General features: G+C 40.1%; 41 protein-coding genes (1 of these 41 running past the window's edge). 21 read left to right on the forward strand and 20 right to left on the reverse strand.

Annotation, left to right across the window (positions count from 1 at the left end; all coding sequences use genetic code 11):
* Positions 1-153 (reverse strand): transposase (locus N475_RS26300; RefSeq protein WP_211270616.1); only part of this gene is annotated, 153 nt, incomplete at its 3' end.
* A gap of 881 nt (positions 154-1,034) precedes the next feature.
* On the opposite strand from N475_RS26300, the gene asd reads away from it, so the two are divergent.
* Complete coding sequence (gene asd / locus N475_RS14405; RefSeq protein WP_063365474.1) at positions 1,035-2,144, forward strand: aspartate-semialdehyde dehydrogenase; 1,110 nt, start codon at positions 1,035-1,037, stop codon at positions 2,142-2,144.
* A gap of 58 nt (positions 2,145-2,202) precedes the next feature.
* Here the strand turns inward: asd and N475_RS14410 are convergent, their stop codons facing one another.
* Positions 2,203-2,628 carry a hypothetical protein gene (locus N475_RS14410; RefSeq protein WP_063359102.1) on the reverse strand — a complete coding sequence of 142 codons (426 nt, stop codon included), beginning with the start codon at positions 2,626-2,628 and terminating at the stop codon, positions 2,203-2,205.
* A gap of 1,022 nt (positions 2,629-3,650) precedes the next feature.
* Between N475_RS14410 and N475_RS14415 the strand changes: the two genes are divergently transcribed.
* The 3 genes from N475_RS14415 (at position 3,651) to N475_RS14425 (ending at position 10,393) form a co-directional block, all read left to right on the forward strand.
* A complete protein-coding gene (locus N475_RS14415; RefSeq protein ID WP_211270615.1) occupies positions 3,651-6,770 on the forward strand; it encodes a hypothetical protein in 3,120 nt (1,039 codons plus the stop codon).
* 81 nt (positions 6,771-6,851) lie between these two features.
* Complete coding sequence (locus tag N475_RS14420) at positions 6,852-8,036, forward strand: aromatic ring-hydroxylating oxygenase subunit alpha (protein WP_063365475.1); 1,185 nt, start codon at positions 6,852-6,854, stop codon at positions 8,034-8,036.
* A gap of 275 nt (positions 8,037-8,311) precedes the next feature.
* Positions 8,312-10,393, forward strand: a complete 2,082-nt coding sequence (locus N475_RS14425) for a hypothetical protein (RefSeq protein ID WP_063365476.1) — start codon at positions 8,312-8,314, stop codon at positions 10,391-10,393.
* 666 nt (positions 10,394-11,059) lie between these two features.
* Here the strand turns inward: N475_RS14425 and N475_RS14430 are convergent.
* The 6 genes from N475_RS14430 to N475_RS14455 all read right to left on the reverse strand — a co-directional run bounded on the left by N475_RS14430 (position 11,060) and on the right by N475_RS14455 (position 15,990).
* Positions 11,060-11,374 carry a hypothetical protein gene (locus N475_RS14430; RefSeq protein WP_155732582.1) on the reverse strand — a complete coding sequence of 105 codons (315 nt, stop codon included), beginning with the start codon at positions 11,372-11,374 and terminating at the stop codon, positions 11,060-11,062.
* A 267-nt stretch (positions 11,375-11,641) separates the two neighbouring features.
* Positions 11,642-11,953: a hypothetical protein gene (locus tag N475_RS14435; RefSeq protein WP_063365477.1), complete on the reverse strand. Its 312-nt coding sequence runs from the start codon at positions 11,951-11,953 to the stop codon at positions 11,642-11,644.
* An 876-nt stretch (positions 11,954-12,829) separates the two neighbouring features.
* The gene (locus N475_RS14445; RefSeq protein WP_063365478.1) at positions 12,830-13,177 is read right to left on the reverse strand and encodes a hypothetical protein; all 348 of its coding nucleotides are present in this window, start codon (positions 13,175-13,177) and stop codon (positions 12,830-12,832) included.
* 249 nt (positions 13,178-13,426) lie between these two features.
* Complete coding sequence (locus N475_RS14450) at positions 13,427-14,326, reverse strand: hypothetical protein (protein ID WP_063365479.1); 900 nt, start codon at positions 14,324-14,326, stop codon at positions 13,427-13,429.
* Between the two features lie 618 nt (positions 14,327-14,944).
* Positions 14,945-15,100, reverse strand: a complete 156-nt coding sequence (locus N475_RS25525) for a hypothetical protein (protein WP_155730991.1) — start codon at positions 15,098-15,100, stop codon at positions 14,945-14,947.
* A 377-nt stretch (positions 15,101-15,477) separates the two neighbouring features.
* Positions 15,478-15,990, reverse strand: coding sequence for a hypothetical protein (locus N475_RS14455; RefSeq protein ID WP_063359113.1), 513 nt, complete (start codon positions 15,988-15,990; stop codon positions 15,478-15,480).
* 213 nt (positions 15,991-16,203) lie between these two features.
* On the opposite strand from N475_RS14455, the gene N475_RS14460 reads away from it, so the two are divergent.
* From N475_RS14460 to N475_RS14495, 8 genes are all read left to right on the forward strand, one after another.
* Positions 16,204-17,517: a dicarboxylate/amino acid:cation symporter gene (locus tag N475_RS14460; RefSeq protein WP_063365480.1), complete on the forward strand. Its 1,314-nt coding sequence runs from the start codon at positions 16,204-16,206 to the stop codon at positions 17,515-17,517.
* Positions 17,518-17,631: 114 nt separating this feature from the next.
* Positions 17,632-18,522: a hypothetical protein gene (locus tag N475_RS14465; RefSeq protein ID WP_081216093.1), complete on the forward strand. Its 891-nt coding sequence runs from the start codon at positions 17,632-17,634 to the stop codon at positions 18,520-18,522.
* Between the two features lie 206 nt (positions 18,523-18,728).
* Positions 18,729-19,112 carry a response regulator gene (locus N475_RS14470; RefSeq protein ID WP_063359116.1) on the forward strand — a complete coding sequence of 128 codons (384 nt, stop codon included), beginning with the start codon at positions 18,729-18,731 and terminating at the stop codon, positions 19,110-19,112.
* Positions 19,109-20,020, forward strand: coding sequence for an AAA family ATPase (locus N475_RS14475; protein ID WP_063365481.1), 912 nt, complete (start codon positions 19,109-19,111; stop codon positions 20,018-20,020). Before N475_RS14470 ends, N475_RS14475 begins: the two co-directional genes overlap by 4 nt.
* Positions 20,020-20,970, forward strand: coding sequence for a DUF58 domain-containing protein (locus tag N475_RS14480; protein ID WP_063359118.1), 951 nt, complete (start codon positions 20,020-20,022; stop codon positions 20,968-20,970). Before N475_RS14475 ends, N475_RS14480 begins: the two co-directional genes overlap by 1 nt.
* Entirely contained in the window at positions 20,960-22,909 is a 1,950-nt protein-coding gene (locus N475_RS14485; protein ID WP_081232439.1) for a transglutaminase TgpA family protein, read from the forward strand. Before N475_RS14480 ends, N475_RS14485 begins: the two co-directional genes overlap by 11 nt.
* A 1-nt stretch (position 22,910) precedes the next feature.
* Entirely contained in the window at positions 22,911-24,233 is a 1,323-nt protein-coding gene (locus tag N475_RS14490) for a Na+/H+ antiporter family protein (RefSeq protein ID WP_063365482.1), read from the forward strand.
* Between the two features lie 204 nt (positions 24,234-24,437).
* Positions 24,438-25,298, forward strand: a complete 861-nt coding sequence (locus tag N475_RS14495) for a 2-phospho-L-lactate transferase CofD family protein (RefSeq protein ID WP_063365483.1) — start codon at positions 24,438-24,440, stop codon at positions 25,296-25,298.
* A 64-nt stretch (positions 25,299-25,362) separates the two neighbouring features.
* Here N475_RS14495 and N475_RS14500 read toward each other — a convergent pair whose 3' ends face one another.
* The 9 genes from N475_RS14500 to N475_RS14540 all read right to left on the reverse strand — a co-directional run bounded on the left by N475_RS14500 (position 25,363) and on the right by N475_RS14540 (position 36,009).
* On the reverse strand, positions 25,363-26,358 hold the full coding sequence (locus N475_RS14500; protein ID WP_227008509.1) for a substrate-binding domain-containing protein: 996 nt from the start codon (positions 26,356-26,358) through the stop codon (positions 25,363-25,365).
* A gap of 155 nt (positions 26,359-26,513) precedes the next feature.
* Positions 26,514-27,191, reverse strand: coding sequence for a hypothetical protein (locus tag N475_RS14505; RefSeq protein WP_063357565.1), 678 nt, complete (start codon positions 27,189-27,191; stop codon positions 26,514-26,516).
* Positions 27,192-27,305: 114 nt separating this feature from the next.
* Positions 27,306-28,433, reverse strand: a complete 1,128-nt coding sequence (locus N475_RS14510; protein ID WP_063357566.1) for a glycosyltransferase — start codon at positions 28,431-28,433, stop codon at positions 27,306-27,308.
* Positions 28,434-28,606: 173 nt separating this feature from the next.
* On the reverse strand, positions 28,607-29,065 hold the full coding sequence (locus tag N475_RS14515; RefSeq protein WP_063357567.1) for a GNAT family N-acetyltransferase: 459 nt from the start codon (positions 29,063-29,065) through the stop codon (positions 28,607-28,609).
* Between the two features lie 35 nt (positions 29,066-29,100).
* Positions 29,101-30,477 (reverse strand): sensor histidine kinase, encoded by a 1,377-nt coding sequence (locus N475_RS14520; RefSeq protein WP_063365484.1) that lies wholly within the window; start codon positions 30,475-30,477, stop codon positions 29,101-29,103.
* The gene (locus N475_RS14525) at positions 30,474-31,139 is read right to left on the reverse strand and encodes a response regulator (protein ID WP_063365485.1); all 666 of its coding nucleotides are present in this window, start codon (positions 31,137-31,139) and stop codon (positions 30,474-30,476) included. Before N475_RS14525 ends, N475_RS14520 begins: the two co-directional genes overlap by 4 nt.
* 17 nt (positions 31,140-31,156) lie before the next feature.
* The gene (locus N475_RS14530) at positions 31,157-34,195 is read right to left on the reverse strand and encodes an efflux RND transporter permease subunit (protein ID WP_063365486.1); all 3,039 of its coding nucleotides are present in this window, start codon (positions 34,193-34,195) and stop codon (positions 31,157-31,159) included.
* Positions 34,188-35,276, reverse strand: a complete 1,089-nt coding sequence (locus N475_RS14535; protein ID WP_063365487.1) for an efflux RND transporter periplasmic adaptor subunit — start codon at positions 35,274-35,276, stop codon at positions 34,188-34,190. Before N475_RS14535 ends, N475_RS14530 begins: the two co-directional genes overlap by 8 nt.
* Positions 35,266-36,009 (reverse strand): MipA/OmpV family protein, encoded by a 744-nt coding sequence (locus N475_RS14540; RefSeq protein ID WP_063365488.1) that lies wholly within the window; start codon positions 36,007-36,009, stop codon positions 35,266-35,268. Before N475_RS14540 ends, N475_RS14535 begins: the two co-directional genes overlap by 11 nt.
* Positions 36,010-36,505: 496 nt before the next feature.
* Here N475_RS14540 and N475_RS14545 point away from each other — a divergent pair, with 496 nt between their 5' ends.
* Positions 36,506-39,706, forward strand: a complete 3,201-nt coding sequence (locus N475_RS14545; RefSeq protein WP_155730919.1) for a sensor histidine kinase — start codon at positions 36,506-36,508, stop codon at positions 39,704-39,706.
* A gap of 84 nt (positions 39,707-39,790) precedes the next feature.
* Here N475_RS14545 and N475_RS14550 read toward each other — a convergent pair whose 3' ends face one another.
* The gene (locus tag N475_RS14550) at positions 39,791-40,000 is read right to left on the reverse strand and encodes a helix-turn-helix domain-containing protein (RefSeq protein ID WP_063357574.1); all 210 of its coding nucleotides are present in this window, start codon (positions 39,998-40,000) and stop codon (positions 39,791-39,793) included.
* 2 nt (positions 40,001-40,002) lie between these two features.
* On the reverse strand, positions 40,003-40,518 hold the full coding sequence (locus tag N475_RS14555; RefSeq protein WP_063357575.1) for a DUF2975 domain-containing protein: 516 nt from the start codon (positions 40,516-40,518) through the stop codon (positions 40,003-40,005).
* 136 nt (positions 40,519-40,654) lie between these two features.
* On the opposite strand from N475_RS14555, the gene N475_RS14560 reads away from it, so the two are divergent.
* The 7 genes from N475_RS14560 (at position 40,655) to N475_RS14590 (ending at position 50,182) form a co-directional block, all read left to right on the forward strand.
* On the forward strand, positions 40,655-42,709 hold the full coding sequence (locus N475_RS14560) for a S9 family peptidase (RefSeq protein ID WP_063365489.1): 2,055 nt from the start codon (positions 40,655-40,657) through the stop codon (positions 42,707-42,709).
* A 131-nt stretch (positions 42,710-42,840) separates the two neighbouring features.
* Positions 42,841-43,518 (forward strand): response regulator transcription factor, encoded by a 678-nt coding sequence (locus N475_RS14565; protein ID WP_063357577.1) that lies wholly within the window; start codon positions 42,841-42,843, stop codon positions 43,516-43,518.
* The gene (locus N475_RS14570; RefSeq protein WP_063365490.1) at positions 43,511-44,893 is read left to right on the forward strand and encodes a sensor histidine kinase; all 1,383 of its coding nucleotides are present in this window, start codon (positions 43,511-43,513) and stop codon (positions 44,891-44,893) included. Before N475_RS14565 ends, N475_RS14570 begins: the two co-directional genes overlap by 8 nt.
* A gap of 109 nt (positions 44,894-45,002) precedes the next feature.
* On the forward strand, positions 45,003-46,910 hold the full coding sequence (locus tag N475_RS14575; RefSeq protein WP_063357579.1) for a DUF1800 domain-containing protein: 1,908 nt from the start codon (positions 45,003-45,005) through the stop codon (positions 46,908-46,910).
* Positions 46,911-46,921: 11 nt separating this feature from the next.
* Positions 46,922-48,274 (forward strand): DUF1501 domain-containing protein, encoded by a 1,353-nt coding sequence (locus N475_RS14580; RefSeq protein WP_063365491.1) that lies wholly within the window; start codon positions 46,922-46,924, stop codon positions 48,272-48,274.
* 183 nt (positions 48,275-48,457) lie between these two features.
* Positions 48,458-49,330, forward strand: a complete 873-nt coding sequence (locus tag N475_RS14585) for a LytR/AlgR family response regulator transcription factor (RefSeq protein ID WP_063365492.1) — start codon at positions 48,458-48,460, stop codon at positions 49,328-49,330.
* A gap of 312 nt (positions 49,331-49,642) precedes the next feature.
* Positions 49,643-50,182, forward strand: a complete 540-nt coding sequence (locus N475_RS14590; RefSeq protein ID WP_063357582.1) for a cytochrome b — start codon at positions 49,643-49,645, stop codon at positions 50,180-50,182.
* A 281-nt stretch (positions 50,183-50,463) separates the two neighbouring features.
* Here N475_RS14590 and N475_RS14595 read toward each other — a convergent pair whose 3' ends face one another.
* A complete protein-coding gene (locus tag N475_RS14595) occupies positions 50,464-55,707 on the reverse strand; it encodes an alpha-2-macroglobulin family protein (protein WP_063365493.1) in 5,244 nt (1,747 codons plus the stop codon).
* A 666-nt stretch (positions 55,708-56,373) separates the two neighbouring features.
* On the opposite strand from N475_RS14595, the gene N475_RS14600 reads away from it, so the two are divergent.
* A protein-coding gene (locus N475_RS14600) for a methyl-accepting chemotaxis protein (RefSeq protein WP_063365494.1) crosses the window boundary here: on the forward strand, positions 56,374-57,671 show its 5' portion. It continues 691 nt past the right edge of the window; 1,298 of the gene's 1,989 nt are visible here — the first part of the coding sequence; its start codon is at positions 56,374-56,376; the stop codon falls past the right edge of the window.

Below are 57,671 nucleotides of genomic sequence, written 5' to 3' on the forward strand. Positions count from 1 at the left end.
AAAGTCAGTATATTTATTTGAACGACCACGCCCACCGTGTTTTTCTGCGGTTTGCCATTGTTGAATCGCGTCGTCACTGAGCCAAATAGCAATATTGCCACGCTGTATCAACGCTTGGTTATAGGCAGACCAGTTCTTAATTTTCTTTGTCATGGTGGCTTGAGTTGCGTTATGTTTTTTGATCTAATCACGCAAAAGTTCAGAAGTTCAATTATTTAGGAAACAAGGCCTTTATTAAGTGGTATTAATTAATTATTCACAATTATTTTTAGTATAATTATTTAAATATTTAATAAATATAATATTGTGACGTGCGTCAATAAAAGTGTGAAAAAATAAACCTCAATAATTTTAATGACTTTTACGTGAAAAATATGACATTTACGTAAGCGTAAACATATATTAAATTTAGATTTTTTTTATAACCTAGATCAATATTAAGAAAGATTTTTACTTGAAAATAGTATTAAAGTGACTCATAATAGCTAACACAAAAGGGTTATCGCATATCCTGTCCAAATTTAGAAGGTATGTTAACATTATATAAACATACCTTCTGCACAGAGTTCTAGTTTGATGCGCAGCATCAGGCTCGGACGCAACCTTTACATGTTGTATCCAAACCCCGCTTATGCGGGGTTTTTTAATGACCATTTTAGTATGGTTTCGTCTAAGTACTTCTCATAAGGCAATGAACCTCATATTGTGACGACCTTCTTTTATAAGGTGGTATCAAACATCACTTGAGTAGTTTTTAAAACAATGCTCTGATGACAAAAACAGTTTCTTCTTTGTTCAATTTTGTCGTAGTAATTTCTTCTCAATATTTCACCTAGGTACTTAACTCGCCTTGAGCAATCTGAAACCTTTTGCTGATTGAAAATACCGTATTCACATTTCCCTAGGAGGGTTGAATTACTTGATTTTAAAATTGCTCAAAAAAGTACTACCGCTGGTGGCTTTATTTTGCTACTTTAGACGTCTAGACGTACCCCTCACGCAATGAGTAATTTAAACAAAATAAGGGTAATGTAATGAATAATGTTGGATTTATTGGCTGGCGGGGCATGGTTGGCTCTGTTTTAATGGAGCGTATGATAGCTGAGGGGGACTTTTCTCATCTTAATGCGCATTTCTTCACCACTTCACAAGCTGGGCAGCCTGGTCCTACGTATGGTGGGGACGCTAAACCACTCAATAATGCTTTTGACATTCCTTCTTTACAGAAAATGGACATTATTGTGTCTTGTCAGGGAGGCGACTATACCAGAGAAGTATACCAACCTTTGCGTGATTCAGGCTGGGAAGGGTATTGGATTGACGCAGCTTCTGCGTTGAGAATGTCGGCAGACAGCATTATCGTTTTAGATCCGGTTAACAACGACGTAATACAGCAAGGTCTGGAGCAAGGCGTTAAAACCTTTGTCGGCGGTAACTGCACTGTTTCTCTAATGCTACTTGCTCTGGGTGGATTGTTCGAAAAAGATCTCATTGAATGGGTAAGTCCGATGACTTATCAAGCTGCTTCTGGTGCTGGCGCTCGAAATATGAGAGAGCTTATTTCACAAATGGGTGAGATTCATGCAAGTGTGAAATCGCAATTGGAAAATCCGTCTTCCGCAATCCTAGAAATCGATAAGTTAGTGGCAGACAAACTTAAATCTGACTCTTTACCGAAAGATCAGTTTGGTGTGCCATTGGCAGGTAGTTTAATACCTTGGATCGATGTACCACTGGAATCAGGGCAGAGTAAAGAAGAGTGGAAGGCGGAAGTTGAAGCCAATAAAATTTTAGGTTCGATAAAGCAACCAATACCAGTTGACGGTTTGTGTGTAAGAGTTGGAGCGATGCGCTGCCATTCGCAAGCTCTGACCATTAAATTGCGTGAAAACATTGATGTAAACGAAATAGAAAAGATTCTCGATGAGCACAATGAGTGGGTGAAAGTAATTCCGAATGAGCGTGATGTTACTGAAAAAGAGCTTTCACCAGTTAACGTGACTGGCTCTTTGCATATACCTATAGGCAGGATCAGAAAGCTCTCTATGGGTGAAAAGTACATCAGTGCATTCACTGTTGGCGACCAATTATTATGGGGCGCAGCAGAACCTTTACGTAGAATGCTACGAATCATTACTGGGTAAACAACAAAAAACGCCTAGTTAAGTAAGCTAGGCGTTTTGAATTAACGACTACATAATTTTAGAAATGAAATTCATGTACACTATATGTGTGCTCTACACCATCACAGTCAGTTGCTAGCGCTGAGACTGGCTTAAATGCGCTATCTAAAAACCATTTTGCCGTCATATTAGAACCATCCGGGCATTCTGCGCCGATTGTATGTGCAACTCTTTTACCTGCTGCTATTCCAGCTGGGACATTTTTATTCCAGTACAACCTGACCTCAGAATGTGGAGGGATATCGGCGATAAACTTATAGTAAACCTTGATAGGGTGCCAGCGAGTAATTGCGCCATTACAAGAAGCTGATTCGCACTTTAAGTAGACAAAATTATATGAATACTTAAGTACGCCATCGTCTACATTTGTTGTAACTTCTGACGCTTGACTTCCAAAACTCATGATGCTCGCTAGTAACGCGCTAGCCAAGAGTGCCTTTTTCATAACTAACTCCTTTTTTTGATTAAATGAACTTCCGCATAACTATGACTAGGTATATCAGTTGAATGGTCAAAAAAACACCCATCAATGGTTACAATTTGTTTACTTTTTTACGTTTGTACACATGTATGTTTTAGTGATTGATTACACAACTTTATATGGCTAAAAATATCATTAAAGCGGGTTTTGGCGAAGTGAGTTTCTATGAGCTAGCGTAGCAAAAATAGGTGACTATACATTGCTTTTTATTTTACCTAATTCAGGAAAAATTTCTAATATGGAACTTGATAGATATAACTTCACAATGCTCATATACGCTTTAGTAATAGATAGAGTTAGGATTTAAATAGGTACGCACTGCTTTTGTAATGAAAATTATACAAAATTGAGGGTTTTAATATTCAAGATAAAAACTAGCCAAAATAATAAATACAGTTTTTATTGTATACAAAGTGTGCGCTTTAAATGTCAATTTTAAGAGAATTAATTTTAAGGATCTTTTCAGTTTAGTAAAATACATAATTCGTATGAGTGAAAATTTTTCAGCAGATTAAAAGTGAGTAATCGACAGCGAGACTTACTTAAGCACAAACTAGTTTCTCGAGAGCTTTAGTGCTTAAGACTAGGTGCACAACTAAAAATATGCATGTGGTTGCAAAGAGCCGAAAACACAGAAACCTTCTCAATAACTTATCAATTACAAAGCGAGAGCGTCTCGCAGATATGCTGAGCATCTTGGCTAAATATTCTGAACTGCCATAAATTTTACATAAGAAAATATACTGGGTTTTTCATAGCGGGTGAGCAGTATGAAATCTTAATCTATTACCTGAACCTCTTCGTTTAGTTCACTTTTTCAAGCCCCAAAACTTGATTGAATCTAAAAAATGCACTATCAAGCTGTCATTTCTAATGAAAGCACTAAGTGAGATTCAATAGTATACGTAGTAGATTTACATGTTGACAATATATGATTTGGCGATCTAGTCTGTAAATTGTCAATGTGAAAATATATGGAAGGTAAAGTGAAAAGAGTTAAAAACAAAAAGTTCATAGGAATTCTATATTTGATGTTTTTGGCTGGTTGTGGGGGTAAAGAGCCGGGCAATGCAAAAACTCAAGCCCCAGAAACCCCTATAGCACCAGTGGCCCCTGCGGAGCCAGTAGCACCCGTAAAAGTCACCCCGCCAGACACGAAGTCAGACTATATAGGTTTTGAGTCTGCTCCTGTAAGACCATTAGCGAAAACAGCGAATGGCAAAATACTGCTAATGACGAATACCTCTAATAATACTCTTGAAATTTTTTCTATAGGGGTAGACGGGCAAATTTCTTTATCGCAAACCGTGCATGTTGGATTAGAGCCTGTATCAGTGGCATTGATTAATAATGAGGCTTGGGTTGTTAATCACTTGTCTGACTCTGTGAGTATTGTCGATTTGTCGCTTTCGCCAGCGCGTGTTGTTCGCACCTTATTAGTGGGTGATGAGCCAAGAGATATTGTTTTTGCCAAAAATAAAGCGTTCATTACAACTGCTCACCGAGGTCAACAAAGACATAACCCTGCTTTGAAAGATGTAAAAGGCGCAGGAGACGCCAAACTGCATACGTCAGGGGTAGGACGCGCTGATATTTGGGTATTTGATACAGAAAACCTGTCCCAAAACCTAGGTGGTAAGCCAGTACAAATTGTCTCAATGTTTGGTGACACATTAAGGGCGCTTGCGGTATCTCAAGACAAAGAAACAGTGTACGCAGCGGTACTTAATTCTGGAAATCAAACTACAGCTGTACATGAAGCGGTAATGTGTCCAGGGTTTGAAGATGATGAGTACGGTGCGGTGCCATGTAAAGTATTAGATGAAATAAGCTCACCCAAAGGGTTACCCAACGGCGACCTACCTGGTGGTAGGACAGCACCTGGTATCAATATTGAAGGAGAGTACCAGCCTTGGACCAGCATGATCGTTCAATACAATCGTGGTTCAGGGCAATGGCAAGATACAAAAGGTCGCAACTTCTCAAACGGGATACGTTTTCACTTACCCGATCATGACGTTTTCGCAATTAACACGGACACACATGAGGTCATATCGAGATTTAATCATGTTGGTACAACACTATTCAATATTGCAGTGAGTCCCACTACTGGCGAATTATTCGTATCCAATACTGACGCTAATAATGCAACTCGGTTTGAAGGGACTGGTGAATTCGCAGGCTCGACCGTACAAGGGGAGATTGCAAAAAGTCGTATTTCAGTTATCAATCCATTAACTGGCTCAGTATCTCCGAGGCATTTAAATAGGCACATAGACTATGGTGATTTAAAAGGTAACGGGCCAATTAAAAAGCATAGTTTGTCTACTCCTTTACAACTTGAAGTGAGCGCCGATGGTAAGAGATTGTACAGTGCGGTCATAGGCTCGAATAAAGTAGCGGTTTTAGATACGAATGAGTTGAGCAGGGAGGACTATTGGGATCACAAGGGCAAAGAGTTTGACCCGAAAACCGCCAGTGAACGGTACTTGTCAGTACAAGGTGGTCCGGTAGGGATTTTGCTGCATGAGGATCAAAATTCTTTGTATGTTTTTACCCGGTTTGACAATAGCGTTGTCCGAATTAGCTTAGAAAATGGCGAGGAACTTCAGAGAATTGCTTTGTCTACACTTGAGCCTAAAGACTATATAGCAGGTCGGCACATGCTTTATGATGCAAATCGCTCTTCGTCTAATGGGGAGTCCTCTTGTGCCAGTTGTCATATCTTTGGTGATACAGACCACCTTAGCTGGAATTTAGGAAATCCAGATGCCAAAAATGAAAAGAATCCACAACCGTTTCCTACTCAAAATCTATCAGAGCTGGGATGTTTACTTGTTGGTCCTGAAGAAGAAAGCTGTCAATTACTAGATATAATCAACGGAAATGGTGATGAACGTGGTTTTGCGTCGATGAAAGGTCCTATGGCAACACAGACTTTAAGAGGGATGCAAAACCACGGACATATGCATTGGCGGGGAGATCGTTCTATAGGGTACTTTGGCGATGATGTGGAGCAAACGTTAGATGAGCGCACATCTTTTAAAAACTTTATTGTTGCATTTGAAGGTTTGATGGGTCTTGATATTTCACTCCCTCAGACTGTTGAAGCAGATAATAAGACGCCTGATGTGAAACTGTTGGAGCAAGATATGGATGAATTTGCCGACTTTATGCTTAGAGTTGCTTTGCCGCCAAATCCAATCAGGAACTTAGATAATTCTTTATCAGGCTCTGCGCAAGTGGGCGAACAGTTCTTTCATGGGCTGAGGCGCTCAGATGGAGCGGCAAAAGATACCCCGCTAAATGGTGATAACGTCGATGGGGTGAATTGTGCTGGTTGCCATGGTGTCGATCACGCAAAAGGGTTTTACGGTACACGAGGGGAAATAGCACATGGAGGAGAAATTCAAATTTTAAAGGTGCCGCATTTAAGAAACTTATATACACGCGTTGGCATGTTCGGCTTACCAGATCGTCAAGGATTTTTACCTTCTCACACCAAAGAGCATCAAGGGGATCAAATTCGAGGATTTGGCTTTTTACATGATGGCGCAACAGATCAACTGCTAAACTTTCTTAAAGGGGGCGTTTTTGATAATGGTGAAAAAGGCTGCCCAGAGGGAGCAGATGAAAGATACGGCTGTCACTTTAACGAAGGAGAAATCGGTATTCCTAATGAAAGTACAAGACAGGGACTAGTGGACTACATGATGGAGTTTGACAATGATTTAGCACCGATTGTTGGCCAGCAAATTACACTGACTGAAATTACTTTAGAAGCGGTTAAACCAAGAGTTTTATTATTTGAGCAACGAGCGAGTACGCCTTTTGTATCGAAACTCTTAGGAGGGCAGGTAACCGAATGTGATCTCATCGTGTTGGGAGTTGTAGACAATGAGCAACGAGGCTACTTTTTTGACCACGTTGATAAAAACTATAGAAGTGATAGAGCTTTTGAAAAACGTTTTACAAAAGAGCAGTTATTGGCCATAGGGACGCGACAAGGAAATAGCTTAACTTTTACCTGCGCAATTCCAGGCAAAGGTTGGCAAGCTGCATTGGATAGGGATTTAGACGGTATATTGAATGGTGATGATACTTAGTGTTTCACTTTAAATCATTGTTATTTATACAAATCAAAATCCTTAATAGAGTTTTAGCCAACTAAACTAGCAGGTAAAAATATGAGTAAGTATTCTTCGCAACTTATGACCGATTATGAGCAAATTGCCCAATCGCCCATAGAGGAGGCCTATTCACTGCCTTTTGCTGTGTATAAAGACAAAGACACATATGACCTTGAAATGGAGAAGATATTTAAAAGCGAGTGGGTCTTTATAGTCAGTGAGCAAGAGTTAAACCAAATTGGAGATTATTTTGCTTTTACAATAGCAGGCGAGCCCATTGTAATTATCCGCGGCCAAGATGGTACTGTTAGGGCACTATCTAACCTGTGCCGACATAGAGGGACAATGCTACTTGATGATGGGTTTGGCAATATAGAAAAAAGCATAGTTTGTCCATATCATGCATGGACTTATTCTGATGATGGTGCCTTTAAAGGCGCTCCATTTACAGGTAGTGTCAATGTAGATAAACAGTCGCATTGCTTATTACAGTTTCACCTTGAAAGTTGGCATGGCATGCTGTTCATCCATCTTGGAGAACCTACAAGTTCGCTCAAAAATCGTTTAGATGGTATTGATGATTACTTGCGCCATTTCGAGTTACCTAAATTTAATTATGGTTATCGTTCAGACAAATCTGAGCAATGGGATGCAAATTGGAAACTAGCAATGGAAAATGCCATGGAAAGCTATCATTTATTTAAGGTACACAAAGCAACGTTAGAAACAGTAACACCTACTCGACAAGCTTTTGACATCGCAGGTTATTCTGAATGGACTTTAACTGGTGGTGCGATGAAAGATACGTCAAGCACACTCACTAAATGGTTTAGGGGTAGTTACCCAAAAGTGTTTGATAACTATGTCCTGATATCTATTCCCCCTGCATTTGTGGGTATACTAACCTCTGAAAGCCTCTCTTGGGTTCAAGTTTTACCTTTAGACAGCGAACGTTGTATCGTACGCTCAGCTGGAATTTCAAATGTTAAAGTAAGCGCAGAAGACAAAGCTGAAAAAGCGTTTGTTGATGCATTTTTTGCTGAGGATAAGGAGATTTGTGAACGTGTGCAACTAGGCATGGGGTCAACCCTTGCACGAGGAGGTAAGTTAGTTACGATGGAAAAGGTCGTCGCTGATTTTCATCAATTTTTGGGAAGTCGCCTGTTTAATACGCCTGTAAGCGAATTCTATCAAGCTCCTAAGGCACAGCTATTTTTAAGTGAAAGTGGAAGCGATGAGTAGTTCAAATATATGAACTTTATTGTTTTACTCTACGAAGTTTAAAATCAAGCCAAATGATGCCTAGTGTGTTGAGCTGCTAGGCACTTTTTATATGTTTTATCGGCATTAAGGTCATCAAGTGGCGCGGCTCCCAGACAAAACTTAAGTCTAACTAATTAAATATAATAAATTTTTTAATACAACTTGCACGAAACGCCTAGGGGATACACTTTTAAAGTAAAAGCTTTGGGGTAATATAATCACTTCGATTGTGACTATTTTAAAAAGGACCCTTTATGAAGAAGATAGTTAGAAATGCTTCTCTATCGATTTTACTATTGGCTGCAGCTGGTGGGGCTAGTGCTGAGCACTCTCAAAGCGAATGGGTAGAGAAATTTAACTTAATAAGTGAGCAATACCAAGCGCAATACCCAGATAGTTTCAGCCGTTCAAGCAATTTGGCTTGGGCCGAAGCATACTATTTGGACGCGTTGCTTGAGATGTATGTGGGAACGAAAGATCCAAAGTATCTAGACACTTTTACCTTACGTGTAGATAAAGCGTTAGCTCTTGCAAAAGACAACACTGGAATGGGGAACGATGGATACAAAGGGTGGGGAGAATGGGTCTATTCGGTTGACGCTATTCAAAACTTCGGCGCCGAGAATGCTGACGAACAGGACGAGACTTTGCCTGCGAATTGGCATCGTTGGCAGTCTACGCCAGAGACAGCCTTTCGAAATACGGTGGATAAAGTAGAGGATGGTAAAAGTTCAGCTGCGTTTACCGTAAAAACAGCGCCAGAGACTAATCGTTGGCACGTACTTCAAACACCGTTAACAAACCTCCACAAAGCCACTGAGCATTACGACCCAAATAGTAAATATCAGATAAATTTTCATGCGAAAATTGAAAACTGTGAGGCCGGGGTGCGAGGGCTACTTCAAGTCTATGACTTTACAGATAAAAAAGTACTTTTAAACACATATGTTGATTCAAAAACGTATACAAACCACACCGCAGAATTTATAACGCCTTCTAATCCGCTAAATAACGTGCATGTAAGATTGTATGCATCGAACTATCGTAAAAGCTGCACAGCTCACTTTGACAATATAAAGGTCAAATCGTGGCGAGAATACCTTGTACATGATGGTATGATCACAGCACCTATGGCCAAATTTATAAAATTGGCTAGAACGGGGCGCTTAGAAACCCATTTTACACCATTGGCAGATCGTTATTACGATTTCTTGGTTAACAATACTTTCCCTAAATGGGAAAAAGACTTGTATAGTACGCTAAGTGGTAACTTAGTTTACTTGTTCGCCGATGATTCATCGAGTAGAAAGCCCGGTCAATCTTTACCTCACAACCAATATTTAGCATTACAGCGTACCTATGCAGAGCTTGCGCAAATTGACGGCAGCGACCCACAACATAGGTATATGGCCCAAGAGTTAATCAACGCTTTCAAAAGCAGTTTAAATATAGGCCACTATCAAAATAACTTAGGTACGCAAGTCGAAAAATATGAATGGAGCTACTGGAGCATACTTACCGACAAAGACACGATTGCTGACGGTTACAATTGGACTGGTACAGAAGATACCAGCCATGGGAATTTAGATGTGGTTGCAGCTATGAGTAGTTACAATGCGGGAGTTGGTTTTAACCGCGACGAAATGCAGCGATTTGCAAATACTGCAGATTTTATGATTTCGCACTGTGACAACTTTAGCATGCATGTTAACAATTGCTACGCTTCTGAATCTTTAACATCTCTAAGGTGGTGGATTCAGCTAGCCGAGTTTAAACCAAGTATTTATCATGACTCTGAAGCTAAATTGACTCAGGTGTTTAATGCGATACAAGGGGTTGGTCAGCGATATTACATGGGTGCAATCGCACAATTGATTAAAGGCTACAGAGTGTACAGGCAACCATTCGATGTTGTTTCTGCAAACGCATTACCAGAAGGTTGGAGGCATTGGCAGTCAAACCCTGAGACCGTATTTTTAAGCCACAATAGTGCGTTTAGCGGATCGCAAGGCTTAACGGTTAAAAACAAACCTACATACGGGTGGCAAGTAGCACAGAAAATTTTTGACTATGAACCAGGTGCAACATATCGACTTGATTCCATGGCGCGAGTTTTTTCTGGAGATGCTAACGGACGTGTTATGGTTTACGACGCAACCAGTAAAAAATCAATTGTACAAAAAATTACGACAAGTAGAGATTGGTCTCCATTAACTTTGCAGTTTAACGCGCCGAGTACTGCGGGTCATGTATTGCAAATCTATTTGTATTCAACAAAATGGCAAGTTGATAGCGAAATCCATTTTGATGACTTAGAAATTTATCGTATTGATTGATGAATTAAGGGTGGCTAGTAACATTGAGACTAGCCGCTCATAAAACATATCTAATTATTGCAAGTAGGCTTTTAAACAGTTCTCAAATTATTCCATGTAAAATCTTCTTGGCAAAGATGGCGTTGTTTTACAAAACTAGCGTTATTTTGTTTAGAGAATGGTGGTGACGATACTTAAAATTTATCTTTCAAACATTTACTTAGCTGCACTCAGCATATTAATAATAACATCCTATAATTTACGTTATGTTAAATTTAATCTGAGCGCTTGACTCTGACATTATGTCTCCCACTTTTACTACGTCGTGAATGTATATTCTTGCTATGTCCAATACTAATCAGTATCGGACATAGCAATCAGTTCTTGATTGATATGATGAATTCAGAATGTCTCGAGTATCAATTTTGACTGCATACAGCTTTCCAATAAACTGAACTTTAATTGCCTCTTGCAAAAGCCTGCAGCCGTTGGACTTAAGCTTTATAAATAAGCGGTTCTGTTACTGTACTCAGTTGTATAGGTTAAGATGTGATAGACATAAATTCAAGGTTATTTTGTTGGTAATTTTTACCATTGGTTTTACCTATACTTACCTGCTAATTTGCTTCTTTCTTTAATCCAAAATCTAACGCTGTCTTACATTTAAATGCAGTGCGCTTATCTATTCTATTTCAAAATAGAATTTGGGCATTCGATATTGAACTCTCGAATAATTTTTGCTTTATTTGGTTGAAAATAAACAATTTCATTCTTTGAGATCGATTCAATGTGATAATCATACTTGGTAAGAAGTAAATACGATTTATAGCAGGTAGTGCCCAAAGCCGCTATTACCAGTTCACTTTCTGATAAGTTGCTCGTTGCTGCTGTTACTCTTATCGACTCTAGTAAAGCGAGTTCTTGCTTAGTAAAACCTTCTTCTGTTGATTGACAGCCAACAATTAGAGACGTTAGCACACAAAAAAGCGAAATTCTTTTCATTTTATTTATTAACTAATATGCTTGTTGTTGCATTAGAATTGTAGGGCTTCACTAAGAAACTTAACCTGCTAATTTCTCTAATCCACCCTGGTCAAACATTTCTCAGCTACTAAACGCAGTGTACTTTTCATCTCTTAGGCCAGAATTAATTAAAACAGAGTTTTTTTAAAAAAAAGCTCCCAAAAACTGAGAGCTAGGAGATACTTCAATTGTTGTTTTCGAGACCTGTTGGTAGCATTATTATTACTCCAGATGACAAATGCTCGGTTACCTAACATACAAAAATGAAGGCTCTACATGACCCTGAAAGCAGCCAACAGAGCCAACTTCTAGTTTTTTGCCAGCCATAAAAGCAGCTAATGCAGCAGAGTACTGCCCTGTAGTACCTTTTTTGTCAGGATTCATTCGGATCTGCCCTTTATTCTCGCATGTTCCACCAATAAATGGACTTTTCAATATTACAAAGCAAACGCCAGAATCTGTATCGCACCCAACACCAGCAGGTGTTACTTCTTCAGCTACAGTTGAAAAAGTAGAAATAATTAACAGTGAAGCTAAAATAGCTTTTAGGTTGCGCATATGGACTCCAACTTTGGATAGAATTAATAAAATTACTGCCTTTTTTCGTAAGAAAAGCCAAAAAATGAGCAGTGTTATTGAGTAATTCGCTGTGATAACCCATCGGGTGATTGGAAGAAAGTACATTTATTAGGGACGTTTTATAGATCTCATTCGCGACACAAATAAGTTGCTGAAAAAGAGACGAAAGCTACAATCGCCCTTCCTCAAAATATTTAATCGCTGCTGCTTTCACACTTAATATAACAAGCCAGATTAAAAAACAGTTTTAGAAAAACAAAGATATGGTTACTCAAGTGCGTGAAGGAGCAATTTTGAATGAAAAACCAAGGAGCATGCTTGAATTAGAAATTTAAGATTGAGCTTGCGAATAAGTCTGAACTCGAATTATTAAGGAGAAGTTCAAGGCTTTCCTTTGAACAGTTGTATGTGAAAGTCAGTAACCCTATTCAGGTTTGTACGCGTGGAAACGCAGAGCTTAAAGTACCGGTGGCGGAAGTCGCAGTCGACAGTCATGGCGCAATGTGAACTTGAGTTTAAATTGCCAATAAGCCAAATTCTAGAAAGCAATTGCCCTTATTTACTTAAGCACCCAAGAAACATCAGTTAAATCATATACCTTATCAGTTGTACGATACCTGTAAATGACGTTAACAGCCCTACAACTAGAACTATTTTCATTGTGCTTGCGCTTTCTCGAATTCTAAGGCTTGGAAATAGTTTGCCAGACCCAAATAAGGCAATCGTAATGCCACATGTTAAAAGAATAATACCATCTAATAAATTGCTGTAGTCCATTGATAATTCTATTTTTTAAAGTTCGTTGATTACAATATTAATATGCACCATTGCGCACAACAATGGTGCAATAGGAATTTAGAACGCCATGTTACCGACTTTAATACCCAGTATATCCTGCGCATTTCCCCACTTAGTGCACTTAGTATCAGTCAATAATTCGACCTTATTTTCGCGCTTCATATAGGCTGCCATTACAAAGCTCACGATTTCTTTATAGTTTGGCATCGAGCTGTCAATGGCAAAGCGCTTTGACGTTGCACACTCAGTCATTGCTGATTTATCACCATCTATTTCTACAAATAAAATACTATTTGTTCCTTTGTAGAATACGCCTGCACCTACAATAGTTCTGTCACGAAAATATTGAGCAGATGCACTTGTAGAAACCAGCATAATAGCGAGAAACAAAGCAATTTTTTTCATAATGAATAAAGCCTAAAAAGAGTTAATAAAAATTATTTCGAATACTAGCACAATCTTACGCCTTGTTCACTTATTAAACGGGAAATTTGCTATGTTTTATTTGTATCAATCTGCCGAAACTGGGGTTGGGTATGTTAATGAATTTTTTAATGTTTTTAGAGGTTGGTAACTTCAGTTTGTAGCTTTTAGCCATTTTTATAAAAAAGCCGCCATGGTGGATGGCGGCGAAAACGACCTTACATACTCGTATTAAAGCTGTGTAGGGGTACCGCCCCAGACTTTATTTTTATAGTTTTTAGTCGTTCTTCTTGTCCCATCATAGTATGTCCATTGCACATTCTCTGTACTGACTCTGAAATTCGATATACGATCATTGTCTCTATCGTCGGCATACTGTGTTAGCAGTTTTTCTGAATTACCATAAATCTTATTTGAGTAATAAGCTGTTCTATCTCGCATGCCATCGTAATACTTATAGGTAACATAGACATCTCCTAAAAGGTAAATTTTGGTGATGTTTAGATTAGAAACGCTACTACCGAAAGTGCCCACTGCTATTTGGCTCAACCTTTCAAGATCTCTACCCCATAACTTGTTAGAATAATATGCGGTTTGGTTTCTTGTGCCGTCATAAAACTTCCAAGTAGCATGGTCACCATAAGTGCGAAATTCTGTAATGCTGTCACCAGATCGCCCAGATGCTTGCTGAGTAAGGTCAATTAGTGCATTACCCCAAATCCTGTTCGCATAATATCGGGTTGTATTCCTGGTGCCATCGTAGAACTTCCAAGTTGCATGTTCACCATATACTTTAAAGTTGGATATTCTGCTGTTTGAGCTATCAAAGGCGCCTTGTGTTAATGCTTTTAACGCATTACCCCACACCCTGTTTGTATAATAGTAAGAGACATTACGCATACCGTCGTAGTATCTCCAAGAAACGTAGTCACCTTTTTTTTGAAATTCGGTAATTCTATCGTTGAAAAAGCCTCGCGTACTTTGAGTAACCTTTACGCCGTCACACTCATACCAATAGGAATCTCTGTTTTGTTCTTTAGAGCATTGAGCTGCATAAGTAAACGTTGAGGAAAGTACCGCAGTGGCCAAGCAAGCAGCATGAATAAGTGTTTTGTTAATATTCAATTTCATAATCCTTATAGCTGAATAATAATCTGATTTTCATTTTTTTGTGACCAATTAATAAACCAGAGCCATTGAGTTTCGTCATTGTTAATAAGCTTTTTCGAGACTTATGTGTTTTCAATTAGCAAAGTCATTAATCGGAGAAAGGAGTGTACAGTAAGTTTTTGAATGTGTATATAATGGTAATAAGAAGTTAAAAATAAAGTGTTTTTAGAGTTGTTATTTTTTATGCCAGATTAATTAGCGTTGTATCGATGTAAAACTATGGTTTTCAATGAAGTGTTTAAATAGTCCCCCTTAATTAATCAAAAGCAACCTTTCGATTGTGGTCTTACTAACAACGTTTCAATATATTCTGTGTTGAATGCTTAATCTCGCTAAGCAGACTATCTACGCGGAGTGTGTTTCAAGGAAGAGTATTCACTACGTTTCCCTTGGTTGGCGCCTGATGCAGAGTATGAGCCATGAGCTCTTCGAAACCAAAATTAAGGATGTCAGGCACTAGCTAGTAGGAAGATAAATAGCCAGTTAAGTTTATTGGCGTACTAATAAAAGCTGCAATATTTGAGTGGGCTTGTACAATTACAAGCCCACTTTTATTACTAAATTACCATCTAATTGATGTTAGTAAGTGCGACATACTGCTAGGATTGTACAAAAGTGCGTATATCCAGAGTCAGTGGGTTTACCACCTGCGACTTTAGGAGTTAGGTCCTCAGACAAGAACTTGCCGTCATTTGTCAGGCTTTTTAGCTTTTTCTTAGTTAGTTTTACTTTCATTTTATTTCCTTAAAAAATTAAAGTAATAAAACTGAACCCTCAATTCGGGTAATGCACTGTTTTATATTTATTAGATGTTTACAGGTTGTATCAGTCACGGATAAACAGCCTGTGTTAGTAGTTCTGTATATAATTCATACAGCACTAAGAACTTACCTGTTTATTTAAATATTGGCAATATATCAATTAATTTAAATGTGCGTTTCAGATCTTGGTGGGTGCCATTTTGTCGTTAGTTAGTATTGCTTGATTCGGTTTGTCAGTTTGAGTAATGGAATGCCCTGTTCTGGACGAGTTACAATCACTTTGTTGTGTTGTGGTCTACTAGGGCGTTGTTTCAGTCGACACTGTAAGTGAATAGCATCGACTGAATATCTTTAGCGTAAATAGGATACCAATGATAGATTTATGCCATATGAGCAGTGATTTGGCCAAGTTCCTAGGTGTGCAGTATTTGCCTCCCACTTTATTTCAAACTTGCCATCTTTTACGGGTACCCATGTTGAGTGTGCTGACCTCTGCCCTGAACCGATATGCGCCTCTATGGTTTGACCTAGGTATGCGTATTCATGGGTTTCTCCCGAATTCCTGTAGGCTATAGTTAAATTACAAGTCTCTGGTTTATTTCCATGCGTTATTAGTAAATTACCCGATAAAAAAACAGCTATAACGTCTGGTGGTACAAGCCCTGATACATCAACTTCAGACCATTCACCTTGGGGGTGTTTAACGGTACCTGCCCCTGTGTAAGTATTTATAAATACAGGTGGGTTAGTTTGCGTAGGGCTGCGTTTAACAACACCCATTACAGTTCCCTCAACAAAGTCACTGGCCCATATGCAACTTGGTAATATGAGCAATGTTGCGCAAATAAAAGTTTTATATTTCATCATTTTCCTTATGTTCATCTATGGTTATTTGTTCCCCCTCCCTGCTATGAACCTAACGGGTCTAAAGTAAAGCGAGAGGGCTGGCAATCTTAAAAGGTAAATATATTGTAAATCGAATGGGTTGTTAATACCGGGCTTATATTGATAGCCGTCAAGTTGCACACACTTAGCTCTTGTTAAGATCGATAAAACAAAGCAAGGAGGGTTAAGTCTATGCGAGGTTTTACAAACTTATTGTTCAATCAAAAATTCCTGTGGCTACAGATTTTAGTCGCACTTACACTTGGTGTATGTATTGGCTTAGCACTCTCGCCAAAAGGTGCAGCTTTGCTTGGTCAACAGGATGCAGAGCAAGTCGCACAATGGGTTGCATTACCAGGGAAATTGTTCTTGGCTCTTATTCAAATGGTGGTTATTCCATTGGTAATGTCGTCCATTATTTTGGGTATAGCAGGTAACCAAGATACACAGTTTTTGCGAAAAGTAGGTGTAAGAATATTTCCCTACTTTGTAGTCACGACAATTATTTCTGTCACTATAGGCGTATTGGTCGTTAGTTTGTTTAATCCAGGATTTTACGTCGATAGCCAGTTGTTGACTAATTTGGGGGTGAGTACTTCTTTGGTTTCATCAGAACCTGCAACCACAATGAGCATTCCTGAACGTGTCGCGGCGATGATCCCTGCCAACTTTACACAATCAACGTTAGATAAAGACATGTTTGCGGTTGTTATGTACGCAGGATTTATAGGTGTTGCATTAACAACGCTTGTGGTTAAGCAAAAGCTATTATTACTAGATCTAACTCAAGCCGTGCAATCCTTGTCTTTAAAAGTCGTTAATTGGGCCATGCACCTAGCTCCTTTCGCTGTATTTGGCTTGCTATGTGATATTACAATTCGAATCGGTATTGATGCATTAATTGGTGTGTCAGCCTATGTTGGAACGGTAATTGTCGGGCTTGTTATATTGCTGCTAGTCTATTTGTCGCTTGTGTGCTTAATTGGTCGTATTAATCCTTGGAGCTTTATTAAGTCAATTAAAGATGCACAATTATTGGCTTTTTCGACATCAAGTTCTGCAGCGGTAATGCCACTGTCGATGCAAATTGCAGAACAAAAGCTACAAGTTCAAAAGCCCATTGTTCAGTTCATTGTGCCTTTAGGCGCGACAATAAATATGGATGGAACAGCGCTTTATCAAGTAATAGCGGCGTTGTTTTTGACCCAAGTTTTTGGTGTTACACTAACTGATAGTCAAATCGTCATGTTGATGTTAACAACTGTCGGAGCTTCTATCGGCTCTCCGAGCATGCCAGGTGTTGGCATTGTAATTTTAGCTTCGGTATTGGCTAGCTTTGGCATTCCGCCATCTGGAATAGCGCTTATTCTCGGAGTTGATCGTATTTTGGATATGTGTAGAACAACCTTAAACGTTACTGGTGATTTAACAGCATGTGTTGTTATGAGTCGTTGGCTGAATAAACACATTGAAATTAGCAATTCAAGTGCTAACTCGCCTGTTTAACTTACGGTATTTCTTTAAAAAGTGTTCAAATGCAAGGTGAATGTTTAAGGTTCACCTTTTTGTTTTTTACACTACACTTAATTATGGAGCATCACGATACAGAGGAACACATGGGTGGGATGGTTTAACAAAATACAGCGAATGACTGTTGTGCTGTTGTGTATTTGTGTTAACGCGCATGCTGCTCAAAAGGTACATATTTACTTAGATGACCAACTAGATTTTGAGCTTTTTAGTAACCCACAAAGCAAACCAGTAAATATTGCTGGGGCGACTAATAGACTCGTATTTACAAATTTAGGTCCAGACACAAAAGTTGTGTTCGCTAAAGCAAGCTTAAATCGTACTATTAAGCTAATGGAGAACGCAGACTACCCCGCTTGTACTGTTAATAAAATAAGTACAACCCATCGCAAGTCCAAATTTCTATTTAGTCTACCAGTTAATTTTTATTGGTCACATAAACTCTACACGTACAATAATAATATTCCTAATATGGGTGCGGCGCTTAATCACAAAGGCGAGATAAAGTCTCTTCCCGAATTATTTAAGGCTTTTCGGAATAAGGTAATTGTAATCGCAGATAATTTTTCATATGGAGATTTTTTAGATCAACAGTTGAAAGAAGTAGACCGTCACAACTTAGTTGTTAGAGGCGGGAGCGATCACTACGAAACAGTCCATAGAATGTTTATTTTAGGGCGAGTTGATTTCCTGTTGAGCTACCCTGCTGAATTTCATAGATATAGCAATAACGAAGAGTTACCCGTTAAGTCATATCATATTGCTGGTGCGCCCAAAGTTGTGATTGGGCACATCATGTGTAACAACAACGTACAGAGCAAAAAGTTTATTGCTCGAGTCAACGAAGTTTTAATGAACCTTTATTTGGGGCAAGAATTTGTAGAAGCGCACACAGACTTTTTACCTGCGAGTGAACACAATGCTCTAGCCGCGTATATTAAGTCGTATTATCACAAAACAGTCATAAAAAGTGACAGTTAAGTGGCGAATGATGTGAAGCCCCTTTTTACGTTGGAATAATGGAACTACAGCTTATATTATGAAGCGTTTAACTTGTATACAATATTCGAGTATAGACAGATTGTAACAGTCAACTTTGCACTATTCATTTAGATGTAAATAAAACATTGTTCTCATTGCCGCCATGACATAGTATTAAACGAGTTGTTTATAGATAGCATTACAATATGGAACTTGTTAGACCTTTAGAACCAATCCTCATCATCGATGACGTTGAAGAAGTACGAAGCTACTTAATCGAAATTTTAGAAAACCTTGGTTTCGAAGAAATATACGAATCAAAAGACTTTTCTTCCGCCAAACCCCTACTCCAGTCAAAAGCACCTAATGTATTGTTTTTAGACATAGAGTTGCCAGACACTGATGGCACGCAAATTTTGGAGTATGTAAATGATAAGTACCCTAACACTCACGTAATAATGTGCTCAGGTCACAACAGCCTTGAAAACGTGCAAAACACATGGGAACTCGGAGCGAAGGGATTTATAGCTAAACCGTTTAATGCTAAAAAAGTAGATACGGTTATGAAAAGATTAGAAATGATTGCATGAACCAAACTTCCCAAAACATTATATCAAAACTATCTGAGCTTATTCTTGGTAAGGACGAACAGCTAAAACTAGCGTTGTGTTGTTTATTAAGTAAAGGACACTTGTTGATAGAAGACTTGCCTGGTATGGGGAAAACCACTTTATCTCACGGCCTTGCGAATGTACTTGGATTGAGCTATCAGCGTGTCCAATTTACCAGTGATTTACTCCCAGCAGATATAACCGGCTCAAGTATTTTTAATACCCAAACGCATAGTTTTGATTTTCATTCTGGCCCTATATTTAGCCAAGTATTGCTCGCTGACGAAATCAACCGAGCTAGTCCTAAAACTCAAAGCGCGCTTTTAGAAGCTATGGAGGAAGGACAAGTAACTGTTGATGGCACCACGCACACCTTACCAGAACCGTTTTTTGTAATCGCAACGCAAAATCCGCTTCATCAATCTGGAACGCACCCTCTTCCCGAGTCTCAGTTGGACAGATTCTTTATTCGGATCAGTCTTGGTTACCCAGACACAGAAGCAGAAAAAAGCTTAATTATGTCAGGCAATGACCGTGCCTTTAAGCTAGAAGACCTCAGTCTTGCGCTGTCGTCAGAAGAGCTTTCAGAGTTACAAAAACAGGTCATGTCTATCAAACTTTCAGAACCTGTTGTTCAATACATTATCGATTTAGTTAGTTTTACTAGAGATTCAGGCGAATTTGGAGATCCACTTTCTCCAAGAGCAAGCATTGCTCTCGGGTTAGCGGCCAGAGCATACGCGTTAATCTCCGGTCGGGATTTTGTATTGCCAGATGATATTCAGGCAGTATTTGGGCCAGTAGCAGGACATCGACTCAATGTTCCCTGTAATGAGCAGATCTCCGTTGTTGAGAGCATATTTAATCGAGTTCCGGTACCTATGTGATGATATCGGGCGCATATAAAGGCTGGCTAAATAATATTATTGCGAAGAAGCACTCTAGTAATAGTATTACTTTTAGCCACGACAATATCTATGTTGTCCCATCTAAAAGCGGATTTTTGTTTCTTTTCTTTGCGCTTTTGAATTTTGTGATTGGGATCAACTATCAAAATAACCTAATTCTGGGCGTATCTTATTTGATGCTGATGTTACAAATATCAGCACTGTTCTATGGGTACATGAACTTACACGGTCTTCGAATCGAGTTATTGGATATAACGAGCAATTTTGCAGGGCAGCACAATCAAGCTAAATTTCGAATAACACCTTCTTCAGATGTATTCTCGCTCAACATATATCACTCTGAGTTTTTGAAGTTGGAGTTTCAAAACAAGCATTTTAGTACCAAAGCCCACAATCAAGTCATTAAACTTCTTATGGATAAAAGAGGCAAGTACCAGAGCGGCAAATTCAAAATACAGAGCAGCTATCCTTTTGGACTTGTGAATGTTTGGAGCTATTTACTCCCCGATAAAGTTTTTTATGTGTACCCAGCACCAATAAAATGCGAATTAGAGATCCAAAGTACCTTAGAAGCAGACACAGATACAGGAGTTAAGTCAAATCGCACAGACAGCTTTGAAGATTTTAGTAGTCTCTCTAAATATCAAAAAGGGATGAGTAAAAACCGTATATCATGGAGACACTTTGCAAAGAGCCAAGAGCTACTAGTCAAAGACTATGAAGGCGAAGAGCAATCGATAAGTCATGTGCTGGATTTTCATAAAGTCGAAGGCTCGAAAGAGACAAAGCTATCAAAATTAAGCTATCAAGTAATTGAAGCTGATAAGCAAGGCCATGAATTCGCATTACGTCTTCCCGCTATATATATAAAAATGGGTAGCGGAGATGTGCATGTGAAGGCATGTTTGGAGGCTTTAAGTGAATGCTAATTTATTAGTTGAACGTAATACACTGATTACCTCCCTTATCTATTGCGCAATCTCACTGTTACTATTTCAAAGTTTGGGTTATGTGTTTTGCGTATCAATTGTGCTTGTCACAATATTCAAACTCAGTACGACAATGGGAGCGGTTAAAAACCCATCCAAGCTGGTGGTCAACCTATTAGCAGTGACTGTGATTGTTGTCGTGTTTCTCTCTTTGGGTTTTAAAAACACGATCGAAATGTTTGTTGCCATGTTGATTGGTGCGTGTGCTTTAAAAATGTTGCAAGTGAGTACAGCTAAGCAAGCAACTTCGGCTTATATACTCAATTTTTTTACTTACCCTTGCTTTTATCTTTTTTCGCAAAACATTCTAGCGTTTACGTTTGTGGCAGCGTTGTTGTTATTTAATCTCTCACAACTTTTCAGTGTGTCTCACAATCTGCCTATAAAGGTTGCCTACAAAAATTCGCTGAAAAAATTCATATTTAGTTTGCCATTGGCTGTTGCAATGGTGCTTCTGGTCCCTAAGCTACCGCCCTTTTGGCAACTGCCTAATGCAAAGTCAGCGAACACTGGTTTGTCTGAGGATGTAGACCCTTTCGAAATAACTGAACTTTCCCGCTCTTCTGAACTAGCATTTCGTGCGCTGTTACCTACCGCAGAGATGTTCCAGCCTCCCTTTTATTGGCGCGCCATAGTACATGACCAGTTTGATGGCAAAAAGTGGCAAATGTCGAGGTTACAAGGCGTTGGGTTGCAAAGGACTTATCAGCCAATGGGGCCTACTTATTCGGTAATCGCAGAACCATCAAATACGAGGTGGCTTTTTACATTAGGCGACGGTGTGCCCGCTAGCAAAGGTATGAATGTAAATAACTTTGGTACGATTTTCCAAAAAAAGCTCTCTAACAAAGCTGTGCAGTATGAGGTTTCCCCAGTTGATTTAGATGACGCTCGCTTAACACGCTGGGAGTATGGAATTAACACGCAGCTCCCACAAGGGTTTAATCCGCGGGCTTCGGCATTGGCAAGCAAGTGGAATTCTGAGACAAATAGCACTCAAGAGTTTATCACTAAAATGAAAGCATTCTTTGTCGAAGGTGATTTTACATATAGCCTTACGCCACCAGCAATTTCTGAAAAGCACAATGTCGATGAGTTTTTATTTTCTACACAGGCTGGGTTTTGCGGTCACTACGCTTCAGCGGCAGCTTTTTTGATGCGAAATGCAGGGATCCCAACGCGTTTGGTTTCGGGTTACCTAGGGGGAGAATATAATCAACAAAGCAATTACTACGCAGTTTATCAATATGATGCTCACGCTTGGGTAGAATATTATGTGCCTCAACTAGGTTGGCTCAGATTAGATCCAACCGCATGGGTTGCGCCAAATCGAATGTTCGGTTCATTGTCTGATTTAGCTCAGCTAGAGCAACAATTTAAAGATAACTTAGGGATAAGCTTAGCGTCATTTTCTAATATCAGAGCTATAAATTGGTTACGCTTGCAATTGGAGCAACTTGATTTTCACTGGACAAGGTGGGTACTCAATTTTGACGGCAAGAAGCAATCGTCTCTACTAAAAGCGTTGTTTGGCAATAAACACAACTTTTTACCAGCGCTTTCTGTGATTTTGATACTTATAACGGTCTTTGGCGGTTGGTTTGCGTATTTAAACTTTAGGAACTGGCAAAAACAACCAAAAGAAATCCGACTCTATAATAGGCTGTTAGATTTTGGTAAGGTACAATCTGGCAGTTTAACGCCGAAGCAAGCAATTGAATTGCTCAAGCAGAAATTCCCTCGAGCACAAAGCGAGTTAGACGAGTTTTATGAATTGTTTGAGTTGGCTAGATATAACACCTTAAGGCTCTCTAATGAGCAATATAAAAGGCTTGGTCTATTAAATAAACGAATAATAAAAAAGGCAAAAATAAAATAATATGAATGCTGTAGTTGTTGGGGTCATTTTAATGCTTGGCCTATCCCTTTTTAGAGTGAACGTAATTGTCGCAATGACCCTGAGTGCTTTGGCTGCGGGCCTCACCGCTGGCCTTGGTTTAGAGAATACCTTAAATGCATTTAATGATGGGCTATCTGGCGGTGCTCAAATTGCCCTGAGTTATGCAATGCTTGGTGCATTTGCTGTTGCCATTTCAAAATCGGGTTTAACATTAATACTCGCCAGTAAATTACTAGGTTTAGTCAACAGTAAAAACAAAGACTCAGCAAACTATTTGAGTATGCTAATTTTGGTCGTGATCATGGGATGTGCAATTGCTTCTCAAAATCTAGTGCCTGTGCATATTGCTTTCATACCTATTCTTATTCCGCCATTAATCGTTATTTTTAATAAGCTTAAAATGGATCGGCGGGCAATTGCATGTGTGCTTACTTTTGGTCTAGCAACATCTTATATGGTACTACCTTACGGATTTGGTGGTATTTATTTGTATTCCATTCTACATAAAAACTTAACGGATAATGGCTTGGAGATAGTTAACACTGCAGTTCCATATGCGATGATTATTCCGGCGCTTGGTATGCTCGTTGGATTGGTTATTGCTGTATTTATTAGTTATCGTAAACCCAGAATGTATCAAGGTGAAGCACGTGCTGATGAACAAGTGAATATCAAAGTTGAAGATCAAAAGAAGGTGCTTATTGGTGGTGTTATTGCCATTATTTGCTCGTTGTTGGCACAAAATGTAAGTGGCTCAATGATACTTGGTGGCCTAGTTGGCGTGATGATGTTTGCGATGTTCGGGCTTATTAAATGGGACCAAAGCTCTGATGTTTTCACCAAGGGTGTAGCGATGATGGCGATGATAGGATTTATCATGATCTCTGCTCAGGGATTTGCCTCTGTGATGAAAGAGACCGGAGATGTTGCATCCTTGGTAGCAGCATGTGCGGATGTTATAGGCGATAGTAAGCCTATCGCGGCAGCTGTTATATTAATTGTCGGGTTACTCATCACAATGGGCATTGGGAGTTCATTTTCGACTGTGCCAATTATCGCCACTTTGTTTGTGCCGCTCTCGCTAGAAGTCGGTTTTTCAGCCATGGCAACGGTAGCATTAGTCGGCACGGCAGGGGCTTTAGGCGATGCCGGTTCACCTGCTTCTGACTCAACGCTAGGACCGACCTCTGGTCTGAACACAGATGGTCAGCACGATCATATTTGGGACTCAGTCGTACCAACATTTATTCACTTTAACATTCCGCTGCTTATATTTGGCTGGATAGCAGCAATGGTATTGTAATAGGAGCCCGTAAGGGCTCTTTCTTTTATTCTACTTTTTACCCTCTTTGCTGTTTTTAAACTAAAAATCACGCTTCTCATATTGCTTTGCAATATGCAACTAGACGCACCATAAAATACAAAAAAAACATAAAAAACAACCCACTATGAATTGGCATACATAATGCTCAGTTGGCTTAGGTAAATTTGAATCTAGGGTGACTATATGAACGTTGTTTTTATTGGCGCAGGCCAACAGATGCTACAAATAATGAAAAAATTGAAACCGTTGTGCCAAACCATGAGTGCCATTTGTGCTACTCCAGAAGCGAGTTTTGATATTGACAACAAATGCGCGTTGCTTTCATATGCGCAATTAGAAACGCTGCAAAATATGAGTTTGTCACTATGTTCTAATAAGGAGCGAGCAGAGGAAAGGCATACAGCAAACCTAGAGCTATTGTCACTTATGTGCAATACGCCATCAGAAGCCATCAGCATTTATAGCAAGTCGATTAACAGCAACAGTTGTATATACCCGATGTCTGACTATGCAACTGATTTGGTCGCTATAACTCAATGTGGAAGTACAGTTGTAGGCACTAAAAATATTGATGCACTCGCTGACTTTCCTCATGAAGTATTTTTGTCAAAAGAAGTGCCTTCACCATCCGGTGCAATTGAGGTCATAGCGAAAGCTGACCTTTTAATATTTGGTCCATGTAACCCAGTCACAGACTTACTTCCACTATTACTAATACCGGACATTAAAAATGCAGTTTTAGAAACATCGGCAAGTCGTTTGCTAATAGACACTCCCATTGTTGGAAGTTTACTGCTAAAAGGCTGCAGTGCCTCACGGTATTTGGAGTGGATGAAGTCACAAATTGGATATCAATTTTTTGATATTGCCATTTCGAATCAATTTACCGATATACTCAGCTTTCACTATAGAGAGAGTAAGTCAAACTCTCCAAAGGATATAGGCACTAACAACACGCTAGATATGATGGACGAGTTGTTCAAAGTGCCCACAATTGCAACCTTGAATGCTGTTAAGCAATCAGGAATTAATCTAGCTAACTAATATTCATTGGCACAATGAGTTATGGTGCGTGCGTGTGCGGTTGTCGAATTAGGCAACCGCTTTTTTAGTAATTTACTGTGCATGTTGCGACGTTATCTTGATTACAATAATGGAAATCAAGGTAGTAAGTGTTTTTTTGGGGTTTTTCTCCCGATTTAACATAACGGTATAGAAGTTCAGCACTCAACCTGCCCATTTCATGTGGGTTTTGTCCTATGTTAATACTCGAAAGACCGTTGCTAAGAGCTTTGAGCTGAATTTGCTCGGTGTCTGCGGAGATGATTGTGATATCCCCTTCTTGAATACGCTTTTTGTACGACAGCAATTTGCTCGTGTAGTCTGTGTTAAATTGGGCAAAGCCGGCAACAGCGATAAATATTGGGGGGTGTTTATAGTCAAGTATCGTCAGCAATTGGTTGAGTGAGTCATCTCTTCTACCCATGGTGTAAAGGGGGCATCGATCATATTCTATCCAACCGGTGCTACCATTTAATTTAGTTACACTACCATCAGACAATGCATGCCTCACGCCCTCAATACGCTTATTTAAATTTGGTGTCGTTTGATGCCCCGATTGGATACAGATTGGCTGTGGGTCCAATTTTTTGTACTTTTTGGCGGCTTGCCCTAAAGCATTACCAAAATCAAAATTATTGGTGCCGACATAAGTAAGACGATACGTTTTATGTTGCTCAAGTAAATCTGAGTCGAATGTAATGACGGGGATGCCCTTTTCTTTCGCAAGTTGTAAGGCGCCAGAGACTAAAAATCGAGAGTCGGTCGTTGATATCAACAGGCCATCAATTCCTTTGTTTATGTACTCTTTTACAATGAGAACTTGAGTTCTTACATCCTGATAATCATCTGCTCCATCATAGATACAGGTTAAGTCAGAAATAGTACGCGAAAAGGCTTGGCATCCTTTAAAGGACTGTTCATAAAACGAGTCGTTTTTGGTTTTACCTATGAGTGCGAATGATAGTTTTGCACTTGTGCTTGTACTAAATGCTAAAGTCGCGAGTACACACCATTTAAGCAGATGCATTAACCTAAATTTCAAAGCTAAGTCCTTGACAAATTTGCCATAAGCTTGCGTCATACTTAATGAGTTTAACGCTTTTTGGGACTAAGGCAATTAAAACCAGTGTTTATATTCGCCTAATCGACTCATGCAGTTTTTAGTAACCTACAATGTAGTGATGAGTTATAGCTAACCTATTCACTATTTACTCTGGTATGTTTTTTCTTCTCTATGACTAGTTCTATTATAGCGATATGTCTGTTCATTTTAGTCGCGAGTATATGGCTAAATGCGCCAAAAAAATACAATATAGGTATGGCATAAGCAATCGACAAAACCCAATCAAGTTCAATCTCATTAAGCTTATCCAGTGAAATCAATAGGGCTAATACACCAGGTGCAAAACCAACTCGCTCTATTGAGCCAACTAATAATGCTGTGCGCTTTTCAAAAGCGGTTTTTTCAGCTTTTACCTCGAGCAAAGTAAATTCGAGATCGTCCAAACTCTTGGAGTGTAAAAAGCCCATATATTTCTTGTCAAAGCAGTCATTCATTTTTGCGTTGTTATACAGTACCGCCAAAGGGTTTTTTATACTGTCTTTAATTTCCTTTCTGCGAAGAAAAAACACAACTGCAGGATGAATGATGATGCCAATGTAGCCGAGCATCAGAAGTATTAAAGAGGTAAGCTTAAATGGCTCTAGCTGAGTCAGTTGCCATAAAAAAGCCACAATTATCGCGACAATGATGCTAGTTAGATAGGTAAAATATACCTTTATTTCAAATTGGTTAGGTAAATTTGAGTGTGTGTTGTGATTAATATTCTCTTTTCTGCTGAGGCCTTTCAATGCTCGGTATATAGAGTCAGACATTTTCACTCCTTGATATGAAATAGCCCTCCTTAGCTCTCCAAATATTGTATCGGTCATGCTTCTAACCGAGCAGGCTTATTTGGGCATTTACATTATTGTAGCCCAAAATTTCCGTTACAAAGCTTGAATGTATTGGGATAGAGCACGGGCCTGATGCTTTACGTTGTAATGTTTTTCAGCATACTTTCTTGCATTCTCCCCAAGCAAGTGTTGGTTGTAGGGGCCCAACTTCAAAAAAGCTAATAGCATATTCTTGAGCGCATCCACACTTCCTGGTGGGCACCTCATACCAGTACCTAGACTAGTTAGCTCATCACATGTAGTAATATTAGATGTCAATATGGGTAAGCTGCATGCCATTGCCTCTTTAATATAATTAATGTTTTGTACGTCAGGGATAGCATTGTCTGAATCATAAGGTGTGATCATGGCATTGTATTTAGGAAGGTTTTGCAAGAGCCATTTTCTTGATTTGTCACCTAAAAAGTGCACTCTTTGATTCAGTCGTAATCTAATTAAGTCGTTAACTAGCTTTTTTTTAATAGGCCCCGAGCCGATGATGTCTAATTGAATTTCTGCTCTAGAGGGTAGTGCTGCTAAAGCTTTTAACAAGTTTTCTAATCCAGCGCCTTCAACAATATTGCCCACAAATATTAGTTTAACTGAGCTTTTGTTCTTGATGGCTGTTTTGTATTGTGACAAATCTAGGCCACGTTTCAACACGAACGCGTTTTGTTCTTTACTTGGCTTATATTTTTCTAATTCGAGCAAAGACAGATTACATGTTTCAGAGATCCATTTAGACAACTTCCCCCTGCTACTCCCGTTGTAAAAATTGGAAATAGACGCGCCTACACAGGCGGCGCTAGCTAGGCTGACGGGGTACATGGTTTCTTTGAAACCGAAATGAATATGCTCGATGTTTAACGCTTTCAATACTTGAGCGAGTTTCAGCCCCTTTGTGACTAAAGTATACAAATTTCCAGCTTTATATTTATACCAAATCGAAAAGCATTTTAATAAACTGTTGAAGTTTATGGCAATACTAAATAGTCCGAGGACACCCTCTGGTTCTAAATATTTGATAGATACATTAGGTTTTAGGTTTCTAACATTTTTATATTTTACATGGCTGATAATTGTTACTTTATGCCCAACATCAGCCAGCGCATTTGCTTCGCTTATAAGAATTGCGACTTCTTGAAGGTCCTTACTGTCTGTATACATCGCGATGTGTTTCATAAAAGTGAGCTCCTGTATTAACTACATTGAGCTACTCAAGAAATGTACCATTTTTCTTTTTTAAATTAATCAGAGGCTTACTTTAAGATTAAAGTCGTATTAGGGGCTGTATTGCACTTTGCAATGCATTTTAGTTTTTAAATTGATTAAAAGCAGATTGTAGCCACACATGGTTATCTTTTTGATTTTCTAGTATCTATCGCCATTGGGATAAACCTAATACCACAAAATTGATCTTCTGGCTCTGTAGCCGAAAAGCCCTGCTTTTTATAAAAGTGCTGAGCGTTAATTGAGGAGCGAAGCGAAATTTGCCTTGCGGAGGTTTGTGCTAACATTTTTTCTAGCAATATTTTTCCTAGTCCCTGTCCTTGAACTTCCTTAGCGACAAAAAGGTGGGTAATGTAGTTTTTCTCTCGTATGGCAGCAAAGCCCACAATAAGATTTCCTTCTACTGCGACAAATGTATCAAAGAGGACAGTATTTAATGTAGTTTCAATATCAGGAATTACTCTTCTCATATATTCTTGCTGTCCTGAACTGTCAAAATGTGGCAGTACATCTGCAACAGATACCTGAGAAACAAGCTTGGTTATTTGGTCGATGTCATTTTGGTTTGCCAGTCTAATATCCATTTAACTTCCTTTTACTACGGTATAGCTATGATTAATCAATACGGCTTGTCATAAAAATATATGTGAAACGTCGCTCCGCCAATGTCGTTCTTGCACTCTACATCGATCCGAGCATTGTGTGCAAGAACCACTTCATTGACAATCGCAAGGCCTAGCCCACTTCCAGTTAAAGTTGATTGCTCTTTGCGCCAAAAGCGCTCAAAAAGTTTAACTCTATCTTCTTCATTGATACCTGGGCCTGAGTCTTTAACTGATATTCTGTCTTTTGCCACTTCTACAATAACCTGTGCGCCTTCCTCAGCATGTTTTAGCGCATTTTCTAGCAGGTTCTTAAGCATAATAATAAGTGCTGCTTGATCGCCAATAACTTCAGCGTCTTTATCCAACTCTTCGAGAGCCAGATCCTTTTTATAGGTTAACGTTAGTGGACCAAGCAGCATACAAACGTCTTTTGCTACGTCGGAGATATTGACCGGCTTGTGCAAATAACTGTTTTGATTTTGAGCACGGGATAGATCGAGCAATTGTTCAACGACGCGCGTCATATAGTTGATGTCCCCCATTAACTCGCAACCTATTTTGTCTGGCAAATTGGCAAGTTCTAGACGGGTTCGCAGCACAGCTAGCGGTGTTTTTAATTCGTGAGCGGCGTTAGCGACAAATCGTTTTTGTTCGTTGAAACCTGTCTCAACTCGGTCCATTGCCTCATTGAGTGCGTTAACGAGCGGGAGCATTTCACTGGGCACGCCTGTTTCATCAAGCCGCCTGTCGAGCTGAGATGGCTCGATATTATCTAGTTGAGAAGCAACGTTATTGACAGGCTTCACCACGGCTTTAATCGAGATGTAGCCTACAAGAATAAAAATGAGAAACGCCGAAACCATGGTGAGTGTTAGCACTTGACCTAGCATGGGTAACACTGCTTCATTGGCTAGTTCACCAATCATATCATCGCGGGCAAGGTCAACGTATAGCACTGTACCATCAATGTCGGCGGTAAGACGATATCTATCAATTCCATTTAAGAAAGAGTAGCCCTGAGGCATGTCTTTAGGTAGTGCCAATAGCGCCGCAGATGTTGCTCTGTGCGGGTTTGAAGTGAGTAAAACTTCACCTGACACGCTGTCCGTTACTTTGAAAGCAAGGTTATTGAATAGTGCGTCATACCCCCACTTCTTTGCCATATTTGTCGCAGAATAGTTAAGCTTGCCTTGTTCGTCAAAATGTAAAGTGTCTGGGATATCCTCGGCCATTCCATGCATGCTTTTCTCAACGGCTATATTTGCAAAATTGATTGAGAATAAAAATAAGATACCCGCTATCAGTGCAAATACACCGCAGCCTAAAAAGGTAAACAATGCGAATAGCTTACGCGCGAGGGAGTTTTTATTGGTGAGGCTAGCATTGTTCATGACAAAATATACCCTATCCCACGAATTGTTTTAATCTCAGTATTGGCGCCTGCTTGCTCTAACTTTTTTCGGATCCTATGCATCGCAACTTGTATTGCGTTGTCGGTAACTTCAAAGCCCAATGCGTAAATTGCGTCATAGATAGCTTCTTTGCTTACAGTTAAGCTTGCGTGTCTTATCATGTACTCTAAAATCGCGACTTCTGTTTTACCCATATTGATATTTTCGTCGTCCACTAGCACACGACGAGATTTTGTATCCAGTGCGATATTACCGCGAGAGAGTAAGTTGCCAGAATACTCAACCGGACGTCTTAAAATTGCTCTTAATCGTGCTTTTAATTCCTCTATCGCAAAGGGTTTATTAAGGTAATCATCTGCACCCAAATCCAACCCTTTGATTCTATCTTCTACGCCCCCGCGAGCTGTCAAAATTAATATTGGGATCGGGTTATCTTTTGCTCTTAATGCTCTAATGATGTCAATACCATCAATATCCGGTAACCCTAAATCGAGTATCATTGCATCGTATTGCCACCCTTCTAGTAATGTTTGCATTTGCTGAGCACTGTGAGCAATATCAGCCGCATGGCCGTCTTGTAAAATCGCTTGTTGAATGAATTGTGCAAGTTGATTGTTATCTTCAGTGATTAAAATACGCATAAACTCTTGCTATCCTTTTATTTATTGCACTCATTAATTCGTTGCTCGTACCGATTTGGATCAATTAACCAGTTCATCCACACAGGCAAAACGATGAGCATTAGCAATGTTGAAGTGATCAAACCACCAATCACGGCCCAAGCTAAGGGTGGCCAAAGCGGGCTTTGGGACGATGTCAGTGGTAACATGCCAACTATGGTGGTTACTGTAGTGAGTAAAATCGCTCTCAAACGCGTTTTCAGCGCATATTGAATCGCGGTTTCTTTCAGCTTGCCCTTCTTGATTTCTTCAACGGCGCTGTCTATCAATAAAATAGCGGTATTAACAACTATTCCTGTCAAAGCCAACACTCCCAGTAATGACATAAAGCCAAAAGGGACGCCGACTACAGCTAACATTGCAGGAGCGCCTAGTGCGCCTAAAGGTAGACTAAGCATCACCAATACTGTCAGGCGATACGAATTGAATTGCAATATCAAAGCGATAAATAACAGAATTAAACCTGATGGCAATGCAAGTAACAGCGCACCGTTGGCCTCTTGCGATTCCTCAAACTCTCCGCCTAACTTTAGTATAACGTTGTTTTCGCTGGCAATCTTGTCAAGTTCTGGCAATAATGACAACAATATTGCTTCTTCGTCATGGTCTGCTTTTACATCCGCTAAAATCCTAATTTCTGTTCTACCGTTTCGTCTTGTTTCTACTCCTTTCATCCCCACCAGTTCACTTTGAGCAACAAACGACAGCGGGATGAACTCATCATTCCCATTGATAACCTCTAATGATAAAAGCTGCTCCATGTCTTGTGATGACTCTGTATCCTGCACAAGTAGCGCCATAGGTTCAGCTTTATATTGCAGCGTACTTGCATGAAGCCCCTTTCCTTGCCAAGAGACATAATCACTGAGCTGTTTTTTATTCACGTTTGCCATTTTCAAAGCTTGCTCATTTATGTTTAGTCTCAGTTGCGGTACTCCATAACTGTATGCGCGTCTGACATTTTGTGTTTGACCCTGTGAATTTAATACAGTAAACATTTTCTCCGCGGCACTGTACATGTTGCTAAGGTCGTTGCCGATGACTCTGAGCTCAATTGGGCTTTCAATCGGTGGACCTTGGCCAAGCTCCCTTGCAGTTACCAAGATGTTTGGATATTTATTGCCAAGCTGGCTGTTCATTTGAGCTACGAGAGCGGACATATCTGTGTGTTCTTCGGTTTCAAATACTACTCTTGCAACATTACTTTCTCCCGGTTGTTGAACTAAATTGTAATAAAAACGGGGTCCAGAAGAACCACTAAAAGAAAAAGTGCGTGTCACACCAACGAATGCAGCTAAGGTATCGGCTACCTCTTTTGTGACTGTAGAAGTCTGCGCTATGTCGCTACCATAAGGTAACTGAATATCAACATATGCCTGGTTGCGACTGGTTTTTGGAAAAAACTCGCCACTCTGTTTCGGGATGAAAAGTGTCGCAACGCAAGCAATTAAAAAGAGTGAAGTAACAGTTTTTGGTCTTGAAAGTGTGAATTCTGTGAGTTGTTGACCCCATTTACTCAATTTAGTTTCGTCAGGAGAGTTCATAGAGTTATGCGTAAACGACAACTTGGCCAAGACGGGAACCAAGGTTAACGCAATAAGATAACTAAAACTAATACACAGAATCACTAAAACAGGAATGGAAGCAATAAAGTCAGCAACACTGCCTGTCGCTAACAACATAGGCAGAAAGGCCGCAATAGTTGTAATTGTCGCCGTAGCCAGAGGTTTGTACAGCCCCTTTACAGCGTTTTTACAAGCGGAGAATTTGGTTTGTCCTTGCTCGACCAATTGTAAAATCTTTTCTGCCATGACAATGCTGTTGTCTACCATTAATCCCAGTGACAGTACTAATCCCGCGATGGTCATTTGATGGAAGACCCCTTCACCTGCTGTGAACACGCCAAGAGCACTGAGCGCAATTGCCGGGATTGACAGCACGACAACGATTGCTGTTCGTATAGACATCATTAGCATTAAAATTATAGCAACTCCCAAGCAACCAGTTGCAAGAGACATCAATAACCCTGACTTGCGTTGTTCAGTCCATTTTGGCTGAAACAAAATTATTTCAGCAGGCGAAGACACATGTTGCTTGTTAAATTGTGCCACAGTATCCAAAATTTTATCACCAACGTCTGTAACTCTTACAGAATTAGCTGGTAATGAAATCGAAAGCCCTACTACCCGCTCACCATTAATTAAAAATTGCTCTTCAGCCGCTGGATTTGTCCTGTAATACACATCTGCGATGCTTGATAGAGGTGTTGAGCTTTGGTCATCAAGTGCTATCTGAATGTCTTTTATTTTGTCTATGCTATCTATTTTTCCAATCGGGCTGATGTGTGTGGATAACCCATTTGATCGCAATGTCGTTGCGCTACCGTCTGGATTAGCGAATAACTCCGCGATTTCAGAAGGTGAGATACCAGTATCCCTAAGGGTACTAAGTTTGTAATCGATCACCACTTGCTCTTGTGGATCTCCAACGAGATTAACAGACCTGATTTCAGAAATTTGTTCTAGTTCAGTCCGCAACTTAAGCGCAAGCGCCCTTTTTTCGTTTAACGTAAAAGGATGAGTGATGGCGATTACAATGCCTTGTGTATCTTGCGCACGATCTTCGATGTGGGCGCTTATAGGCGTTATATCTCCTTGCAATGCCGATATGTCATTTTTGATACGATGCCAAACAGTATCGGTATTATAAACTTGTTCGTTAAGCTCGATGTCTACCGTAGCAGACCCGTTTTTTATTCTTGCTTGAAAGGTACTTACTTCGTCAATTTTGCTCAGCACGCGCTCAATGGGTATAACCGCCTTATCCTTGATTTGGTCAATTGTCATGCCATTTGCATTAAGAGCTATAAAGCCATTTCTATAGGGGAATTGAGGGTCTTCTTGTTCACTTGCACTAAACCAACCAGCGATGCCTACAAATACTAGTATGCAGGTGAGCCCTAAAATTAGCCTTGGATTTTGATACCAAGGCTCCTTAATATCAAAAGAACTACTCATATTCTCTCTCTTTGGCGGTCATAAGGTTCAAATCAATAGTTGGCTCAGGTGCTGTGCTGAAAGGGATGTTATTGAGTTTGCGTGGAGCACTCACTAGTAGCTTATCTTGGCGCGATGCCAAAAGATCGACAGCGTACTGCTGATAAGTGTTATCTAGTAAATAACCTTGCCCCTCATTGGTAAATCTGACAGCCGCTGAATCTATGGCATAGACAGGCTTTTGGGTTAGTGGCATTCTAAGTTGTGCTGTTAACCCAAGCAGCTCAGACTGGCCTTTTTCAAGCTCTATGGTGACAGAAAACAAAGATGGGCCAGCCACTTGAGGCAGTGCTTTTTCGCTAACGGTTCCCTGATACTTTCGCTTTAAAGAGCGAACAAATATTTCAACACGATTACCAACCTGCAACTTGACCGCATCTTGCTCGGGTACAGAAAATACTACTTTTTCTCCACCAGCTTGCTCTAATCTTAATATCGGCTCACTAGCTGCGACAAAAAGTCCTTTTCTTGCGTATAGCTTGGCGACTAACCCATCTTCTGGTGCGTAGATAGAAATGTCTTGTAAATCATTCTTGGCTTGAATTAGCTGTGCTTGAGCTTGTTGTACATTTTCTTTTGCAATGCGAGCATCTCTTTGGGCTTTCTCTAGCATGGCGATGGGCGTAAGATTCTGAACGTATAAATTAGCGACACGTTTGCTCTCTGTCTCAGCTTCTACTGACGCTGCGATTGCAGCGTTCAGTTTGGCGCTAGCCTGTGACACAATAGCGTCTAAAGAAGGTGAATATAAGTTAGCAAGTAACTGTCCCTTTTTTACTGTCTGCCCTTCTTTAACGTACATACTTGCAACACGGCCATTGTTGAAACTTGCCATATCATAGCCATTGATACTCTGAATCTTGCCGTAAAAAACCTTGCTTGGTGCAGGCACTGTTTTGGCGTATGTCACTGGTCGGGGTTTATCCACTGCATGTTTTTGCGGGGATATATCAGTTTTATCCTCACAGCCAAGAACAAGTCCCGTCATAAGCACAAAGAAGAATGTTTTGCCTAGGCTCAGGTGGTATTTGTTAGAAGACATAAACATACCCCAATAGAATTTGGAAGGTCCCCGACTTGTCTACAAGCGGTGAATCTTTGATTGTGCTGTCAAATGAGGTGTAGCTTGCATCTGCTTTAATCATGTGGTTTTTGCCAAAGAACCAGTCGCTTTGAACACCAATTTCAAAGTTCGTCGCGCTGTCAACTTGATAAAATGAACGGTCTGCTGTTGCCTCGGAAGCCTTTACGCCATAATAATAATTAGCCAGATCTTCACTAGAGAAACTAGCAGCGATATACGGGACGATACGGCCTTTCTCTACTCTTAGCGGGATACCATATGAAAGAGTTGCTTCGTAACCGTCGTGAGTGTTTGATACATCTTGGGTATACTTGATCCCAAACTCACCAAAATCGGTATCTATTTCGGCCTCGAGGCCAAAATCAAAGCTCATATCCCGATCTTCCATTCCTTGAAAAACATCACTGTCATCCTGTTCATAGCCATCGAGTCGAAGCATACCAGTAGCGGCAAATTCAAAGCGCTCAGTTTTGAAAAAGGTGTAAGAAGCATAAGGGCCCAAAAGTCTAAAATCACCATATTCAATAGCTATTGCGGGCACAAATTGGGTTTCACTGCCTACATCTTTGTAACCTTCGTCTTGTGTGATTAACGCGCCACCGAGCCCAAATTTCAACTCGTCTTGTTCAGGTTCCGCGGCCACAGTGCAAAATGTTAGAATTGAAGCCAGCGCGATGATTGATTGTCTCATTTGTTTTCCTTAATACTTTCTCGTAATTTTGTTGGTTGATTTTGTGTATGGGCTAGATATTAAGGGGACAAACTTTCTCGAAACTTACAAGGTTGTAATTTTTCATAGGCACTAAGAAATCGTGCTCTTTGGCATTGAAAAGTAAAAAAGTATTGAAGGTAGAGTCGCTCTGAAGAAATAGTCTGTTTCGTTTTATTGTTAAAGTGCGTCAGACGCGTATTTACTGGCATTTATTTAAGATGACATTGTGATAGTATTGCACTGATTCTGAAGGCACTTAATATCATGTAAAGCGAAGCCGTATTGTTGATGTGTAAATAAAGGCATGCACAAGGCGGTTAACTTTGAAAAATAGTGCGCAAGAGCATCTTTTTTATAAGATTTACACTAAAACTCTTCGTTAGGAACTTTATCGTTGGTTCGATTTATCTTTGTCATTTTTACCCTTTTAGTTGCGTTTAACTCTTTTTCCAAAGACATTTATTCAGCTAGTTCCGTGATTGAAATTTCAGCAAGCCCAGTCCAAAAAGCTGATTGGGATAATGTGGCTGAACTTACTTTGCCAACTGGTCAACCTATTTTAACGCACACTGAGCAAGTAGATTTGGATATGGTACAGCCAATCGAAAAATCGCCGGTTACGCGCTTTAATATGAACGAGATTGCTGTGTCGATTAAGAAAGTGCCAGGTGCTTCTTTTGAAATAAATAACACAGTTAAGCAATTTAACCATTGGAGTCGTGTTAAAGCAGCCCAATACGAATTAAATACACTGTCTGATATCAGACACTTTTCTCCTCGCCAAGGCCTGCCAACGGGTTCTGTATACGAAACAGTTCAAGGGAAAGATGGTCATCTTTGGTTAGCCACCAATGGAGAGGGTCTTTGCCAATATATTGCTAATCACTTTAGGTGTTTTAATGATAGCCATGGACTCAGTAACAACCGTGTTTGGGACATTGAGAAAATGCCATCAGGTGAACTCATCTTGGCGACTGATAAAGGCATTAATATTTATGATGGTGCATATTTTAAATCTTTGACTGTTTCTAAAGAGGAGTTCAAAGAAAAAGTGAGTGATGTCGCGATTGTTTCAGATACAGTGTATTTCACTACTGGCAGTCAGCTGTATCAATATCATCAAAATGTGCTTTACAAAATAATGGTGCCAGATGGCTTTGGTATTATTAATCAGTTGGAAGCCGATCAAAACACTCTCTTGTTAGCCACGAGTTCCGGATTATATCGACTTTATGAGGGAGCTCTATCCCAGTTAGTTTTTGACAAAAATTGCCAGGGCCATGTGTCTTTTGCTACGAGTTCAAAACAAAAAATTGCATTCTCTATTGTTGGTTCTGGAGTGTGCATTATCGATAAAGTACAGCAATTGTCTTACTTACAGTCTGGTGTAGACTCGTTAAACGTGACGGCGTTACTGCTAGATGAATCTCGAAATACATTGTGGATTGGGGATGACAGCAAAGGTGTATTTAAGGTTAGAAATGAGCACGTGTATGCATTCAACAAACAGAATGGTTTGAGTGACCAACATATCAGGGGACTAATGCAAGATGCACAAGGGCACGTATGGGTCTCTACCTATGGCGCGGGTATAAATCGGATTAAAGACAGTGGCTTTCGATTGCTCACAAAGCGCAGTGGTTTGCATCGCGAGCGTGTCAGTGCCATGGCAAATATCAATGATAAGTTATGGCTTGGCCAATACGGCACGGGGATACAAGTACTCGATAAAGGCCAATGGATGGGTATATCGCACAGCTTGTACAATCAATATATTCATACTATTGCACAAGATGCAGAAGGTCGTGTTTGGGTAGGCAGCCGACAAGGCGTAATAGTTTTAGGAAGTCATGATACGCTGCACATTTGGCATCAAATGGGTTTAGAGGCCAATATTATTCATCAAATCGTCACAGCCCCTGATGGCTGTATGTATATTGCGTCAGAAAAAGGGCTTTATCGTGCGTGTGAGAACACATTGCAGTTTTTGAACTTGGAACAGCAAGAATACGTGATTGATGTTTACATAGACCAAACCAATAAGGTTTGGTTTGTTACAAATGGCGGCGGCACCTATTTTGTAGATAGAGGTGTCGTTTACCGCTTTACAGAACGTGACGGTTTACCCAGTGATTGGGCATATAGCCTTGAGCAAGGCAGTGATGGAACAATGTTTATTGGGACGCGTAAAGGGGTATTTGCATTAAAATGGCAGGCGGGATCTTGGATTGGGCGCCACATTCGCGTAGATGATGGCCTGAGCAGTCATATTGTTTTAGGACTTAAGATCCATCAAGGTGAGCTTTGGGTTGGTACAGAACGTGGTAATAATAGAATTCGATTGACTGATTTATTCATTTCAGAGCAACCGCTACAGGTTGATTCATTCGTTTATGAAAATGGATATTTGGCTGTGGATGCGACGTTAAATACAGCTGAGTTTATAAACAATACATTTTACTGGGGTTCAGGTAGTGGCGTAACCTACTTTGACCCAACAGCAATAGATTTAACAGCAAATTTAGCGACCAGTATTCTTGAAGTTTCTTCTTTGAGTAGAGCGGGCACACACCTACATGCACCCATAGAGAACGCATCAGAGGAAGTGGTCGAATTCTCACCTGAAACTTTACAGATTACTTTTAGAGTAAGCCATAAAGACTGGGCAAATCCAGAGCGAGTACTTTATCAGACTCGTTTACTTGGCAGCAGCGAGCTTTGGAGCGAGCCCTCCGAATCGAGTGAGATAGCATACAATCATTTGGGAGCTGGCGAATACGAGTTTCAAGTTAGAGCTATGTCATCGCGTAAATTTGGCGATCATGTAAGCTATCAGTTCACCATCCTCACACCTTGGTGGCAAACATGGTGGGCATATACACTGGCGGCATGTTCGTTGCTACTAGTGATGTATCAAACCATAAAATGGCGATTCAGCTTTTTGGCAAAACAGCAAAGGATAAAAGATCGTGCCGAGTTCTCTGAGGCCTTACTAGAGCGTAAAAAACAGTTACTTGCTGAAGTATCTCATGAAATTCGCACGCCTTTGAGTGTGCTAAAAATGTCGGTGGAGGGCCTTGAATATAATTTGCTGGAAGATACGGAGAAAACATACCAATTGCTGCACAGGCGAATAGCAGACATCAATATGCTCGTTGCAGATATCGACCAGCTTGCCCGCACTGAACTAGAAGAGCGTGCGCTTTGTCCTGAACATGTTGCTGTGAAGCCTTGGTTAACTTCATGGAGTCAAGACGCTAAAGGACGAATTTTGCAAAGGGATGGCTACGAATTTGATGTAGATATTAAGATAAACGACGCATTGATAATAAATGCGGATGTTGATCGTCTGACACAGGTATTAACGAATTTACTGTCAAACAGCATAAGATACACAGCCAAACCCGCTCAAATAGTCTTTACGGCATCATTGCTTGACGGTGCACTTGTTCTCTCACTTTCTGATAGTTCGCCTGGAGTTCATGATAGTGAGTTGAAAACGATTTTTGAGCGAATGTACCAAAGTGAGAAAAACAAAGAGCTTTACAAAGGTGGAACTGGTCTCGGCTTGGCAATATGCCAAGATTTAGTAGAACGCCACGGTGGATGTATTTTTGCCGAGCACAGTGTTCTTGGTGGGGTCAAAGTGACTATTGTCTTGCCTGCACTGCCTTAGCCCACCCGATGTTTTAAGCCTCTTAAACTGCATAAGAGTTTTAGCGCTCAAACATGGGTTTGATCATTCGCGTTAAAGCTCAGGCTACTCCTGAGCTTTAAATGCTAATATGTCTCCTGGCTGACATTCAAGGTAGTTGCAAATGGCAGCAAGTGTTTCAAACCTAACTCCTTTCACTTTACCGCGTTTAAGTAAAGACAAGTTTGCTTCTGTGATGCCTATCGCTTTGGCCAATTCTTTTGATGATACCTTACGCATGGCCATCACAACATCTAGGTTAACAATAATATCCATGCTTAAATAAACTCTTTGTTTTCGTCTTCGATTTCTTTTGCGGCTTTGAGTAAGTGGGCAACTATGGCAAGTAAAATCAGTGTGGTCAGGTATCCAAACTCGATTTTTACAATGAGTTCAGTTGACTCATAAAGTTCGGAGTGCCACATTCCCATTGCAAAATTCAATATGCCCGCATACAGGATCGCGCTAATTTTAGTCCAGACAAACCCTATATAACAGCGGAAAGAAGTATGACTAAAGAAGTCTCCCCGTTGAAACTCTAAAAGCAGTTTATTCATCCAATAAATACTTAAAAGAACCAGCAGCAGCGTAGGTGCTGAAGCAATAAAGAGTATTAATTGACTGGCTTCGCCACCATTCCATAAACCTATAAATGGGATGCTATCAATGTAGCTTACCTGACCATTAACCAGTAGTTGAAAGCCCATAAAACCAAGTATTACTGCGGAGATACTAAGCATTGCTAATCTTGCTGTTTTGCTGAGTTTTTGAACTTTATATGCGTATGGTGACATGCACATTTACTCCTTAAATTGTATGGAGGAATACTAACACATAAATTAATTGCTGTAAAAAAACATAAAATTATCGTTTTACAATAATAAATATTCATGCAATGATGTTTTTAAGTTGATTACGGAGTATCTCACTATGACAAAGAATTATTCACTGATTAAAAAGTCAATCATCAGCATGGCAGTATGCACTGGATTGTTACTAACAGGATGCGGCACAACCACTGACTCTACGCCTACAACTACGGTTCAGGCGCCAGTAAATGCGCTTGTTCCTGTCGAAGCTATTTTTGATAAAAGTGAGATTAATGGCGTGTCCATTTCAAAGGATAACCAATGGATCGCATTTATGAGGGTACATGAAGGTGCACAAAATTTATTCTTGGTGCCACACGACGGTTCGTTGGAAGACGCATTGCCTGTTACTAATTACAAAGATGGTATTGACGGATTTCGTTGGTCCGCAAATAAAAATGAGGTTTTTATTTTTAGAGACCACGAAGGAAATGAAAATAATCAAATTTTCAGCTTGAACTTTACAAGTGATTTGAGATCACCAATCTCTGTTTCAAGGTTAACTGCGCATGACGATGTAAGCTATGGGCTTGAGTCCCAACTTAGCGCAGATCCAAATGTACTGGTCATTGAAGCAAACCACGATGATAGAGGCCGAATAGACTTGTTTCACTTGGATATCAACACCAAAAAGATGACTAATGTGTTTGAAAACAAGCTAGGATTCAATGCTCAGTTTATCAATGATGACGGTAAAGCTATTCTTGGTTCTAACATGAATCGAGATAATTCAAGTACTTTACATAAACTGGTTGACGGCAAGTGGGTCAAAGTCATGACTACAGAGCCAGGGGAATCTTTTGAGTTTTATAGTTTTGATAAAGAGGCTAACACGGCCTATATGAGTGCTGATATTCAAGGAAGGGATAAACAAGAATTACTACTCATTAATTTGAAAACGGACAAAATAAGCACTGCACATAAGGACCCGTTAGACCAATCTGATTTGCACCACATTGTTTTTGGCGAAGACAATAAGCCCTTGATTGTGTCTTATTATGGCGGTCGACTAAGAAACTATCCTCTGAATGACCATGCGAAACAAACATTGGCGGACATACGCAGTAACTTCAATGGTGATGCTGATGTATTAGTGGATAAGATTGACCATGAAAAAAATCAATGGCATATCTCTGTGTCATCTCCGGATAGGCCGAAACGAAAATTTGTATATGCAGCTAATAACAAGACGCTAATTGATTTACTTAACCAGATGCCGAAGGTAGACCCCAGTCTTTTAGGCGAGCGAAGAAGTATTACTTATACCGCGACGGACGGTCAGGAAATCCAAGCGTATTTAACGCTGCCACGAACATCCCAAGTGGACTTACCATTAATCGTTTTACCTCACGGAGGCCCATGGCATAGAGATCATTGGGGTTATAGCAGCGACTATTTTGTGCCTTTTGCGCATTTCTTCGCAAATCGAGGATACGCTGTATTACAGCCTAACTTTCGCGGGTCATTAGGCTTTGGTAAGAGTTTTACCATGCAAGGCGAGCGTAATTGGGGGACTGGTGTAATGCAGCAAGACTTAACAGATGGTGTGAAGTATTTAATTGAACAAGGCATTGCAGACCCAGAAAGAGTTGGGATTATGGGTGCTTCTTATGGTGGATATGCTGCCTTAGCTGGCACGACATTTACACCTGACCTTTACCAAGCTGCTATTTCTTATGTTGGCCCTTCTAGTTTGATTACATTAGTAGAGTCTTGGCCGGAAGTGTACCGTCCATACTTAGGTACTTGGTTTAAAGCTGTAGGAGATCCGTTAATTGAGTCGGATCGCAAAGATATGGCATCGCGCTCTCCTATTAATTTTGTGGATAGAATCAAAACACCATTGATGCTAATTCAAGGAGCAAATGACCCAAGGGTTACGCAAATTGAATCGGATAATATTGCCCGAGAGCTACACAAAACAGGGCGAGATGTAGAATATATTCTTGCTAAAGACGAAGGGCATGGTTTTAAAAAGCATGACAATAAAGTGGCTACGGTTATCGCGATGGAAACATTCTTTGCAAAGCATTTGGGTGGAAACAAGTCTCAAAGCGTAGATAAGAAAATCAAAGCACATTTGACTTCGCTCAAGGTAGACACTAGTAAGCTCTAATTTTTAAAAAAGCCAATTAAGTAATCAGGTCAGAGTCGCTCTGACCTGTTTTAGTTTTAAATCATACAAAATTGTATCTCAGCTTTACGGTCTAATCAGTTACACTGTAAAAAACAATAACTCAAGATGTTATGAAAGTACTGATTGTTGAAGACGATCTAGATACGGCAGAGTTCATTAAGCGTGGCCTAGAACAACATGGTGAAGTTGTCCATCACGTAGCCACTGCGCAGCAGGGTATGTTGCTAGTATCGTCAAATGAATTTGATGTCGTCATATTTGATAGATTGCTGCCAAACATGGATGGCATAGATGCTGTTCGTATACTGCGCAGCAGCAATGTTACGACCCCAATTATAATGTTAACAGCACTGAGTGAAACCTCAGACCGCGTATCAGGTTTGGACGCGGGGGCTGATGACTATTTAGTAAAGCCTTTCGATTTTTCGGAGCTTTATGCGCGCTTAAAAGCACTAACACGCAGAACGCCTTTAAAACAAGAGGCCCTTTGCCTTTGTGTGGGAGATCTTACATTAGAACGCACAGCTAGAAGGGTTACCAGAGCTGGTTTAACACTCGAACTGAACCAAAAAGAGTATCAGATTTTAGAGTACCTCATGCTTAACCCAGGACAACTTGTGACAAAAACCATGTTGCTTGAGAAAGTTTGGGGTTTTAACTTTGATCCAAAAACGAGTCTCGTTCAGACACATGTTAGCCGTTTACGAAACAAAGTTGATAAGCCCTTTTCCATTGAACTCATTAAAACCATTCGTGGATGTGGATATATTATTTCTGACCATGACTAAATATTTAAAATCCTATGACATTAAATACGCCTTAATAGAGACATGCTTATTGCTTGCGTTATGTAGCACCCTATTCGCCTTAGGCGGTTTTTTTGCGGTTCATTCCATCAACCAATCTCAAATGGAAGAGCTAACAGATTTTTCCACAGAGCTTAAAGAGCAATATCAGGAGCACGGATTAGATTGGATACTTGACGATTTAGAACTGGACGAGCGTCCAATTTGGGGCCGAGCAGAAAGTCTAGAGCGTTTAGATGAACATGATAATCTATTTAAAGTTGTTCAATCTAACAATCTATTGTTGGGTAGTGAGTTAGAGTTTGATGCCGACAATGTCGCTAAATGGCAGTTACTAAGCTTCGATAGCGAACGGCAATTCGAGTTACTCACCATCCGTATTGAACTAGATGCAGAAGTTACTGTGATTATATTGCAGCCTAAAAGCTATGAAAGTGCATTTGTAACTGGGGTTGTTTGGCAGCTGTATGTTTATTTTTCATTTATATTTTCAGGGTGCATTTTGGGTATTGTGCTTAGTCGAAGGTACAGGAAACAAAAATGGATTGCATCGACTAAAAAAGTGCTTTCAGAAATCGCCAAATCACCTGATTCAACTCGCTTGCCTATATCTCGTAAGTGCCCAATCAATAACGATATTGTAAACAGTATCAATACTATGTTGGATGATATTACAGAGCTTCATGGCACTATGAAAACCATGTCTGTTGGAATTGCCCATGACCTGAAAACTCCCCTTTCACGAGTTGCTAATCGATTGCAAAGTATGCGGCATGATATTAGCGAACCAAGTTTAATCGAAACGCACCTTAACCATGCGAGTAACGATTTAAACTCGGTAATTTCAACGTTTAATAATTTGGTGCGCCTCAACAGTATTGAATCTGGGCAGCATAAGGATAAGTTCGTAAAACTCAATTTATCTGAATTGATAGACGATTTAGCACTGAGTTATGAACCAGTGTTCGAAGATTCAGGCCGTAAACTTGAGCTATCAACTGTCAGCGATGTTTATTGTGTCGGCGAAGCAGATTTACTGTCTCAATTGATATGTAATTTACTAGAAAATGCGCTTGAATATAGCGACGTGGGTGCGCACGTATGGGTGAGATTACAAAGCCATACAGAGTCAGCGCTTTTGCAAATTGGTGATGATGGACCTGGAATATCTCCAGCGGCTCAACCACACGTTTTTGAGAGGTTTTATCGTGCCGATATTAGTCGAGCAAAACCGGGCAACGGTTTAGGGCTAAGTATTGTTAAAGCAATCTGCCAAGTACACGGTGCGACATTGACACTGCTACCAAACCAAAAGGGCGCAGTTTTTAACATTGAGGTGCCCATTTCAGGGCAATAATTGCGAACCTTACAATTTTGTATGCTTATTGTATGGTAAGTGTAAAACACAAAATGGGTATTTGGCTCTACACTTATTGTAATGAAAACAAAAAGCATGGGGCCAGGACATGACAATAAAATGTACGATTCAGCACTATGCCTTTGCTTTATTAATCAGCTTATTAGTAGGCTGTGGAGGTGGAGGCGATAGTGAACAAACCAACAATAGTAATATCACCAATAATAACTCAAATCAAAACTCGAATTCAGGTCAAGATAATTCCAACAATGGCAACAGCCAAACTGACACCGACAACTCTGATCAGGGTGATGCAGGCCAAGGCGATACAGACCAAGACAACGATAGCCCTGACAATGGCACACAAGAAGACGATACATTTGCTTCAATGCAAAATGTGTCTAAGTTTATTCAACAGGCAACCTTTGGCGCGACTCCGGAGCAAATAAGAACTTTACAAGGCACTAGTGCGTCGCAGTGGTTTAAGTCGCAATTAGAGGTTCCCGCAAGCCTTGTATTACCAGCGGTTGTTGCAGCAGCACCCGATGATCCTGACGACGAATTTAACCTATTTCATATCGAACAAACTTCCCTCGCGTTTTGGCGAAATAGTATTGCAGGCCAAGACCAACTTAGGCAAAGAATGGCTTTTGCTTTGTCAGAATTATTGGTGGTCTCAAATGCAGGCGGTGAGGTGTTAACAGATATCCCCGAAGCCGTAGCGGCGTATCAAGATTTATTGATCCAAAATGCATTTGGAAATTATCGCAGTGTATTAGAGTTAGTGACCTACTCCCCTGCTATGGGTCACTATCTCACTTATATGGGTAATGAAAAAGGTAATGAGCAAACAGGTCGAATGCCTGATGAAAATTATGCTCGCGAGCTGTTGCAATTGTTCACTTTGGGTGTTGTCGCACTGAATAAAGACGGCACTGCGGCATTAAACAGCGAGGGTTTATCGGTTGAGCTTTACGACAACACGGATATAACCGGGTTGGCTCGCGTATTCACAGGTTTGAACCTAAATGAAGATGACCCTGAGGAATTAATCAATACACGATTTACAAAGCCTATGCAGATCTTTCCAGAGTCACATTCTGAGAAAGAAAAGACGTTCTTGGGCTTAACCATTGCTTCTGGGACAGATGCTCAGAGTTCAATTACACAAGCCATAGACCACATATTTAATCATGATAACTTAGCGCCATTTGTTAGCAAGCAATTAATACAGCGACTGGTCACCTCAAACCCAAGCCCTGACTATGTCTCTCGAGTGGTGGCAGCATTTGAATCTGGGAAGTTTGTCTTACCTGATGGGTCTTCTGTAGGACTTGATAAGCGAGGTGACTTAACCGCGACATTAGCTGCAATTCTGTTTGACTCAGAAGCTAGACAAGTAGCTTCAAATACAGGCGGCAAAATCAGAGAGCCAATATTGCGTTTTACTCATTGGGCTCGCGCGTTCAATGTACAAAATATCGAGCCTAAGTATATTCCTCAATTATGGGAAACCGGCGCAACCGCGGATTTAGGCCAGCACCCATATCGCTCTCCTAGTGTATTTAACTACTTTCGCCCTGGATATAAAGCGCCAGGAAGTAAAAGTGCAGAAATGGGTCTTGTGGCACCTGAACTACAGATCACGAACGCTAGTTCCATTCCTGGTTACATAAATTTCATGACTTACTTTGTGATGGGGCAGCAACAGGAAGCAGATCTTGATGAATTAAAAGAGGAGTTTGATGAGATTGGTGTAAATTTCGATTTAGAAAAAGCACTGCAGAGCTTTAAGCCGGATTATGGGCCACTCTTACAAATTGCTCAGGTTCCGGCTGAACTTGTTAGCTATCTAGATCTACTTTTGTGCGCAAACCAAATGAGTACGCAAACCAAAGATAATATGGTAGCTGCTTTATCAAAAGTGCCTAATGATGATGACGATGGTTATCTACCAAGAGTTCATCTCGCCATTTTAATGGTGATGTCTTCACCTGATTACATAATTCAAAAATAGGGATTGGCACCATGAATAGACGTAAATTCTTGAAAACTGCAAGCGCAAGCGTAGTAGCATCTTCAATATTGAATATGGGACAGGCATTGGCAAATACTCAAGTCGCAGGCGATGAATATCGCGCTCTGGTTTGTGTGTTTTTGTATGGCGGTATGGATAATCACGACACAATAATTCCATATGATACTGATAGCTATAATAAGTGGGCGCAAATTAGGCAGCCGCTATTAAGCCAATATACGACCAAACGAGATTTGGCAGGTTTGGTGCCAATTAACACACCGACAAGGTTTTCTGGTAGGCAATTTGCGCTGCCTCCCGAAATGGCGGGGATAGCAAATTTGTATCAGTCCGGTAAGCTTTCAATCATTGGAAATGTGGGCCCATTGTTAGAGCCTGTCACGGCGAGCTCGATAAAGGCTGAAACTGCTAAGCTTCCTTCTCGGTTATTTTCTCATAACGACCAGCAAAGTACTTGGATGTCTGGTAAAGCTGAAGGGGCCCAATATGGGTGGGCCGGACGATTAAATGACGCACTAATTAGTTCTGGTGTTCAAGAAGCAAATACCTTTTCTGCGGTGACAACTTCCAGTGCAGGGTTATTGGTTACTGGGACTAATACAACACCTTACCATGTTACTGATGGCAAGGCGGCAACCATTGATTTACTGAATCAATTTGCTGGTAATGAAGAAGTTCAAGCGCATTTCAGCGCCCTTGGCCACCAAACAAGTAATGTGTTGGAACAAGACTTAAGTACTAAGATAAATCAGTCTTTTGAAGCCAATGAAATGTACAATACAGCAATTTCAGGCCAAACACTGAACATCCCAACTTTTCCAACTACCCTTCTTGGCCGTCAATTAGAGTCAGTAACTAGATCGATAGCGATTAGAGAGCAACTCCAAACTAAAAGGCAAATTTTCGTCGTTGCGATGGGTGGATTTGATACACACTCGGAACAAGTTAGAAGTCTGCCTAAACTCCAAGCTGCACTCGATGGTGCCTTGACCGCATTTAATAATGCAATGGAAAGCATGGGGTTAAGTAATAATGTCACGTTGTTTACTGCATCGGATTTCGGCCGGACACTGGCCATAAACGGCGATGGCACAGATCACGGTTGGGGCGCTCACCACTTTGTAATGGGTGGAGCAATTAACGGAGGCACTATTTTTGGTGATATCCCTCAAGCAGAGTTTAATCATGAACTGGATGCCGGCAGTGGTAGGTTAATTCCAACAATGGCCGTAGACCAATATGCTGCATCATTGGGTAACTGGTTGGGTTTAGATGACACGACATTGAGCAGTGTGTTTCCAAATTTAAGTAAATTTGGGCCAGCTCCTAATCTTTTTACTTAACTAATTAGTTAACTGCGCCTTTAGGCGCAGTTGCTACTCTGTTCAAAACGCAATTCTATCAAATGCTTTCCGTTCATTGAGATGTTATTCATTCAGTTTTATTGCAACTACAGGTTGAATCGGTACACTGTGAGCTGTAAAAATAAAAGCAGTTTGGCGAGTTGTGATTAAGCTGGAGCAGAGATGGGGCAATCTATTTTTAAAAACCTGAAACGTTTTGAAGACTATCAATTGATCTTATTGGGCTGGGTGGTAGTACTGGCAGCTGTGTGTCTGAATTGTACAGCGCATAGTTTGTTTATCGCTAAAGAAAGAGTTGATGTACTGTCTTCTATCGGCTGGTCTTTAAAGGAATTCGGCGTTTGGCTGGTAATGACACCAGCGCTTTGCTTTGCGCTTAACGCTACTCAGTATCGCGACCGCCCTATTTTGCACTATTTAATTATTGGGCTTTATGCCGTAGGGATAGCCCTACTCATTAACACTTCTGTTGACGTGTTTATCGAAGCGATGCATTGGCAAGAAAGCCTGTTTTTTAACTGGCATAAACATGTGATTGCCTTTGTTGCGATTGTTGTAGTCTGGAAAATGATGCAGCAAATAGACCGAGAGCCAAAATCGCCGAAAAGACATTTAAAGACGGAGGCATCCAACCATCGTAACCTACTTGCGCCGCAACAGGTAGATATAACCCTTGATGATGATACAGCTAAAGAGTTAGCCATCTCCGAAGTTACTACTCTTAAGTTTAGTAATCCGAACCTAGAGATACAGCAAAGTGACATTACTTTTGTTCAAGCCAGTGGTAACTATCTCGAGATTAGCACACCCACGGCAACGCATTTGGTTCGCATTACTCTCAAAGAGTTAGAAGTTATGCTCGATGACACACAATTTTTTAGATGCCACCGCTCATTTGTAGTGAATTTAAATAAGGTCAGCACCGTAAAAAACCATCGCTCCGGGCATGGCGACGTCATCTTATGTAGTGGGCAAGTCGTTCCAGTGAGTAAAAGTAAACGTGCAAAGTTGAGAGAATTTATTGAACTTGCATAGAAGTCATACCGCTTTTTTGTATATAAAACAGGCTAATAAGGTTTGATGTTTTTAGTGGGTCATGTGTCAAAAAGCACGAATATCTCTAAACTAAGTAAAGAAAAAGCGCTTTAGAAGTACTTTGAAAGTATTCTTTCCAACGCGTTTTTAATCTTCAATAAAAATATATCTATATAAATCAGTTACTAAGTTTTGGGACGAATGGAGGAGTTGGTTAATACACCCCAAAATTAATCCATTTATCACCAAGCTCTTTGCTTCATAAACCTCTATCTATAAATTTGTTTGAAAGGGTTTAGATAGGAGCAAATTATGACAAATAAAACATTTACGCTAGCAACTCGCACTTTACATTGGCTAGTCGGTATTACCATGCTGAGTTTAATTGTGGTTGGCATTTACATGGCAAACTTTGAAGTGTGGGCGCTTTATGATATTCACAAAAGCCTTGGCGTGTTGGCCTTGTTACTCATACTACCAAGGGTTATGTATCGGCTCATACAAGGTTTCCCCACACCGAACAATTCGCACAAAACATGGGAGCAGAAACTGTCACACCTGATGCATTGGGCACTACTTATTGGCACAGCTTTGATGCCGATTAGCGGTATGTTGTATTCAGGGTTTGGGGGCTATGGAGTCGATATATTTGGTTTTTCACTCGTGAGTGAAAATTTAGTAGGAGACGGAATAGAGCCTTACAATGAATCTGTTTTTATGATCTCAAAGACCGCACATTGGATAATTGGTTACTGTTTGAGCGCAGCAATAGTATTTCATGTAGCGGGAGCGCTTAAGCATCACTTTATAGACAAAGATGACACATTAAACAGAATGACTGGAAAAGTGTAATACGCTTTGACTAATACGTAAAAAAGAGCCCAGAATGCATTTGTTTTGAGCTCTTTTTTGTAAGTTTTGCATTTTTAGCGCTACATTTGTAGCTCCTTTGGTTTAACAGGAGCAATACATTGATTGAGGTAACCCATAGCGGAAGCTTCTCGTTAATACTGGTTTTATTGGTTATTTGTTTACTCTTTTTATTTGGCCGTGCTCAACGAGCAAAGTTGGATAAAATTCGCAAACGCAATAAACAGCGCGATAATAAAGACGAGTGACATAATTAGCCACTTTTAGTGCGCCTCTAACGCAGTTGCGCCTGAGCTACCGTATATTTCGGGTGTGTACATTAGCTCAACTTTTGCTGAAGGAGATATATAAACACCGCTGAACCTTGCCTCTGCTAAATACTCAAACAGAGTATGACCTTGCTCAAGTTTGTATCTATGCCAAACGACCTTTTGCATTGCCTCAGTCATGGGTTGACTTGATAAAGCCCGCTCTCCTATCCAATGTGTGTACTGTTTGTTGCGATGTATAGGGTTGACCGCGACGAGTGCGTTGGGTAAACGGTCTGTGACAATGACATGCTCTCGTTCGATAGGACTAAATACGACAAGCTTCACCTTCACCAACTGCCCTACTTTAATCTCATTTAATTCTGTCGTTACCCACTCATTTTCCTGTAGAGTTTGATAGCTTTTAGTGATACCGATACCGCCAAAACTAGCGGTATCAGCTTCAAATGAGCGACTTGCAGTCATTCGAAGATAGTAGTCACCTCTGATATTTGTATTAATTTTATACTCGGTCACAAAATCATTTAGAACTTTTGGAGTCAGCTCAGCAAAACTTGGGGTTGTACCCGTTCTATTTTTAAGCGCCCGAGTGCATAAAGCGTCATTTAATGTGTTGCCAAAATGCCCGGTGGCAAGCTGTTTGGCAACGACCAGTTTTGCGATGTCATCTCTAAGAGGCTGTTTTTCTGTCAACATGATTGCTAAGCATTGTGAATCGGTTGGGCCAATTGAAGCGAAGCTATTATCTTGAAACTTTGAGTCTAAAATCCTTAGGAGCGCGTTTTCGATACTGTCTTGATCCTCTCCAGCAGCCTTTAATGCAAGCAATTGAAGCAAGTTGCTTTTTGTATCGATAATTCCTTGTGACCTAATATATTTAACGTTTTCTAAACTAATGTCTCCTCGCTCGGCTAGGGCCCATAATAGCCAACCTTTCGAATGCATTGAGAGGGTAGATGCAACATTAGGAGTGTAGTTTGGCGCACTCAAAAGTTCCTGCTTTAAACGCTCCACTAGGGTTTGATCTACTTTAAATTGATATTGGGAACCCTCAAGCCAGTAATGCGACAGCAAGGTGTATGCGGTTAGAAAAGCGTCTGTTTTTGTATTTGAAAAGTAACTGTAGCCATAAGAGCTGCTGTTTTGTGAACTGCCACTGCGTAGCAGTGTTTTAACTGTATTATTGTCGATTTTAGAGACTGGATTGTCATTTAAACTAACAGCTCTAGATAGCGTCTGCTCCCAGCATTGATGCGGGTATTTGTTTTGATAATTCAATAACCCATGCCAGTCAGGAGATAGCTTGTTTGCTGGTATCACATGGCTTTTAGTAACCCGTTCGTTGTTGGGTATAACAACCGTTTGAGTTGAGCTAGCATCGACTTTAACAGAGCGCTCAAAAGAGTAATTACTGTCTATAACTTCGAATATCGCAGTTTGGTTATAGCTGCTGTCAGTTGAGCTCTCAATATATATTTGGTGCTTTCCTAAAGGCAGTTCCGAGAGAGCGATATTGAATGAATTTCGTTCATTGGGCTGTAAGTCTAATTGATATACTTGAGTTGTTTCACTACCAATTTTGATGTCTATTTTATCTTTAGTTATTCGATCAGTTCTATTTGTGGCTACGAGTCTTGCGTAAGCACGATCCTTGTCGAAAATCTTCGGTGGCACATATAGAGAGTATTCAATTGCCGACGAAGTATTAATTACTCCCTCATACCTTGCATGGTTGTTTTCACTTGCTGCCAGTGCAAACAATCTCCAGCGTCCTATTAACTGAGGAAGTTGTACATTTAAAGACTTGGCGGTGGCTTCTCTCACACTTACTGTATCTAACCAAACTGACTGGTCCATAACAGTTCGAGAACCATTGGGTGGAGGTGCTGCCGGCGCGTATGCAGAGCGATATCGAGTTTGATAAGTATTATTATGAGAATAAAAATAATTAAAAAGCTCTGGGGACTTTAAAGCGTCTTGATTTACTGACCATTTTGTAAGGTTGTAAAAGTGATTAAATGGCAGTTTATATGAATAGCTGTCATAGAGTTCATCAAAACTGACGTCGCTAGTACGTTTAAACGTCATGTCATAGAGCGCATCATTTACGAGCCAAAGTTGTACGTCAGAATCTTGGTTACTATTAAGGGTGATACTTAGATTGCTATTTGGTTTTGCATTAGTCTGATGAGCAACTGAAAGCTCTAGCTTCTTCGAATGGGTAACATCGACCTTTATACTTGCAAAAGTACCTAACATGCTGCGCTTTTTCGGCAAACTAAAATTGTTTTGGCTTGCGGGGATAAATTCAAACTGCTCCGTTAATTTTTCAAATAGCTCATTAACTTCTTCTGCGTTTAGGTTTTTAATTTCACTGCGCTGTTGGATGTTAAAAGGCATGTAAATATTGGCTGTAAAACCCGGTAAATGTTTTTCTGATATATCTAGGCTAATTATGTTCTCACCTTCGCTGAGCTTTGCTGAGGTAATCTCCTGATATTCACCGGCGTTTATAAATATTGTTGCTTTGCCCGCAAAGTCTGAATGCACGTTTAACTTGTATGTACTCCCAACGGTTGCTTGGTTTTGCCCTTTTAAGGTCAAGCTGGCTTTAGCTGGGTTTGTACTTGGTTCATTCGAATAGACATTGTGTGTTCTTGTCCATGTATATCGGCCATTTTCACTTTCTATTTCAAACGTTAGCCTTCCTTTATGAGCGAAAGGGATATCACAATTAAATGGCGTTGTGCCGGCACAGAGCGCTAGCTTTTTATCATCTTCTAATGCTAAATATACAGTCGCATCTGTGGCTATTTGTTTGCCCGCTTTCTCTAGTGCGATTATGCTAAGTACATGATTAGTTTGTTTTGTACCTATGAAATGCTCTCTAGAAAAATACGGCAGGCTCGTACGATAAAAATGACTTTCCCCTGACTCTGACGTGACAGTACTGTTTAGATCTATCTTGGTTAGTGGGAGGTTTGGAGCCAGTTCCAACTTAAATTCACCAATATCATCACTCAATTTCAAAGTGGTTTTTTGGTGTGTTCTAATTGCCCGGGTAACTTCCCTGCTATCACTGTATTTGTAGTCAAGTGGCCAGCCCTTTGGTGTTGAATACATACTGCTGTATTTGTAACTGAGCGCTCCGCTAAAGTCCTTAGCCTTAAAACCGTTATAAGTCTTTCCAGTAACTTTTATTTTTAGGAGCTCTAAATTGCCGACGCTAGCTGGGTGAGAATAGGAAAACTCAACCTCGGGTGGAATAAATTCAGATATGGTGATGTAATCACTCACTTTGATTTGAAGGTTATTATTAGAAGCTTCAATCCTATAGTAACCTTCATTTTGTAACCCTGTTGGTAGGCTATACTGGTGCACACCAAATTCTGAGACAGATTTAGCATCAAGAACAATCGGCTTAAATGTCTTGTTCCCAACTTTGTGCAGCGTTATTTTAATGTCGCCCTTTATGGTGACTAGCCCTTGCTCAGTATGTCTTTTAGCTAGCAAGCTAAAATCTATGGGGCTATTTGGTTTATAAATAGGCTGGCTAAAAACGACTTTTCCTTGAACTTTTGTTTGGTCATTTATATCAAGTTTTAACATCGCCTTTTGATTAATACTTTGTGCCCACAACCAACAGTTATCACGATTACTTTTAACAAGATCTGACCAAGTATCACGCGATAAGTGTAGCTCTCCTTTTTTACTCGTTCGACCAATAAAAGTGGGGTTTTTCATTCCCTCGCAAATTAAACTAACCTCTGACTGTATTGGTGAACTCGTCATAAAATCAATAGCTTTTACAAACAGTCTTGAGTTAGTAAATGCTTTTAACTCAAAATCTGATACGGTTGATATTACTTCTTTACTTTTTTTGTCAGAGTCAGATGTATATGGCGCCGCAGTACTTGTGCCAGATATAGCGAAAAAAACGGCGCCGCTTGTGTTGTTGAGAAGGTGTGAAACCGGCAGTTTAGTTATGTGTAGTTTATTGTCATTATGGGTCTTAACATCGAATGATGTCTGAATGTTAGATTTGTTTTTGCCGTTTAACCATTGGAGTAGTTGCCTCGTGTCTTGGACCGCAAAATATCTGATTTCTAAATCTACTGCGTTTTTATGGTAAAAAGGAATATATGCATTTTCTGACGAAGTAAATTGTGTTCCTAAGTAGTCTTGGGTCCGCCAATGACTAGACTCTTTGCCCGTACGGAAAGTTATTAACTTACCTACATTGTCAAAGTATTCGCCTTTTTCACTTGTGATATTTGATAAATTAAACTCATACGCAGTGTCTCCACGCAACGCGACGTTGTATAAATACGGTCCTGTATCGACATAAGTATTTTTAATCGTTATAGGGGATGTCTCAAAGCTACCCTCAACAATCGCAGATAAATCCAACCTGTGTTTAAGCGGATGTGTAAAGCCAAAAGCAATGCTTTCAGGTGGGCAAGTTGCATCTACACGATCAGGAATAGGCTTATAGTGTTCTTTACGCCACCCATTGTGTTCGGTTTGACAATACAGTCCCAAAAACGCTGGGGAGGTAGGTAAATTGGGCGCTTTAATTATTACGATGTCTTGTTCAGTCTCACTGTGTGAAGAGCTTGCCTTAAAGCCTTTAGGAATAATTGCTTTTATGTTTTCAGGTTTAATCGGTTTGGAAAAAGTAAAGTCGAGCGTAGTTCGGCCATTGTCCGAAATCGTATATTGGCTTGAATTTGATGCTACTTTGTTACCACTTACTGAAAATTGAATTTTCCCAATCATGGCCTGCGCAGCTCTTTGGTCAGATTCGAAAGGAGTATTGAGTACTATGGAAAGGCTTTGCTCATTAATCGTTTGTTGTTCGAAAGCAAAACGTTTGTTTATCCATTTTGACTCAAACTCATTTTCAACTTTTTTATCAATGCCCCAAAACTGCTTGGTGATTTTAATGTTTAACGGCAGGTACGACGGCGTTTCTATTAGGGTGTCACAACTAAGTTTGTTATTGCCTTGATACCGCCAATGGCAATGTCGTTTGATATTTTGAGTAAGTTGAACAGATGCTATTTGGTTTGTTGTAGGCACTTCACCATATTGAGCAATTGGTTGATTAAAAGATATAAGAACTTGACTAAGGCGCTTATTATTTTCAATAAATTGGACATTTGTGACGCGAAGTGATTCGGCATTGACTGAAAAGGCAACGAGACAAAATACAATTAGGATTAACTTGTTGAGCATCGGCAAATACGAATTTCTAATTATAATCGCAATATATCAAATTCATTGACATATTACACGGATTCAAAGAGTTATGTGCATTTGTAAAGAGTGAATGCTCAGTACGTTAGTCTGTATGCTTTTTATAAAGGAGTGCAGTTAAGACATACCCTGCGGGAGTTTGTTGCCCTTGTTGCTAAATTAACAAGTCAAGCGGTAGTAAATTGTTGAACTATTTGTTTGTGAATTCTTCTTTTCCTAAAGAATTATCTAATAGTGGGAGAAATAGTTAAGTTTCAAACAGTGTGCTCAGCAAGGGGCAGGGTTTTTTTGCAATGAAACATCAGATTAAAACGGCAAAGCATCTCTATTTTATACACGTCTGTACTAACGATTAATCCATGCTATGAGTCGATGACGCTCCCACGAGTAAGGCTGAATATTTGATGTTTAGGTATCTCATGGTTGATTACTTGCTTAACACTAGGCTGGTGGTAAGCCTAAAAAGTGATTTTGGTCAATCTGTGACATGAGTACCGTGGGACTTCAGTGCCTCTAAATTTTGAATAACGAAATTTGTACAAAATTTATATAGTAACGGGAATTTTGACTATCTTTTAATGAAGGAGAAATTATCAGCACATTGCTGTACTCATGTGCACTAAGGTTAACGCCCTGGAGATTTAGATGCACTTTCTTAAGCGCTTATCAATTTTGCAGCTTACCATTATTAGCTCTCTCGCTCTCATTATGTTTATTTTTATTTTACTCGCAAAAGTGGCAACACAATATTGGACTGATTTTTACTCGACAAATCAGGATATTGAATACATAAAGCTGTTGGATGCAATTGAAAAGGTAGCCCACAATCATGCCATTGAACGCGGGCTAACAGCAGGTTATTTAGGTAACCCTACGGCACAAAAAAAGCAGCTTGTTGATGCACAGCGTATCAAAGCAGATCAGTCTGAAAGAAAAGTACGAGATATGGTCAGCAACCAGTTTGCAGAGGATGAAAAAGTAAAGAAATGGCTGCCATTTCTATTCAATGAGTTAGAGGGAAAGGCAGCGTTGAGGCGCGAGGTAGATCGTCAAAATGGTAAAGAAGCCTTTAAATATTATAGTCATCTAAATCAAGTCGCCATTGATACTGCGACCAGAATGCAAGCCTATATCAGTAATCGTGACTTGGCCTCCAAGCTATCACTGGCGTTTCTTTTAGCAAAAAGTAAAGAGCGTAAAGGGCAATTAAGGGGTAAAGTAAATGGCGTTTTAGCTAAAAAAACCATCAGTGCTAAAGTCAGGGGCGAGCTGACTTATTTTCAAACTCAACTTGGTGTTTTGAAGGAGCAGCTAGAGGCCGCCTTGGAAGGTGAACAGCTAAGACTGTATAGAGAGGCGATGTCCGATAGCCGCGCAAAAGAGCTGGATAAAGTCATTAATTATCTCGTTAATGAGGATGACCCGAATTTTGATGGTTTACTCAGTAGTGACGATTGGTTTCCTAAAGCGACGCAGCAAATAGTGGCCGTTAAAAAAGTGCTAGATAATCAGTGGGCGTTAACGGTTACACACATAGAAGCGGTTAAAAAGGATTTAGTTAACCAAAGTTTGTTTATTGCCATTTCATTTCTCCTTGCAATGACAGTGATAGTTTCAATAAATCTGCATTTGGTTAAATCTCTTAAACACGAATTAAATCATTTAACTGGCATCTTAGAAAAAGTGGCAAAAGAAGGCGATTTAACTCTGGATGTAAGGTTAAGAACCAGCGACGAATTGGGTCAAATTTCAGAGTCGATTCACAATACCGTTTATGCGTTTAAAGATTTGTTATTGGGATTGTCTAAATCAATCAATGTTGGCACACACTTGGGGGAGCAAATGGACAAAGCTGCAAGTCATGTGAATGAAGACGCACAGCGAACTCAAAGTATGGCGTCGAGTATTGCTGCAGCTATAGAAGAAATGGCCGCGACAAGTGA

Origin of the sequence: Pseudoalteromonas luteoviolacea DSM 6061 (genome assembly GCF_001625655.1) — a bacterium.
Taxonomy (GTDB): Bacteria; Pseudomonadota; Gammaproteobacteria; order Enterobacterales; family Alteromonadaceae; genus Pseudoalteromonas; species Pseudoalteromonas luteoviolacea.

Excerpts from the sequence above, each read along its gene's own strand:
- N475_RS14550 (WP_063357574.1), bottom strand. The coding sequence starts at position 40,000 with ATGGATATTATTGTTAACCTAGATGTTGTGATGGCCATGCGTAAGGTA.
- N475_RS14525 (WP_063365485.1), bottom strand. The coding sequence starts at position 31,139 with ATGCGTATTTTAATCACTGAAGATAACAATCAACTTGCACAATTCATT.
- N475_RS14410 (WP_063359102.1), bottom strand. The coding sequence starts at position 2,628 with ATGAAAAAGGCACTCTTGGCTAGCGCGTTACTAGCGAGCATCATGAGT.
- N475_RS14460 (WP_063365480.1), top strand. The coding sequence starts at position 16,204 with ATGCGAGGTTTTACAAACTTATTGTTCAATCAAAAATTCCTGTGGCTA.
- N475_RS14535 (WP_063365487.1), bottom strand. The coding sequence starts at position 35,276 with ATGTCTTCTAACAAATACCACCTGAGCCTAGGCAAAACATTCTTCTTT.
- N475_RS14430 (WP_155732582.1), bottom strand. The coding sequence starts at position 11,374 with ATGAAAAGAATTTCGCTTTTTTGTGTGCTAACGTCTCTAATTGTTGGC.
- N475_RS14555 (WP_063357575.1), bottom strand. The coding sequence starts at position 40,518 with ATGTCACCATACGCATATAAAGTTCAAAAACTCAGCAAAACAGCAAGA.
- N475_RS14540 (WP_063365488.1), bottom strand. The coding sequence starts at position 36,009 with ATGAGACAATCAATCATCGCGCTGGCTTCAATTCTAACATTTTGCACT.
- N475_RS14515 (WP_063357567.1), bottom strand. The coding sequence starts at position 29,065 with ATGGATATTAGACTGGCAAACCAAAATGACATCGACCAAATAACCAAG.
- N475_RS14450 (WP_063365479.1), bottom strand. The coding sequence starts at position 14,326 with ATGAAATTGAATATTAACAAAACACTTATTCATGCTGCTTGCTTGGCC.
- N475_RS14595 (WP_063365493.1), bottom strand. The coding sequence starts at position 55,707 with ATGCTCAACAAGTTAATCCTAATTGTATTTTGTCTCGTTGCCTTTTCA.
- N475_RS14560 (WP_063365489.1), top strand. The coding sequence starts at position 40,655 with ATGACAAAGAATTATTCACTGATTAAAAAGTCAATCATCAGCATGGCA.
- N475_RS14425 (WP_063365476.1), top strand. The coding sequence starts at position 8,312 with ATGAAGAAGATAGTTAGAAATGCTTCTCTATCGATTTTACTATTGGCT.
- N475_RS14570 (WP_063365490.1), top strand. The coding sequence starts at position 43,511 with ATGACTAAATATTTAAAATCCTATGACATTAAATACGCCTTAATAGAG.
- N475_RS14520 (WP_063365484.1), bottom strand. The coding sequence starts at position 30,477 with ATGAACAATGCTAGCCTCACCAATAAAAACTCCCTCGCGCGTAAGCTA.
- N475_RS14495 (WP_063365483.1), top strand. The coding sequence starts at position 24,438 with ATGAACGTTGTTTTTATTGGCGCAGGCCAACAGATGCTACAAATAATG.
- asd (WP_063365474.1), top strand. The coding sequence starts at position 1,035 with ATGAATAATGTTGGATTTATTGGCTGGCGGGGCATGGTTGGCTCTGTT.
- N475_RS14490 (WP_063365482.1), top strand. The coding sequence starts at position 22,911 with ATGAATGCTGTAGTTGTTGGGGTCATTTTAATGCTTGGCCTATCCCTT.
- N475_RS14575 (WP_063357579.1), top strand. The coding sequence starts at position 45,003 with ATGACAATAAAATGTACGATTCAGCACTATGCCTTTGCTTTATTAATC.
- N475_RS14565 (WP_063357577.1), top strand. The coding sequence starts at position 42,841 with ATGAAAGTACTGATTGTTGAAGACGATCTAGATACGGCAGAGTTCATT.
- N475_RS14530 (WP_063365486.1), bottom strand. The coding sequence starts at position 34,195 with ATGAGTAGTTCTTTTGATATTAAGGAGCCTTGGTATCAAAATCCAAGG.
- N475_RS14455 (WP_063359113.1), bottom strand. The coding sequence starts at position 15,990 with ATGAAATATAAAACTTTTATTTGCGCAACATTGCTCATATTACCAAGT.
- N475_RS14505 (WP_063357565.1), bottom strand. The coding sequence starts at position 27,191 with ATGTCTGACTCTATATACCGAGCATTGAAAGGCCTCAGCAGAAAAGAG.
- N475_RS14445 (WP_063365478.1), bottom strand. The coding sequence starts at position 13,177 with ATGAAAAAAATTGCTTTGTTTCTCGCTATTATGCTGGTTTCTACAAGT.
- N475_RS14420 (WP_063365475.1), top strand. The coding sequence starts at position 6,852 with ATGAGTAAGTATTCTTCGCAACTTATGACCGATTATGAGCAAATTGCC.
- N475_RS14585 (WP_063365492.1), top strand. The coding sequence starts at position 48,458 with ATGGGGCAATCTATTTTTAAAAACCTGAAACGTTTTGAAGACTATCAA.
- N475_RS14590 (WP_063357582.1), top strand. The coding sequence starts at position 49,643 with ATGACAAATAAAACATTTACGCTAGCAACTCGCACTTTACATTGGCTA.
- N475_RS14480 (WP_063359118.1), top strand. The coding sequence starts at position 20,020 with ATGATATCGGGCGCATATAAAGGCTGGCTAAATAATATTATTGCGAAG.
- N475_RS25525 (WP_155730991.1), bottom strand. The coding sequence starts at position 15,100 with ATGAAAGTAAAACTAACTAAGAAAAAGCTAAAAAGCCTGACAAATGAC.
- N475_RS14435 (WP_063365477.1), bottom strand. The coding sequence starts at position 11,953 with ATGCGCAACCTAAAAGCTATTTTAGCTTCACTGTTAATTATTTCTACT.
- N475_RS14580 (WP_063365491.1), top strand. The coding sequence starts at position 46,922 with ATGAATAGACGTAAATTCTTGAAAACTGCAAGCGCAAGCGTAGTAGCA.
- N475_RS14510 (WP_063357566.1), bottom strand. The coding sequence starts at position 28,433 with ATGAAACACATCGCGATGTATACAGACAGTAAGGACCTTCAAGAAGTC.
- N475_RS14470 (WP_063359116.1), top strand. The coding sequence starts at position 18,729 with ATGGAACTTGTTAGACCTTTAGAACCAATCCTCATCATCGATGACGTT.
- N475_RS14475 (WP_063365481.1), top strand. The coding sequence starts at position 19,109 with ATGAACCAAACTTCCCAAAACATTATATCAAAACTATCTGAGCTTATT.